The organism is Streptomyces sp. NPDC096311 (assembly GCF_044763085.1).
Taxonomy (GTDB): Bacteria; Actinomycetota; Actinomycetes; order Streptomycetales; family Streptomycetaceae; genus Streptomyces.
Genome location: NZ_JBIWFN010000022.1, coordinates 57672 through 114992 on the forward strand (window position 1 = coordinate 57672; position 57321 = coordinate 114992).

A 57321-nucleotide genomic window follows, 5' to 3' on the forward strand; every position below is an offset into this window, starting at 1 on the left:
TGGGCGCCGGCTCGGGCGCGGGGGTCTGCGGGGCGGCCGGAGCCGGCTCGTGGGTCGGCGACGGTACGCCGGGCGGGGCGACGGACGTACGGGTGCCCGCCTGGCCCTGGTCGCGGAAGAGGTGGGCGAAGGCGTCGGGCTCGTGCTGCTGCTCGCCGGCCTGGGTCACGAGGTCGTCCACGCCGACGAACTGGGTCGTGCGGGCGTCCTCGCCGTAGGGCAGATGCCGTGTCGGGCCCGCGGGCTCCGGCGGGGGCGTCTGGGCCCACACACGAGGGTCGGGGGTGTACTGCGAGGCAGGAGGCTGGGCGTAGAGCGGCTGCTGCGGGTAGTAGGAGCCCGGGGGCGGCGGGGGGTGCGCCGCACGGTCGTAGAGCGCCTCGGTCACCGGATCCTGGGCGGCGAGGTCCTGCGCCCGGTACGGGTCCTGGGTATAGGCGTCCTGGAAGTACATGTCCTGGTACTGCCCCTGCGGCTGCTGCGCGGGGTCGGCCGGTGGCCCCTCCGGGTACCCCTCGGGGTAGCCGGCGTTGGCCATGCCCTGGTCCGGGTAGCCCTCGGGGTAGCCCGAGCCGCCCGCGGCGTGGTCCGGGTAGCCCTCGGGGTAGCCCGAGTTGCCCGCGCCCTGGCCGCGGTCACCGTCGTACGGCGCGTTCATGGTTACCCCACCTCATCGTCCCCGGGCCCACCGGCCACGACATCGCTCAACGGTCCACTCTCTCACCCGTGCCGGACGGGTCGGTGCTTTCCGGTGCGGTGTCCGGTGTCGGGTCACTCGGGTGCTCCGGGCCGTCTGCCCCGGACTCCGTCGTGGACTCCCCGTCGGGTCCGTCCTTGGAGCGCTCGGTGTCCTCAGTAGTGTCTACGGTGCCCTCGGCGTCCGTGTTCACGCCGTTCGGGGCCTCGGCCCCGCCCTCGGAGTCGGGGGTGTTCTCCTGCTCCTCCTCGGCCTGGCGGGCTGCCGCGCGCTTGCGCTGGGTGTACATCCGGAATCCGGCGAGCACGAGCAGCAGAACGCCACCGCCGATCACCAGCATCACCGTGGGAGTGATCTCGGTGACCTTCACTTCGAACTTGACGGGGGGACCGTACGCCTGGCCGTCGTCCGTGAACAACTGCGCGACGACCGTCACCGGACCGTTGGCCTTGGCGGAGGTGGTGAACTTCACCGACTGGCTGTGCTCGCCCGCGACCTGGATCGGCCGCTCGTCGAAGGCGTCGTCGCCGATCTTGAGTCGGGTCGGCTGCTGTGAGGTGAGACGCAGCACCAGGTGGTGGACGCCCTGCACGAGGTTGTTCTGCACCGTCACGGGGATCGTGGCACTGCGGCCCGAGAGCTTCGCGTCGGACTTGTCGATCAGCCTGACGAGACCGGTGAGGTCGTCGAGGTACGACTCGACGCCCTTGCGGAAGGTCTCCGCCTGGTCGGCACGGCCGCGCCAGGACGTGGACATCCCTCGGTCTATGGCCCGACCGAAGGGAGTGACCACGCGGGACTTGTCGGTGAGGATGACCTTGAAGTTGTCGAGCGTGCTCTGTGTGCGCTGGATCTGCTCGAAGGCCGACCGCGGCAGCTCCTGCTTGCGCAGCGAGGAGGGGTACGAGGACGCCGAGGGCACCTTCGTCGTGGCGCTCGGGTCCGGCTTGGCCTTGGCGGCCGCGGAGAGGTTCTGGGAGTCGGACCAGTTCCCGTCCTGGAGGGCCCTCACCGCCGTCGCCATGGTCTGGGCCTGGCTCACGGAGGGCATGCGCTGCGGGGCGACGACGATGCTCCGCTGCTTGCTCGGCTCCTGCAGATCGACCATCAGGCTCTGGGCCAGGAATTCCTGCACGGCGAGCGTCGAGTTGTCGGCCTTCGCCATGTCGCCCTCGAACGCGGTCGACAGCCTGGAGTCCGCGACCACCGCCGTCGTGCCGCCCCCGATGGGGCGGGCGGCGGTGGGCGTGTAGGTGAGCCCGCCGGTCTCGCGCAGGCTGTCGCTGCGGGCGATCACCTTGTCGGCCCCTGCGGAGGTGGCGACCTTGACGATCGACGGATCGACCGCGCCCTCGGCGGGCCAGGCGAAGTCCGTGTTCGGCTTCACATGGAGGATCGTCTGCACCGTGCTGGAGGCCACGTCCGTGGCGTCCTTGAGGTGGCTGAGGGAGCCCGTGACGTCCTTGCCGTTGTGCGCCAGCGACGCCAGGTCGGGGTCGGCGAAGGGGAGAGCGACGACTTCCTTTTCCTTGTCCGCGACGGTCTTCTCGAGCTTGTCGAGCCACGCCTTGGCGACGGCCTGGTTCTTGCCCGCCGTCGTGGTGTCGCCGTTCTTGATCTGGTAGTTGCGCGTCATGGCGTCGACGGAGGCCAGCAGGTCCGGGTCGAGGACCCAGGTGACGTCGAGGTCGCTGCCCAGGGACAGGAGCTGGTCCAGGCGGCCGCCCGGGGAGATCTCCTTGGCCAGGTCGTCGTTCTGGAAGACAGGCGTCTGCTGCGCGTCCGAGCCGGTCTCCGCCCGCAGGTGGACCGTCGAGATCAGCGGCCAGAGATACGTCGTCTTCGTCTTCGTGTCGGCGCCGGCGGGCTGCCAGGGCAGGAACGTCCGCTCGATGCCGAGCACCTGGTCCCACGGCTGCGCGGCGGTCTGGCCGGTGAGGGAGACGCCGAGCTGGTACACCCCATCGGAGTCGAGGTTCAGGTCCTTGACGGGCACCGAGATGCTGAAGTGCTCCGAGACGCCCGCGGCGAGCTTGGAGAACTTCTCGACGTACTTGCCGCCGACCTCCAGGGGGTCCGGGCCCAGCTGGAACCCGGTGCGCTTCTCCGCGTCGTCGATGGCGACCCGGCCCGGGAGGGTCGGGCCCACCCGCAGGCCCACGTGCGCGCCCGTGACCGTCTGCTTGCCCTTGTTGGTGACCGAACCGGAGACGGTGATCGTGTCGCCCTCCGTGGGCGCGCTGGGGGTCAGCGAGTCGAGGGAGACGTCCACCGTGCCTGACCCGGTGGCGTCGGCCACAGCGGCCGTCTGAGCGGCGTGTGCGGCCGGGGAAGAGGGCAGCTGGAGCACGCCGGCCAGCAGGGGCGCACCGGCCAGCAGCGTGCCGGTGCGCCGCAGCCACCGGCGGGCAGGTGAGGGACTCATCCCCTGGAAGTCTGCCGCCTCGGCCACGCGCTCGCCCGTCCCTCGTCATCGTCAGTGGTCGTCGGAATGTGCGTCCACGCATGGTAACGATGTGCGCTGAGGGTAAGTGCCGCGGACCGCTCCACAAGATCAGTAGACAGGGCCGAGTGTCCTGTATGCGTAAGTATTGATCCCCGCCTGAGAAGGGGATGGCTGTGCACGTTTTATGGAGGCGCCCGCGAGTGCCTCGGCCACGTACCCTTTTCTGTTGTGCCGAAAGCCAACGAAGACAATCCCAGTGCCCTGAGTCAGGTGCAGCGCCGCGCGGTGAGTGAACTGCTGCGGGTGTCCCCTGTCGCCGACGACCTCGCCCGCCGTTTCCAGGACGCGGGGTTCTCACTCGCCCTGGTCGGTGGCTCGGTCCGGGACGCGCTCCTTGGCCGGCTCGGCAATGATCTGGACTTCACGACCGACGCCCGCCCCGATGACGTACTGAAGATCGTGCGGCCCTGGGCGGACGCCGTCTGGGAGGTCGGGATCGCCTTCGGCACCGTCGGCGCGCAGAAGGACGCCCGCGTGGACGACGTACAGCAGTCCTTCCAGATCGAGATCACGACGTACCGCTCCGAGGCGTACGACCGGACCTCGCGCAAGCCCGAGGTGTCCTACGGCGACTCGATCGAGGAAGACCTCGTGCGCCGCGACTTCACCGTGAACGCGATGGCCGTGGCGCTGCCTGAGAAGGAGTTCATCGATCCGTACGGCGGTCGGGACGACCTGTCCGCGCGGGTCCTGCGCACTCCGGGTACGCCCGAGGAGTCCTTCTCCGACGATCCGCTGCGGATGATGCGGGCCGCGCGGTTCGCCGCGCAGCTCGACTTCGAGGTGGCCTCCGACGTCGTCGCCGCGATGACGGACATGGCCGGGCGCATCGAGATCGTCTCGGCGGAGCGGGTGCGGGACGAGCTGAACAAACTGGTCCTCTCCGCTCACCCGCGCAAGGGTCTGACACTGCTTGTGGACACCGGCCTCGCCGACCATGTGCTGCCGGAGCTTCCCGCGCTGCGACTGGAGCGTGATGAGCACCACCGGCACAAGGATGTCTACGACCACACGCTGATCGTCCTGGAACAGGCCATGGCGCTCGAGGAAAATGGTCCGGACCTGACGCTCCGGATCGCCGCGCTGCTGCACGACATCGGCAAGCCGAGGACGCGGCGCTTCGAGAAGGACGGACGGGTCTCCTTCCACCACCACGAGGTGGTGGGGGCGAAGATGACCAAGAAGCGGATGGCGGCGCTGAAATACTCCAACGACCTTGTGAAGGACGTCTCGCGGCTGGTCGAACTTCATCTGCGCTTTCACGGATACGGCACCGGGGAGTGGACGGATTCCGCGGTCCGTCGCTACGTACGTGACGCGGGTCCGCTGCTCGACCGTCTTCACAAGCTGACCCGCTCCGACTGCACTACGCGCAACAAGCGCAAGGCGACGGCGCTCTCTCAGGCGTATGACGGCCTGGAGAAGCGCATCGCCGAGCTCCAGGAGCAGGAAGAACTGGACGCGATCCGTCCCGACCTCGACGGCAACCAGATCATGGAGATCCTTGCCATCGGCCCTGGCCCGGCGATCGGCCAGGCGTACAAGTTCCTGCTGGAGCTGAGGCTGGAGAACGGGCCGATGGAGCACGACGCGGCGGTGACGGCACTCAAGGAGTGGTGGGCCGAGCAGCAGTGAGACTCACGGGAGGGGGCGCCATGTTTCACGTGAAACATGGCGCCCCCTCCCGTGGACCTGAGTGGGCACTGGGGTCGTTCCTGCCCGGCCGGCGGATCAGCGAGTCACCGTGCTGTTCCGCCCCGCCTATACGTTCTTAAAAGAGTAGTTAGTTCACTTTGGTGATGTCCCGCCCATTGCTGTGAATTTCACCCACAGGCTGTGCTTGATGACCTTTACACCGAGAAGCTTCATATCGCGCTCTGGTCCGCGGCCTTGTTGAGGTATGACGTGGGCAAGGCCGGGTCGTGGAGGTAGCCGATGAACTTGTTTTGCTCGGCTGGCGCCAGGTGCTGGAACCCATTGAGCGCGTCAGCGGCACCCTCTTCGTGTGAGTGGCGCAGGTAGTTGGCCTATACGCGGCCGGAGTGGCGGCGGGATCGCTCTGCTGGGCCACGGTCTGCGTGGCTTCAGTGGCGGAAACCTGTGATGCGGTGCCGGCATGAATTGCGAGGGTGCCGAGTGCTGCGGCCATCCCTTGAATGGTTCGACTCGTCATGAACGCTCCCCGTTTTCTGGAGCGAAGATCTCTTGGTTGTTGCGCTCGGTTTGGTCATCTCCGTGCGCACGAAGAGATCTTTTCCTCGAAAGTCGTTGGGACGTACGGTTCGTATCGGGATCGGTGTGAACGGCAGCCCGAGGGACTGTTCGAGGACGGCGGCGCCGTCCGTGCATGCAGTGATCCACTCGGCTGCACCTCGGTGCTCAGCATGGCTGAGGGCGGTGTTTCACGTGAAACACCGCCCCTTGGCACATCCAGATCCGCGGGCTACTTGTTGGCCCCGAGGCACAGCGTGAAGGACTCGCCGGTTTCCTTCCACGTCAGTGTCGCCGTCGTGCCCGTGACGCTCTCGCATGTCAGCGAAGGAAGTGAGGCGCCGTCCGCCTTCTTGAGGACCTTGTGCGTGGCCTTGGCGTCGGTGCAGTCGACCTGGATGACGTCCGGGTCGTTCGCGGTCCCCTTGTTGTACAGGCAGTCGCCTACGACCAGCTTCTTGGCGTCCTCGCTGTCGTTGTTGAGCACCCAACCGCCCACGATGACGCCAAGGCCCGCGACGGCAAGGGCTATGCGCAGGTACTGCTTGACGCCGCGCTTCGGGCGCTGCGGTGCGACCGGAGCGTAGGGAATCGGCCCCTGCTGCGGGAAGCCGGGCTGGCCGGGCTGCTGCGGGTAACCCTGCGGCGGCGGTCCGTACGGAGCCTGACCCTGGGGCGGCTGTCCGTAGGGCTGCTGGCCCTGGGCGAACGGGTTCTGGCCCTGGGGCGGCGGAGTGGTCACTTAGGGGTCCCCCTAGAACGTAAGCGCGTGGCGTGAATAAGACGCACGTAAGTTATCGGGACCGACTGACAACGCAGTAGCCCAGAGAGGCTCTGTGGCCCTGATGTGACACTTACTGCATCTCAAAGCGGGCCATAGCAACAGCAATTGCTGCGTAGATCACGGCCAGCGTGACGACGAGGGCAGCTGAGCGGCCGTCAGGAGGCAGCATCAGGGCGGCTACTGCGGCCGCGCCGACGAAGGCGATGTTGAACAGGACGTCGTAGACGGAGAAGATCCGGCCGCGGTAACCGTCGTCGACCGAGGACTGCACGATCGTGTCGGTGGCGATCTTCGCGCCCTGTGTGGTCAGGCCGAGAACGAAGGCGGCGGCCAGCATGGGCGCCGCCTCGAAGGGGAGGCCGAGCGCCGGTTCCAGGACTGCCGCCGCGGCCGCGCACGCGGCGATCCAGCCGCCGGGTCCCAGTCGTCCCACCGCCCAGGGCGTCACCACGGCCGCGACGAAGAAGCCCGCCCCGGAGATGCCCACGGCCAGGCCCAGCAGGGCGAGCCCGCCGTCGGAGTCGGACGACCAGGCGTACCGGCACAGCATCAGCACCATGACGGTCAGGGCGCCGTAGCAAAAGCGCATCAGGGTCATCGACAGGAGCGCCCAGGCCGCCTCCCGCCGCGCGGGCTCGGCGAGATGGCGCACACCGGCCGCGAGATCGTGCGCGGTGCCGGTGAGCGCCGTACGCAAGCTCGGCTGCACCCATTCCTGATCGGGGCCGAGCAGTTCCGGTGCGATGCGCAGCGAGGCGAGCGCGGCGCACAGATAGAGGGTCGCACCGAGGAGGACGACCGCCGCGTCCGAGTCCGAGGCGACCAGTCGTACGACGAACGCGAGGCCGCCGCCCGCCGTCGCGGCGAGTGTTCCGGCGGTGGGTGACAGGGCGTTGGCCATGACCAGCCGGTGGGAGTCGACGACTCGGGGCAGGGCGGCCGAGAGGCCCGCGAGGACGAACCGGTTGACCGCGGTGACGCACAGCGCGGAGGCGTAGAAGAGCCGGTCGGGGACATGGCTCAGCATCAGTACGGCCGTCACGCAGGCCAGCGTGGTCCGCAGCAGATTGCCGTACAGGAGGACCTGGCGGCGCCGCCAGCGGTCCAGCAGGACGCCGGCGAAGGGGCCGACCAGGGAGTACGGCAGGAGCAGTACCGCCATCGCGGAGGCGATGGAGGCCGCTGAGGTCTGCTTCTCCGGTGAGAAGACGACGTACGTGGCGAGCGCGACCTGGTAGACGCCGTCGGCGCCCTGGGACAGCAACCGGACGCCGAGCAGGCGTCTGAAGCCCTGGAAGCGCAGGAGGACGCGCAGGTCACGCACGACAGCCATGGGGCACAGCCTCACATACGAGGAGGGTCCCCGGGTCAAAGACCCAGGGACCCTCGACGGGCAGGAGCGAAAAGCCCCTCGGCGCTCCGCGCCGTGTCTCGACGGCGCTTGGAGGCCTGTCTTGCTAGCGCTCGACCTCGCCCTTGATGAACTTCTCGACGTTGGCGAAGGCCTCGTCGTCGAAGTACTGGACCGGCGGGGACTTCATGAAGTACGAGGACGCCGACAGGATCGGGCCGCCGATGCCGCGGTCCTTGGCGATCTTCGCGGCGCGCAGGGCGTCGATGATGACACCCGCGGAGTTCGGGGAGTCCCAGACCTCGAGCTTGTACTCCAGGTTCAGCGGGACGTCACCGAAGGCGCGGCCCTCGAGACGGACGTACGCCCACTTGCGGTCGTCGAGCCAGGCCACGTAGTCCGAGGGACCGATGTGGACGTTCTTCTCGCCCATGTCGCGGTCGGGGATCTGCGAGGTGACGGCCTGCGTCTTCGAGATCTTCTTCGACTCGAGGCGGTCGCGCTCCAGCATGTTCTTGAAGTCCATGTTGCCGCCCACGTTGAGCTGCATGGTGCGCTCAAGACGGACACCGCGGTCCTCGAACAGCTTCGCCATCACACGGTGCGTGATGGTGGCGCCGACCTGCGACTTGATGTCGTCGCCGACGATCGGGACGCCCGCCTCGGTGAATTTGTCCGCCCACTCCTTGGTGCCGGCGATGAAGACCGGAAGGGCGTTGACGAAGGCGACCTTGGCGTCGATGGCGCACTGGGCGTAGAACTTCGCCGCGTCCTCGGAACCGACGGGCAGGTAGCAGACGAGGACGTCGACCTGCTTGTCCTTGAGGATCTGGACGATGTCGACCGGCGCCTCGGCGGACTCCTCGATGGTCATGCGGTAGTACTTGCCGAGACCGTCGAGGGTGTGGCCGCGCTGAACCGTGACGCCCTTGTTCGGGACGTCGCAGATCTTGATGGTGTTGTTCTCGCTGGCACCGATGGCGTCGGAGAGGTCGAGGCCGACCTTCTTCGCGTCGACGTCGAAGGCGGCGACGAACTCGACGTCACCGACGTGGTAGTCGCCGAACTGGACGTGCATCAGACCCGGGACCTTGGACGCCGGGTCGGCGTCCTTGTAGTACTCGACGCCCTGCACCAGCGAGGCGGCGCAGTTGCCCACGCCGACGATGGCTACGCGAACCGAACCCATTCCGGTTGCTCCCTGTGTGTACGAGGTGAAGCCCCGACTGGACCTCACGTGGTGGTGTCGTCGGACGGATCCGGCCGGGACTGGTCCCGGTGCCGGGGCAGGCCGCCCGTCTCTCCAGATGTGCTGTTCTGCTGAGCGGAGCCTTCGAAGGCGCCCGGGGAGCTGCCTTCGGGGACACCTCGGGGGGTGCCTTCGGAGGCGGAATCCTTGACGTCCCGTCCTGCTCGCTCACTCTCGATGAGCTCGTTCAGCCAGCGCACTTCGCGCTCCACGGACTCCATTCCGTGGCGCTGGAGCTCAAGGGTGTAGTCGTCGAGGCGCTCCCTGGTGCGTGCCAGCGAGGCACGCATCTTCTCCAGTCGCTCCTCGAGCCGACTGCGGCGGCCCTCCAGTACGCGCATGCGCACGTCGCGTGACGTCTGCCCGAAGAACGCGAAACGAGCGGCGAAGTGCTCGTCCTCGTACGCGTCGGGCCCCGTCTGCGAGAGCAGCTCCTCGAAGTGCTCTTTACCTTCAGCCGTCAACCGATAGACGATCTTGGCGCGACGCCCAGCAAGCGGAGCGGCGAGGGCGTCCTCGGTGGTGCTCCCCGATTCCTCGATCAACCAGCCGCTCGTGACCAGCGTCTTGAGGCAGGGGTAGAGCGTCCCGTAGCTGAACGCACGGAACACACCCAGTGACGTATTGAGTCGCTTGCGCAGCTCATAGCCGTGCATCGGGGACTCGCGAAGCAGGCCGAGGACGGCGAACTCGAGGATCCCGGAACGCCGGCTCATATCGCCTCCTCCCTGCCGCGGTCTCCTCGGCACGTTCTTTATGCCGAGCTGATGTATCGACTCGATACATCAGCACGATAGATCGGCCGTCCGTCTGCGACAAGGGGGGCCATGGTGAACGGCGTCACATCACCGATTCATACGAAGCAAGTTGCCTGATTTGGGGTGAACTTCAGGATTAGCGGTGTTTTGACGGTGCGTAGTCTGTGCGCCATGCAAAACCACCGGGAACCGAGTGACGCCTGAGGGCGTCCTCGTCCCTGGTGCAGTACGGGTGAATGCGCAAACGACCACATCCGTACTTCGGGGGGACCGGAAACCAGCTGCCGTTTCCAGGCGCGCACGGGTGCGCCTGCCCGAGGAGTAATCGTTCGATGAGCGAGCACCGTCGCAAACCGTCGCAGCCACAGGGCGGCGGACGTGCCGCGGCCCGACGCGGCCAGACCGGCCCGTCCTCCGGCCGCCGTGCGGCACCGCGAGGAGCCACCGGGTCCCCTTCCGACTCCTATGAGTCGGGAGGTGAGGAGGAACGCCCGTACAGCGGTCGCGCCGAAGCCAGGCGTGCAGCCCAGAGAAGCAGCGGTGGCGGTCGGCGCAGAGGCGCCGACGCCACAGGGCCCGGCGGCCGCCGTGGCGGTCCTGACGGGCCGGGGCGCGCGCGGGCCTCTGGGCCTGTAAAGAAGCGTTTCATCGACTACCCGCGCGCGGGCAAGTCGGGAGCCGGGCGCTGGATGCCTTCCTGGAAGCTGGTGACGGGCACGTTCCTCACCTTCATGGGAGGGCTGCTGGTCGCGGCAGGCATCGGGTACGCCATGGTGGGTATCCCGAACGTGAACGACACGGCCCTGGCCCAGAACAACGTCTTCTACTGGTCCGACAACACTCAGATGGCAGCCACCGGCGGCCAGACGAACCGGCAGATCGTGGGGCCGGAGGAGATCCCGAAGGCCATGAAGAACGCGGTGGTCTCCGCCGAGAACGCGTCCTTCTACAAGGACCGGGGCGTCGACCCGAAGGGCATCGCGCGCGCCTTCGTCAACATGGCCCGGGGCGGCGAGACGCAGGGTGGCTCGACCATCACTCAGCAGTACGTGAAGAACACGTACCTGAGCCAGGACCAGACCATCACGCGCAAGTTCAAAGAGCTCTTCATCTCCATCAAGGTGAACTCGAAGCTGAGCAAGGACGAGATCCTCGCGGGCTACCTGAACACCGCGTACTACGGGCGCAACGCCTACGGGATCCAGGCGGCGGCCCAGGCCTACTTCGGTGTGGACGCCAGCAAGCTCAGCACCGAGCAGTGCGTCTTCCTCGCGTCCGTCCTCAAGGGCCCGAACCTGTACAACCCCGACGGGGGTGTCGGGGCGCTGGCCGATCCCGACTCCAACACCAAGCGGGTCAAGGACCGGTGGAAATGGATCCTCGACCGTGAGGTCACGGTCGGGAACATGACCCAGGCCGAGCGGACCAAGATCACCACATTCCCCACGCTCAAGAAGGCGAACTCGTCGCTGTCCGGCCAGACCGGTTACCTCGTCGACATCGCCAAGGAGTACGTGGCGAAGAAGGCCGGCATCACGCCGGAGCAGTTGGAGAAGGGCGGCTACCGGATCTACACGACCTTCGACAAGAAGAAGGTCGGCGAGCTGGAGAAGGCCGTCAAGGCGACGAAGAAGAGCTTCCTCGACACCAAGGCGCGGCCCACGACCGACAAGGACGTGCAGTTCGGCGCGGCGTCGGTCGATCCGAAGACTGGCGCCATCGTCGCGCTCTACGGAGGCGACGGCTTCGACAAGGGCCACTACTCCAACAACGCCAATACGACGGGTGTGCCGGTCGGATCGACCTGGAAGCCGATCGTGCTGGCCACCGCGATGCAGTACGGAACGTACAAGACCACCCCACAGGCCCTCTCGCCGATGGCCCGCTACAACGGCGACGACCTCCTGGTGATCAAGGACCAGAACGGCGACCCGATCATGGGTAACGACGGGAAGCCGTTCCGGCAGAAGAACGAGGGCACCAAGGCCTGGGGGATGGTGACGCTCAAGAAGGCCATGGAGCAGTCCATCAACTCCCCGTTCGCGCAGCTGGGCGTCGACGTCGGCCTTTCCAAGACCCGGAAGGTCGCGGAGTCCATGGGCATCCTGCCGGACTCCTTCGACCAGGGAAACCTGAACAACGTCTCCTTCTCCCTCGGTACGTCGACCCCGAGCGCCATTCGCATGGCCGACGCGTACGGCACCTTCGCCGCGTCGGGCTCGCACTACGAGCCGTACTCGGTCACCAAGGTGGTCAAGGACAGCAAGCCGCTCGCCCAGTTCAAGCCGTCCGCCGAGCAGACCGCGATGCCCGAGAACGTGGCGAACAACGTCACCGACGTCCTGCAGAACGTGGTCCAGAACGGAACCGGCCAGAAGGTCAAGGACATGGGCTTCCCCGTGGCCGGCAAGACGGGTACGACCGACAAGAACAAGTCGGCGTGGTTCGTCGGCTACACCAGGGAGCTGTCCACGGCCGTCACCCTGTTCAGGTCCGACCCGAAGACGAGCAAGCTGGAATCGATGAACGGCACCGGCGGTGTGGAGTCCGTCCACGGTGGTGACATCCCGGCCCAGGTCTGGAAGGACTACATGGCCGTGGCCCTGAAGAACTCCAAGCACGAGGACTTCCCGCAGGCCGAGCCGCTCGGTGAGATCCTCAACGCCAGCCCCAGCCCGAGCCCGACCCCGTCGACCAAGCCGTCGCCGTCGGCCAGCCCGACGCTGAGCAACTCGCCCAGCCCGTCCCTCAGCAGTTCTCCCACGGCCTCGCCGACCGACACCTGCGGCAGATTCAGCTGGAACTGTGGGAACAACGGTGGGACGGACGCGGGGAGCACCGGCGGTGCGACCGGAACCACCTCACCCACGCCGACGGAGACCAATACCAACGGGAATACCAGAGGTAATGGCAACGGCGGCATCATCGCCGGACAAAATGGCGGATAGATAGCGGATAGATAGACGCGTAACCCGAGGAACAGGGGCCGTCAGCTGTGGCTGACGGCCCCTGTTCTCTTACCGCCCCTGCGGCCATTCTCAGACGCGTACGGCAGGATGTGCGCCATGCCCAGTGCAGAGACGACGCGAACGAGCGTGCGCGAGCCGGATCCGGTGCGGCCGACCAAGGACGACGAGATCGCCGCGGCCGGAAGCGAGCTGATCGGCGGCCCCATCGGACGGAGAGCGCTGCTGGGGGCGTCCTGGTGGACCCCGGTACGGGTGATCGCGCTCGTCGCGATCGGCATGTTCGCCCTCGGTATGGTGCAGAAACTGCCCTGCTACGACAGCGGCTGGTTCTTCGGGGCCAGCACGCAGTACACGCACGCGTGCTACTCGGACATCCCGCACCTCTACCAGGGACGCGGTTTCGCCGACGGGCTCGTGCCGTACTTCGACAAGCTCCCCGGCGACATGGACTACCTCGAGTACCCGGTCCTGACCGGTCTGTTCATGGAGGTCGCGGCCTGGCTCACGCCGGGCGGCGGCAGCATCCAGCACCAGGAGCAGATCTACTGGATGGTCAACGCAGGGATGCTCATGGTGTGCGCGGCGGTCATCGCCGTATGCACCGCGCGCACCCACCGCCTGCGCCCCTGGGACGGCCTCCTGGTCGCCCTCGCGCCCGCCTTCGCGCTCACGGCCACCATCAACTGGGACCTCCTCGCGGTGGCCCTGCTGGCCGCCGCGATGCTCATGTGGTCGCGTGGCCGCTCCCTCGCTTTCGGTGTCCTGCTCGGGCTCGCCACGGCCGCCAAGTTCTACCCGTTCCTACTCATGGGACCGCTGCTCGTGCTGTGCTGGCGGGCGGGCAAGTGGCGGGAGTTCGGGAACGCGCTCATGGGCGCGGTCGGAGCCTGGCTCGTGGTGAACCTTCCCGTGATGTACCTCGCGCCGGAAGGCTGGGCGAAGTTCTACAGCTTCAGCCAGACCAGGGGGATCGACTTCGGTTCGGTCTTCCTGTTCATCTCCACCTGGTGGAAGGTCCCGATCAGCTACCAGACGGCGAACGCGTGGGCGCTGGTCCTGATGGTGCTCGTCTGCGTGGCCATGGCCGCGCTCGCGCTCACCGCCCCGCGCCGCCCCCGCTTCGCCCAGCTGGCCTTCCTGATCGTCGCGGCCTTCATCCTCACCAACAAGGTCTACTCGCCCCAGTACGTGCTGTGGCTGATCCCCCTGGCCGCGCTGGCCCGGCCGAAGTGGCGGGACTTCCTGATCTGGCAGGCGTGCGAGGTCGCGTACTTCCTGGGGATCTGGATGTACCTCGCGTACACGACCAGCGGGGAGGCCCACAAGGGTCTCTCCTCCCACGGGTACCAGTTCGCGATCGCCGCCCACCTTCTGGGCACGCTGTACCTGTGCGCCGTGGTCGTACGCGACATCCTCATGCCGGAGCGTGACGTCGTGCGCAGGGCGGGCGAGGACGATCCCTCGGGAGGCGTCCTGGACGGCGCGGAGGACGTCTTCGTGCTCGGCGCGGCGGCCCATCCAGCGCGGCACGCGGCGTACTTCGACGGGCCTCAGGTGGAATGGGGCGGCAACGGCGAGGGGCCGGCCCGAGAGGACAGTTCGCTCTGAGCGAACAGGGCTCGGCCCGGCTCTGACGGGCAACGCGAAAGGCCGTACACGGTACGTGTGTACGGCCTTCTTGCTGCTTCCCCGGAGGGTAGGGACAGGTGTCCGTGTCCCGGGATCAGCGCTCCACGATGCGGTCGAACTGCGTGGTGGTGTGCCGCAGATGGGCCACCAGCTCGTCGCCGACCCGCGGCTCCGTGGCGTCCGACGGCACGAAGAGGATCGACACCTGCATGTGCGGCGGCTCGGCGAACCAGCGCTGCTTGCCGGCCCACACGAACGGAGAAAGGTTCCGGTTGACCGTCGCCAGGCCGGCCCGGGCGACGCCCTTGGCGCGCGGCATGACGCCGTGCAGAGCCTTCGGGGCCTCCAGGCCCACTCCGTGCGACGTACCGCCCGCCACGACGACGAGCCAGCCGTCGGAGGCCGTCTTCTGCTGCCGGTAGCCGAAGCGGTCGCCCTTGGAGACGCGGGTGACGTCCAGGACGGCTCCGCGGTACTCGGTCGCGTCGTGGTCCCCCAGCCACAGCCGGGTGCCGATACGGGCGCGGAAGCGGGTCTGCGGGAACTGCTGCTGCAGCCGTGCGAGCTCATCGGCCTTGAGGTGGCTGACGAACATCGTGTGCAGCGGCAGCCGGGCCGCGCGCAGACGGTCCATCCAGCCGATGACCTCCTCGACGGCGTCCGAGCCGTCGGTGCGGTCCAGCGGCAGGTGGATGGCGAAGCCCTCCAGCCGGACGTTCTCTATGGCGGAGTGCAGATGCGGCAGATCCTGCTCGCTGACACCGTGCCGCTTCATCGAGGACATCACCTCGATGACGACACGGGCGCCCACGAGGCCGTACACGCCGTCGATGGACGACACCGAGCGGATGACACGGTCGGGCAGCGGTACGGGCTCCTCGCCCCGCCTGAACGGCGTCAGGACCAGCAGATCGCCGCCGAACCAGTCCTTGATCCGGGCGGCCTCGTACGTGGTGCCGACGGCCAGGATGTCCGAGCCGAGGCGGGTGGCTTCGTCGGCGAGCCGCTCGTGGCCGAAGCCGTAGCCGTTGCCCTTGCAGACGGGGACGAGCCCCGGAAACTGCTCGGACACCTGCTTGTGGTGTGCCCGCCAGCGCGCGGTGTCGACGTAGAGCGTGAGCGCCATGGCCGGTCCCGGAACCTTTCTCGTGGCTGCGGTGAATCAGAGGTAGGGAAATTGTGGCGGATCCGCCGGACCGACAGGGCCACGCCGGGCCGGATGGGCGGCTCGGCATGCGCTCCGGTCCGGCTCAGCGGCGCGACGTGTACGGGCTCAGCGGCGTGACATGTAGATGTCGAGCGCCTTGTGGAGCAGCTTGTTGAGCGGGAAGTCCCACTCGCCGAGGTACTCGGCGGCCTGCCCGCCCGTGCCCACCTTGAACTGGATCAGACCGAAGAGGTGGTCCGTCTCGTCCAGCGAGTCGGAGATGCCGCGCAGGTCGTAGACGGTCGCACCCAGGGCGTACGAGTCGCGCAGCATCCGCCACTGCATCGCGTTCGAGGGCCGGAACTCACGCCCGATGTTGTCCGATGCGCCGTACGAGTACCAGACGTGCCCGCCGACGACCAGCATCGTGGCCGCGGACAGGTTCACGCCGTCGCGCCGGGCGAAGTAGAGCCGCATCCGGTTGGGGTCCTCGGTGTTGAGGGCCGACCACATGCGCTGGAAGTACGACAGAGGGCGCGGCCGGAAGTGGTCGCGGATCGCCGTGATCTCGTACAGCCGCTGCCACTCCTCGAGGTCGTGGTAGCCGCCCTGGACGACCTCGACGCCCTCCTTCTCGGCCTTCTTGATGTTGCGCCGCCACAGCTGGTTGAAGTTTTTGTGGACCTCTTCCAGGGAGCGGTTGGCCAGCGGCACCTGGAAGACGTAGCGGGGCTGTACGTCGCCGAAGCCGGCGCCGCCGTCCTCACCCTGCTGCCAGCCCATGCGGCGCAGCTTGTCGGCGACCTCGAAGGCGCGCGGTTCGATGAAGTCCGCCTCGATGTCGCGCAGGCGCTTCACGTCCGGGTTCTGGATGCCGCCCTTGATGGACGTGGCCTCCCAGCGCCGGATGATCACCGGCGGGCCCATCTTCACGGAGAAGGCGCCCTGCTGCTTGAGGTGCGCGAGCATCGGCTGCAGCCACTCGTCGAGGTTCGGCGCGTACCAGTTGATGACCGGGCCCTCGGGGAGGTAGGCGAGGTAGCGCTTGATCTTGGGCAGCTGGCGGTACAGCACCAGCCCGGCGCCCACCATCTCGCCGGTCCGCTCGTCGAACCAGCCCAGGCTCTCGGAGCGCCACTCCGCCTTGACATCGGCCCATGCCGGAACCTGCATGTGGCTAGCCGCGGGCAGGCTCTGGATGTAGGCCAGATGCTGCTCTCGGCTGATGGTCCTCAGGGTCAGGCTCATTCGGGGCGCTCCTCGGGCTGGTGTGTCCCCATGGGTACAGGGGCTCCGGCTCTCGCGCCGAAGCCTACTGCGCCCTGGGAGCGCCCCGACTGGCCGCACTGAACCTGCGTCCCGACCGAAGCGTGGTCAGGACGTTCTGGGGTGATGTGTCCGGCTGTTTCGGCAGGAGGTGGTGTCTCCGGCCGCCCGGACGGGGTTGTGTCCGGCTGCCCGGCCCGCGGAACGGGTCCGGCTGCCTCAGCCGATGATGCCGCCGAAGAGGCCGCCGTGCGCCATGCCGAGGAAGAAGCCGACGGCCGAGGCACCGAGACCCAGGATCAGGCCGAAGCGCTCCCGGGTCGTCTCCGAGATGAACTGCCCGGAGGCACCGGTGATGATCCCGATCAGGCCTGCCCACGAGCTGATGAGATGCAGGCTGTTGAAGGCTGACGTGATGAGAGCGGTGACTCCGAGCACCAGAGTCACCGCGAGCAGCGTGTCTTGGAGGGGGTGGGGTTTGTTGTCCGTCGCGAACAGAGAGCCGGCAACGGTGGGTCGCGTCTGTGCCATAGGGCACCTCCTGCGGAAGGCGGCGCATCGTAGCGCCATACACACCCGATGTGTACAGATTGACGGTGACCCCGGCCGGATTTCAACCGGAAGCGGGTGTGCAGGTACTCTGTACCCTCTGCACCGGTGTCTGCCCAGGCCATGGCCAGGTCACGACAAGGATTCCCCTTCGGTTCACCGATCACTCGGTACATCGACGGACTCTTCTTGTCAGTGGCGTTGTCAGTGGCGGCGGATACCGTTGCGAACGCATCACAACCCTCCTGCCACGGAACCGCCGTGGCCGTTGAGTCCAAAGGAGGTGGGTTCCACATGCGTCACTACGAGGTGATGGTCATCCTCGACCCCGATCTCGAGGAGCGCGCTGTCTCCCCGCTGATCGAGAACTTCCTCTCCGTCGTCCGTGAGGGCAACGGAAAGGTCGAGAAGGTCGACACCTGGGGCCGTCGTCGTCTCGCGTACGAGATCAAGAAGAAGCCCGAGGGCATCTACTCGGTCATCGACCTGCAGGCCGAGCCTGCGGTCGTCAAGGAGCTCGACCGCCAGATGAACCTGAACGAGTCGGTCCTCCGGACCAAGGTCCTCCGTCCCGAGACCCACTGAGCTCTGCAGCTCAGCTGATCTCGGGCATCGAGTAGCAGCACTAGCAGCCAGCAGCAAACCCGCCGAGAGGTTCCCCCATGGCAGGCGAGACCGTCATCACGGTCGTCGGCAATCTTGTCGACGACCCCGAGCTGCGCTTCACCCCTTCCGGTGCGGCGGTCGCGAAGTTCCGTGTCGCGTCCACTCCCCGCACCTTCGACCGTCAGACCAATGAGTGGAAGGACGGCGAGAGCCTGTTCCTGACCTGCTCGGTCTGGCGTCAGGCGGCGGAGAACGTCGCCGAGTCGCTCCAGCGAGGCATGCGCGTCATCGTGCAGGGCCGGCTGAAGCAGCGGTCCTACGAGGACCGTGAGGGCGTCAAGCGCACGGTCTACGAGCTGGACGTCGAGGAAGTCGGCGCCAGCCTGAAGAACGCCACGGCCAAGGTCACCAAGACCACCGGTCGAGGTGGCCAGGGCGGTTACGGCGGCGGCGGTGGCGGCGGCCAGCAGGGCGGCGGCTGGGGCGGAGGCTCCGGCGGCGGCCAGCAGGGCGGCGGCGGAGCTCCCGCGGACGACCCCTGGGCGACCAGCGCTCCTGCCGGTGGCAACCAGGGCGGCGGCGGTGGCGGCTGGGGTGGAAACTCCGGCGGCTCCGGCGGCTCTGGCGGCGGCTACTCGGACGAGCCCCCCTTCTAGGCCCTCGGGCCGAGGGTGGGCCGTACCCCCACTTCTTGATCACACAGGAGATACACCATGGCGAAGCCGCCTGTGCGCAAGCCGAAGAAGAAGGTCTGCGCTTTCTGCAAGGACAAGGTCACGTACGTGGACTACAAGGACACGAACATGCTGCGGAAGTTCATTTCCGACCGCGGCAAGATCCGTGCCCGCCGCGTGACCGGCAACTGCACGCAGCACCAGCGTGACGTCGCCACGGCCGTGAAGAACAGCCGTGAGATGGCGCTGCTGCCCTACACGTCCACCGCGCGATAAGGGAAGGGTGACCGACTAATGAAGATCATCCTCACCCACGAGGTCTCCGGCCTCGGTGCCGCGGGCGACGTCGTCGACGTCAAGGACGGTTACGCTCGCAACTACCTGGTCCCGCGGAACTTTGCGATCCGCTGGACCAAGGGTGGCGAGAAGGACGTCGAGCAGATCCGTCGTGCTCGCAAGATCCACGAGATCGCGACCATCGAGCAGGCCAACGAGATCAAGGCCCGCCTCGAAGGCGTGAAGGTCCGTCTGGCCGTCCGCTCCGGCGACGCCGGTCGTCTCTTCGGTTCCGTCACCCCGGCCGACATCGCTTCGGCGATCAAGGCTTCCGGTGGCCCCGAGGTCGACAAGCGCCGCATCGAGCTGGGCTCGCCGATCAAGACTCTGGGCGCCCACGAGACGTCCGTGCGTCTGCACCCCGAGGTTGCCGCCAAGGTCAACATCGAGGTCGTCGCGGCCTGACCGCTGCGCTCGGCATAGCTGAGAGAAGGGCCGTACCCGCTGGGGTACGGCCCTTCTTCGTTCGGCCGGGGCGAGTTCGTCCAGCAGGGCGAGCTGCTCTGTGTTTCACGTGAAACGGGCCTGAGGGTGACGGCGAGGACGACAGCGATGGCGAGGACGACAGCGCAACGATGGCGACGGCCTGGGCGAGGGGCAGGGTCAGGTCGGGATGGCCGGCCGCGCTGGCCGTTTCACGTGAAACGGCCAGTGTGCTGGTTCAGCGCGTCGCGCCCGTGACGATCCAACGTCCCGAGTGGGAGCGCAGCCACAGGGTCAGCATCCTCACCGTCATCATCAGCGTCATCGCTCCCCAGAGCGCGGTGAGCCCGCCTCCGAGCGTGGGCACCAACAGCGCGACGGGAGTGAAGAGCGCCAGGGTGAGCAGCATGGCCCACGCCAGGTAGGGCCCGTCTCCCGCTCCCATCAAAACTCCGTCCAGGACGAAGACGACTCCGCTGATCGGTTGTGAGACGGCCACCAGAACCAGGGCGGGAAGCGCCGTGTTCTGGACGGCCGAGTCGCTGGTGAACAAGGGAAGGAAGATCGGGCGGGCGGCGATCACCAGTAGGCCGAGGACGACGCCGGAAGCGATGCCCCACTGGACCATGCGGCGGCAGGCCTCGCGAGCACCCTGAGCGTCGTTCGCACCGAGGTAGCGGCCGATGATGGCCTGTCCGGCGATGGCGATCGCGTCGAGCGCGAAGGCGAGCAGACTCCACAGGGACAGGGTGATCTGGTGTGCGGCCATGTCGGCGTCCCCGAGGCGTGCGGCGACAGCCGTGGCGATCATGAGGATCGTCCTCAGCGACAGCGTGCGCACGAGCAGGGGCGCACCGGCCTGAGCGCAGGCCCGTATCCCGGCGGCGTCCGGACGCAGCGAGGCCCCGTGCTTCCGGGCTCCGCGGACGACGACGAAGAGATACACCGCGGCCATACCGCACTGGGCGATGACGGTGCCCCAGGCGGAGCCGGCGATACCCAGTCCGGCGCCGTAGACGAGGCCCGCGTTGAGCGCGGCGTTGGCGACGAAGCCCCCGACGGCGACATAGAGGGGGGTCTTCGTGTCCTGCAGTCCGCGCAGGACCCCGGTGGACGCGAGCACGATGAGCATCGCGGGGATACCGAGCGAGGAGACGCGCAGATAGGTCGTCGCGTACGGGGCCGCGGTGGGCGAGGCGCCGAAGAGTTCCACGAGGGCGGGTGCCGTGGGCAGGACCGCGGCTATGACGACCGTGCCGAGCAGCAGCGCGAGCCAGATGCCGTCCATGCCCTGACGTATGGCGGCCCGCAGATCACCGGCGCCGACCCGTCGGGCGACGGCGGCCGTGGTGGCGTACGCGAGGAAGACGAAAACACTGACGGCGGTCGTGAGGAGGGCGGAGGCGACACCGAGGCCGGCCAGTTGCGCGGTGCCGAGGTGTCCGACGATGGCGCTGTCGGCCATCACGAAAAGAGGCTCGGCGACAAGGGCGCCGAAGGCCGGAACCGCCAGCGCGACGATCTCTCGGTCGTGCCGGCGTCGGGCGGCCTCGGGTGTCGGGGGAGCCTGTGTCATGGGCACCAACCTAGTCTTCCACAGGTAAGAGATGCAACGTGATAGTGACCATTACCTGTGCGCTTGTCGGGCGTGTCGCCGTGTACCGTTTGCAGCGATCTTGGTCTGACCGGGAAAGTTTTTCTTCTGCACAGCCGGTGGATGGTTAAAGAGCAGGTCAGAGCGGTTTCTTTCGAGTGGTTGAGGGCTTGTTCACAGGCCTGTCCACCGGGTCGTGCACAGGTTTTGTGGAGTTCTCCACAGCATCGGGGCCGTCGTCCACATGGCCTGTGGATAACCAGATTGGCTGACGGTGCCCGCGGGCCTAACGTGGTGCGTCGCCCGCTCTCTTTTCTGCACTCGGAAGCCTCGCAAAACCGACACGTCAGAACCGGAGTTGGGCCTCTTATTTGTCAGTGCCGTGCCGTAGAAATGAGGGGCACGGTTAGGTCCGCTCGGCGGACGGGAGGAGGTGGCTCGGTGAGTATTTCCGAGCCCTTGGACGACCCGTGGGCCGACAGCGGTCCCAGTGATCGTCTGCCCGCTTCCCGCCGAGGCCGCGAGGGTGGCCGGGGGCGCGACGAACAGCACGACCGCGACCGGGACAACGGGCCGTGGGAAGGCGGAGGGTCGTCCTTCGAGCGCGTGCCTCCCCAGGACCTCGACGCGGAGCAGTCCGTTCTCGGTGGCATGCTCCTGTCCAAGGACGCCATCGCCGACGTCGTCGAGGTCATCAAGGGCCACGACTTCTACCGGCCCGCGCACGAGACCATCTACACCGCGATCCTCGATCTGTACGCGAAGGGCGAGCCGGCCGACCCGATCACGGTCGCAGCCGAGCTCACCAAGCGGGGTGAGATCACCAAGGTCGGTGGTGCCTCGTATCTGCACACCCTCGTCCAGACGGTCCCCACGGCGGCGAACGCCGAGTACTACGCGGAGATCGTCCATGAGCGCGCGGTCCTGCGCCGCCTGGTCGAGGCCGGCACGCGCATCACACAGATGGGATACGCGGCCGACGGCGACGTGGACGAGATCGTCAACACCGCCCAGGCCGAGATCTACGCCGTCACCGAGCAGCGCACCACCGAGGACTACCTGCCGCTGGGCGACATCATGGAGGGTGCGCTCGACGAGATCGAGGCGATCGGTTCACGATCGGGGGAGATGACCGGTGTGCCGACCGGCTTCACCGACCTCGACTCGCTCACGAACGGTCTGCACCCGGGCCAGATGATCATCATCGCGGCTCGTCCCGCCATGGGTAAGTCGACGCTGGCGCTGGACTTCGCGCGGGCCTGTTCGATCAAGCACAACATGCCCAGCGTGATCTTCTCGCTCGAAATGGGGCGCAACGAGATCGCGATGCGCCTGCTGTCAGCCGAAGCACGCGTGGCCCTGCACCACATGCGATCCGGCACGATGACCGACGAGGACTGGACGCGACTCGCGCGCCGGATGCCCGACGTCTCGGCCGCACCGCTCTACATCGACGACTCCCCGAACCTGTCCATGATGGAGATCCGCGCCAAGTGCCGGCGCCTCAAGCAGCGCGCCGATCTGAAGCTCGTCGTCATCGACTATCTGCAACTGATGCAGTCGGGCGGTAAGCGGTCCGAGAGTCGGCAGCAGGAGGTCTCCGACATGTCGCGAAACCTGAAGCTGCTGGCCAAGGAGCTGGAGCTGCCGGTGATCGCGTTGTCGCAGCTCAACCGTGGTCCCGAACAGCGCACGGACAAGAAGCCCATGGTGTCCGACCTGCGTGAATCCGGATCGATCGAGCAGGACGCGGACATGGTGATCCTGCTGCACCGCGAGGATGCCTACGAGAAGGAGTCACCGCGCGCGGGCGAGGCGGACATCATCGTCGGCAAGCACCGTAACGGCCCGACGGCCACGATCACCGTGGCCTTCCAGGGCCACTACTCGCGCTTCGTGGACATGGCACAGACCTGATCCACCCCCTGGGCGCGGTGCGGAAGACATGCGCCCGGTCTTCGGGGAAATGCACTCGACGTGCGGTGCCGGGCCGGGTGGACTGAGGGCATGACGACACCACAGGAAAAGCTCCTTCCCGGCACGCGCCGGGCTCTGTTGCACCGCATCGCCGTCGCTCAGGCCGAGGGGCGGGCGCCGTCGCTGGTCGCGGCGGTCGTCCGGGGCGGGGAGCCGGTGTGGCACGGGTCGCGCACCTCGGTGGACGGGCACGGGCCGGACGAGAACGTGCAGTACCGGATCGGTTCGATCACCAAGACCTTCACGGCTGTGCTGGTGCTGCGGCTGCGCGACGAGGGGCTGCTCGACTTGGGCGACCCGCTGGAGAAGCATCTTCCGGGCACCGGCGCGGGGGAGGCCACCATCGCCCAACTCCTCGCGCACACCGCCGGGCTGGCGGCCGAGACGCCCGGCCCCTGGTGGGAACGCACACCCGGTTCGCTGCGCCCCGAGCTCTCGGACGTGCTCGGTGAGCAGCCCTTCCTGCATCCGGCCGGGCGGCTGCATCACTACTCGAACCCCGGCTACACCCTGTTGGGCGCACTGATCGAGGAACTGCGGGGAGTCCCCTGGGAAGAGGTCCTGCGGCGCGAGGTGCTCGACCCGCTGGGCCTGCACCGCACCAGTGGGCAGCCGCAGGCACCCCATGCCGGGGGCTGGGCCGTGCACCCGTGGGCGGACGTCATGATGCCGGAGCCCGCCGAGGACCTCGGCCGGATGGCTCCCGCCGGGCAACTGTGGTCCACCACAGGAGACTTGGCGCGGTTCGCCGTCTTCCTGACCACGGGGCACGCGGCGGTGCTCAGCGTGGAGTCCCTGCGGGAGATGCGTACGCCCGCGGCTCCCTTGGAAGCCGACCAGCTCGCCTCGGGAGACTCCTACGGGCTGGGACTGCAGGTGCTGCATCGGTCGGGCCGGATCCTGGTGGGTCACTCAGGGTCTCTGCCGGGCTTCCTTGCGGCGCTCGCGATCGGTGTGGAGGACGACGTGGCGGCGGTGGTGCTGTCCAACTGCACCTCCGGTCCGCGGGCGCTGACCGTGGCTGCCGATCTCGTACGGATCGTCGCCGAGGCCGAGCCGCGCATTCCCGCGCCATGGCGTCCGGCCGCCGAAGTCGATCAGTCCGTCCTGGAGCTGGCCGGCCCCTGGTACTGGGGCACTCAGGCGTGCGCGCTTCGTCTGAGGGCCGACGGCATGGTCGAGCTGGGCCCGCTGGCAGGGGGTGGACGCGGGTCGCGCTTCCGGGCGAACGGGGACGGGACCTGGACGGGACTCGACGGCTACTACACGGGGGAGCCGCTACGGGCCGTACGGCGCCCGGACGGGGCCCTGAGTCACCTCGACCTCGGTTCGTTCGTCTTCACGCGTGAGCCGTACGACGAGGGCGCTCCTGTGCCGGGCGGAGTGGACCCCGAGGGCTGGCGGGGGATTAAGTAGCCGCTGTCATGGGGGTGTCTGTTTCACGTGAAACAGACACCCGGCGCACACAGGTGGCTCAGAGCGCCAGCTTGAAGCCCACGTGTGAGGCCGTGAAGCCGAGTCGCTCGTAGAAGCGGTGGGCGTCGGTGCGGGTGGCGTCGGAGGTCAGCTCGACCAACTGGCATCCCTGGCGCCTGGATTCCTCGATCGCCCACTCGATGAACCGGGTGCCGAGACCGCTGCCGCGCTCGTCGGAGTGGATGCGCACGCCCTCGATGAGGGAGCGGGTCGAACCCTTGCGGGACAGCCCGGGAAGGACCGTGAGCTGCAGGGTGCCGACGACGCGTCCCTCGCGCACCGCGACCACCAGGTGCTGGTTCGGGTCGGCGCTCAGCCGCTCGAGCGCGGCCAGGTAGGGGGTCAGGTCATCGGGTGACTCCCGCTGGGCGCCGAGCGGATCATCGGCGAGCATCGCGACGATGGCGGGGACATCGTCCGAAACGGCCGGTCGAATCTCAAGATCTCCCATGGCCACAGCGTATCCAGGCACCCGTTCGGGCTGTGTGGACACCCGGCAGAGGGACGGGAGGCCGTCCCTGCCTAGGCGGACACGCTCGCTGATTCCACGACGCGGACCAGTGGGGCCAGTTCGGGGGACTTGGCCGCTTCGTCGAGCGCCTCGCGCAGGGCGGTGTCGTTGGTGGGCCGTGCCTCTTCGAGGAGCTTGAGCCCGGCCTCGCTGACATTCGTGTAGATGCCGCGGCGGTCGGTCGGGCACAGATAGCGGGCAAGCAGACCACGGTCCTCGAGCCGGGTGACGAGCCGTGTAGTGGCGCTCTGACTGAGCACGACCGCGTCCGCGACCTGCTTCATCTGCAAGTGACCACCCTCGCCGTCGTGCTGCCGACTGAGCACGTCGAGCAGGGAGTACTCCCTCACGCTGAGGTCGTGCTTGGTCTGCAGGGCGCGCTCGATGTGGGCCTCGATCCTCCCGTGCAGCAGGGAGAGGGCGCACCACCCCTGAGCAAGGGCGGTGAGCGCGGGGTCCGTGGCTGTCATGGCGTGTTCCTCCGTCCCGGAGCAGCTGACACCAGGGTAGAGCACGAGCGCAATAGTCGGCGCTTGCATTTAGCCCGCGTGTGCAACTATTGTGAACGCACGCAAAGCGCTCCTGCAATCGTTTGGGAAGGTGTCCCCACCATGCCTCTCGCGCTTCTGGCCCTCGCGATCGGGGCCTTCGGAATCGGAACCACCGAGTTCGTGATCATGGGTGTGCTGCCTGAGGTCGCCGGTGACTTCGGTGTCTCCATCCCCACTGCCGGACTGCTGGTGACCGGCTATGCCCTCGGTGTGGTGATCGGCGCCCCGATCATGACCGCGCTCGGAACGAAGGTGTCCCGCAAGCGGATGCTGATGCTGCTGATGGGGTTGTTCGTCGCCGGCAACCTGCTCTCCGCCGTCGCTCCGGCCTTCGGGCTGATGCTGGCGGGCCGAGTTGTCGCCTCTCTCGCCCACGGCGCGTTCTTCGGTATCGGATCGGTCGCCGCCGCCGAGCTTGTCGGGCCGGAGAAGAAGGCCGGTGCGATCGCCATGATGTTCAGCGGTCTCACCATCGCCAATGTGGTCGGTGTCCCCCTGGGTACGTTGATCGGGCAGTCCGCGGGCTGGCGGGTCACCTTCGCCGGAGTCGCCGCGCTCGGAGTGATCGGTCTGCTCGGTATCGCCAAGCTGGTCCCCGAGATGCCGAAGCCCGAGGGTGTGCATCTCCGCCACGAGCTTGCCGCCTTCAAGAACGTCCAGGTCCTGCTGGCCATGGCGATGACCGTGCTCGGCTTCGGAGGTGTCTTTGCGGCCATCACCTACATCGCGCCGATGATGACCCACGTCGCCGGCTTCGCCGACACGTCCGTCACCTGGCTTCTGGTCCTCTTCGGCCTCGGCATGGTCGCCGGAAACCTCATCGGCGGCAGGTTCGCCGACCGCGCCCTGATGCCGATGCTGTACGTGTCTCTGGGCGGCCTCGCCCTCGTGCTCGCCCTGTTCACGATAACTGCGCACAACAAGATCCTGGCGGCCCTGACGATCGTGCTGATCGGCGCCCTAGGGTTCGCGACCGTGCCGCCGCTGCAGAAGCGCGTCCTCGACCAGGCGCACGGTGCTCCCACCCTGGCCTCAGCCGTGAACATCGGTGCCTTCAACCTCGGCAACGCCCTCTCGGCCTGGCTCGGTGGCCTCGTCATCGCAGCCGGCCTCGGTTACACCGCCCCCAACTGGGTCGGTGCGGCGCTCGCCGCGGGAGCTCTGGTTCTCGCCGTCGTCTCGGCAGCCCTGGAGCGCCGAGCCGAGGCGGCCGGCACCGTCGCCGCAAGCGCGCCCACCGAGCAGCGGACCGCCGTCCACCTCTGAGCCACTGAGCACCGAGTAGTAGCCGGCCCCTCACAGCTGAGCCCACCACCCTGATCGGCCACGCCCGAACAGCACCTCAAGGAGAAAGTCCCTCATGACCACCACCGTCGCCGTTGCTCCGCTGACCATCCAGGACGCCGAGGTTCTCGTCTCTGCGGCCCGCCGTGCCGCCGAGGCCGCCGGAGTCACGGTCAGCGTCACCGTCCTCGACGCGGGCGGCCATCTGCTCGCCTTCCGGCGCGACGACCGCGCCGTACTGATTTCCGGCGAGACCAGCACGCGCAAGGCCTACACGGCCCTCCAACTGGACTCCGCCACCAGGGAACTGATTGACGCCGTCCAGCCCGGCGGCCTCTTCCACACCCTGCCCACCGCACTCGACCGTCCGCTCCTGTTCATCGCGGGCGGGGTTCCGGTCCGTCGCGACGGTCGTCTGATCGGGGCGATCGGGGTCGGTGGCGGAACGCCCGACCAGGACCACGACTTCGCCGTCGCGGCGGTGGAGACGCTCGTCTGACCGCACCCCCGTAGACAAGCGCCGGTCCCCCACAGACGACGGGGACCGGCGCTTCTCTACGCGGTGAGTGGTTCTCCGGGCGGTGGATGCGGCTGCACCCCGGCGGCTCTCACCCTGCCGCCACCGTGAGCGGAGCGAAGCGTCGCGTCCAGTCCCCGGGCAACTCCGAGATCCCGTACGTCATGACTGCGTTGAAGCTCGTGGGTTCCAGGCCGTGCTCCTTCGCCCAGGACAGCAGCCTTTCGTGCCGTACGTCGATGTCGGTGCGCAGCGGGCGGTCGGTGTGGGCGGCGAGTGAGGCGATGAGTGCCTTCGCCGTCTCGGTGTCACGGGCGATCAGTGGACCCACCACATGGGTGTCCATGTTGGGCCAGGCCGCCGCGTAGCCGATGATCCGGCCGTTCTCCACAGCGACACGCAATTGGTCGGAGAAGGCGGGCAGCCGCGTGATCACATGGGTGCGGTCGGAGCCGAAGACCTCGGCGTCGAGCCGAAGAATCGTGGCGAGGTCCTCGGCGGTGGCCGGGCGCGTGGACACCTTCGGGTCCGGCCCGCCAGGAACGAAGTGTCCACGGACCATCTCGGCGCGGCCTGTGACCTTGAAGCCCAACTCCTCGTAGAGCGGTCGGCCATAAGGAGTCGCGTGCAGGGTCAACGGGGTGGTGCCCATCTCTGCCACGACATGCCGCATCAGGCGTCGGCCGACACCCTGGCGGGCATGCCGCTCGGCGACCAGCACCATTCCGATCGCTCCCAGTTCAAGCCTCTCCGGCGTTCCGTACTCGGTCACGACGCAGGCGGTGACGAGACCGCCGTCGGGGTCGTCGATGCCGTAGCCCGTCCCGGCGGTGAGGAGCAGACCCCACTTGTGTTCCTCACGGGGCCACCCCCGGTTCTCTGACAAATCGGCGCAGGCGGTGAGGTCGCGAGGCGTCAGTCGGCGGATGGGCAGAAGGGCGGGAGAAGGAGTCGACACGCAGGTCAGGCTGTCTGACATACACCTCTGCCGTCCACCTGTTTGCCCAGGGATCTATGCGCTTTTGGCGATGTCATGTCTCGGGTGAGGGCATGGAGGCAGCGTCGCTTCCCACAGCGCACGGACAGATGTTTCACGTGAAACAGCGAAAGGTGCTCGGGCCGCTAGCCTCGGCTTCCATGCCACGACTTCACCTCTTCGATCTTGACGGAACGTTGCTGTACGGGAGTTCCGCGCCCCAGGAGATCTCACGGCAGATCGGTCTGGAGGCCGAGACTGTCGCGCTTGACCAAGCGATCTCGGCAGGACGGATCGGTCCGCCGGAGTACGCCGTACAGGTGCACGCCTTGTGGGTGGATCTCAGGGAGGAACATGTGGCGGCGGCCTTCGAGGGCGCGCCGTGGCTGTCCGGCATCGAGGACGTCTGGGCGGAGATCAGAGGCAACGGCGACTACTGCGCCGTCGTCTCCCTCTCGCCCTCGTTCTTCGTCGAGCGATTGACGGCGTGGGGTGCGCATGCGGCATACGGTTCGCGTTTTCCCGCTCTGCCGTTCAGCGAGCCCGTTGATCTCGCGGGCGTTCTCAGTGCCGCGGCGAAGGTGCAGATCGCGGACCGGCTCTGTGAAGAGTTCGGGGTGATGTGGGCCGATTGTGTCGCCTACGGCGACTCGCTGTCCGACAAGGACCTGTTCGAGACGGTGCCGGTCTCCGTCGCCGTCAATGCGGATCGGCATCTGGCAGGCCTTGCCACGCACTCCTACATGGGACGGGACCTGTGGGATGCCTATGAATTGGTCCGACGCGCCTTGTAATCAAGGCAGTTGAGAGTGGGGCACCCCCTCTTCGGGCGGAAGGCGGGGGGTACTTGTTTGTGGGGCGGCTGCCGGTATGGTCGACTCCGGTTCGCGTCCATCGTGATGTACGCACGTCTCGTGGGGCGCGAACGCAGGCCAATGCAGCGTAACGGGACGGAGAGATCGAAGACCCGTATTTTCCGTTATGCGGCCGGGTGTTGACTCGGAGTGGGATGCTGCAGTGAGGATAGTGCGGCCAATGTCACATTCTCGGCTTACTTGTCCGTACAGAGTGGGAATCCGGGTTGAATGTGGCCGCATTGGCCGGTGGGGACTGAACGGGGCAGGAAAGCAAGTCGTCTACGGGGGAAAGTAGGCATCTTCCGACCGCGGAAGTGCGCAGACCGACCGAAAGATGTTCGAGGCGAGGCACACCATGGACGCTCCGACCACCACGTCGGCCGACAACGGCACTTCCGGAGGCAATGGCGGGGGCGGCTGGTTCACGCCACGCAAGGAACCACTGCCGTCCGATGGGGAGAGGGAGCCCGCCGACGGCCGCCGTCTGGCAGCGATGCGCCCGGTCGGCCGACCCGCCGCGGATCGGGGAACGACACAGCAGGAACGAATATCCTCCGCCGTGGAGACAGAGCCGACTCCCCAGCAGGCCGCACCCACTGAGGCCCCACGCCCCGAGCCGGAGCCCGCCCACGCATCCGCTCGGCCGTGGTCAGGTCCGGCCGGGCCCGACCACGGCTCCTCTGCACCGTCCGATGCCGGCCCGGAGCGGTCCGTGTTCGGGCGGGAGCGGACGGATTCCGGGCGTGAGCAGTCCGGCCCCGGCTCGCAGCCGCGTGTACCCGTCCAGGAGCAGCGCCTTGCCGAGCCTCGGGTCCCGGTCCAGGAGCAGCCGTTCCGCGAGCCTCCTGCGCCCTTCGACGGGCCTCGGTTGCCTGAACCTCCCGCTCCCTTTGACAGGCCGCGGTTGCCGGAGCCGCCCGAGCCCTTGCAGAAGCCGCGGTCGCCCGAGCCTCCCGTCTCCCTTCAGGTGCCCCCACTGCCCGAGCCGGGACCGTCCGGCCCGGAGCCGCGGTTGTCCGTCCAGAGGTCCGCCCCCACTCCGCAGCCGTCTCCGGACGCCGTGCTCATCCGCCGGACCATGGCCGAGGTCGGCCCCGTCGCCGACAAGGTCACTTCTTACTTCTACGCACTCCTCTTCGTGCGCCACCCGGATCTACGGCCGCTGTTCCCCGCGGCGATGGACACCCAGCGAGACCGACTGCTCAAGGCGCTGCTGACCGCCGCCGAACACATCGACAACACTCCGGTTCTCGTCGACTACCTGCAGAACCTCGGCCGTGGCCACCGTAAGTACGGCACCCGGCCCGAGCACTACCCGGCCGTCGGTGAGTGCCTCATCGGCTCGCTCAGCCGGTTCGCCTCGGCGATCTGGGACGCCGAGACCGAGGCGGCCTGGGTGCGTGCGTACACGACGATCTCTCAGGTGATGATCGACGCGGCGGCCGCGGACGAGCTGCGCGCCCCGGCCTGGTGGTACGCCGAAGTCGTCGCGCACGACCTCAGGACGCCGGACATCGCTGTCATCACGGTCCGCCCCGACCAGCCGTACCCCTTCCTCGCCGGGCAGTACACGAGCCTGGAGACACCGTGGTGGCCGCGTATATGGCGGCACTACTCCTTCGCCTCGGCGCCCCGGTCCGACGGACTGCTGTCTTTCCATGTGAAGGCGGTCCCGGCGGGCTGGGTTTCCAACGCGCTGGTGCACCGTGCCCGTCCCGGTGACATCATCCGGCTGGGCCCGCCGGCCGGCTCGATGACCGTCGACCACACCACCGACAGCGGACTGCTCTGCCTCGGCGGCGGCACCGGCATCGCGCCCATCAAGGCGCTGGTCGAGGACGTCGCCGAGCACGGGGAGCGGCGGTCGGTCGAGGTCTTCTACGGTGCGCGCACCGATCACGACCTGTACGACATCGACACGATGCTCCGGCTGCAGCAGAGCCACCCATGGCTTGCCGTGCGCCCGGTCGTCGACCAGCGTGCGCATCTCCATCTGCCCGACGCCGTACGCGAGTACGGCCCGTGGAACGAGTACGACGCCTATCTCTCGGGGCCACCCGGCATGATCCGCAGCGGGGTGGACGCTCTGAGGGAAGCGGGCATCCCGTCGGACCGCATACGCCACGACTCGGTCGAGGAACTCGTCGCGGCCGGGGACTGACCGGGCCCCTCCGGCAGACGGGGCCACGACCCTGGCCCGAAGAGCCTCAGCCCAGGTCCGGTGCGTGCATCGCCCGTACGCCTTCGATGTTCCCGTCGAGATAGTGCCGCAGGGACAGCGGTACGAGGTGGACGGAGGCGATGCCGACCCGGGTGAACGGCACCCGCACGATCTCGTACTCGCCACAGGGCTCGTCCACCTCGGGGCCGTGCCGTTGGGACGGATCCATGGACTCCAGACGGCAGACGAAGAAGTGCTGCACTTTCACGCCGGTCGCGCCGCCGTCATCACCGATGTGCTCGACGGTGTCGACGAAGCAGGGCACCACATCGGTGATCTTGGCACCGAGTTCCTCGTGCACCTCACGATGGAGTGCGTCGACGACAGTCGTGTCTTCCGGTTCGACCCCGCCACCCGGTGTCAGCCAGTAGGGATCGACGCCGGGTTTGGTGCGCTTGATCAAGATCAGGTCGTTGCCATCGAGCAGGATGGCGCGGGCGGTGCGCTTGACCACGGGTCGGACGGTCATGGGAGAAATGTGGCCCGGCTGGTTCCACGTGAAACATCGCGAAGCCCCAAGGCACTCAGGAAGGGCTCAGAAAGCCCCCTGGGAGGCTCAGGGAGCCCGGAGAGGCTCGGAGGGCATCAGGACCAGTCGGCCGCGGCATGGAGCAGCCAGTCGTGCGCCCGTGCGATGTGCGGCATGGCCAGTGTGCCGGTGCGGACCACCAGGAAGTACGTACGCAGCGGAGGCACCGCCGGGTCGAGAAGCGCGACCACGTCACCCCGTTCCAGGGCTCCGGCGCACAGATACCGGGGCAGCACCGCCAGGCCCGCGCCCGTGGCGGCGCAGGCGAGCACGGCGCGCAGATCGGGGACGACGACGGTGCCCGAAGTGGCCGGGTGGGAGTCGAAGACGGATGCCCAGTAGCGGGCGACGAGCGGCAGCGACTCGTGCACTTCGACCACGGGGAAGTTCTCCAGTGCCGGCGAGCCCTTTCGGCGGAGCTTTCCGGCACCTATACGGGCGGCCCAGCGTGGGGCGGCGACCAGCACGTGCTCCTCGTCGCAGAGCGGAGTCGCGGTGAGCAGGGTGCCACGGGGACGGGCCGTGGTGATGGCCAGATCATGGTGTCCGGCGGCGAGCCCTTCCAGTGTCTCCTCGGCGTTGCCGAAGGAGGCGCGCAGCGCGAAACCCTGGCCGTCCTCGCCCGTGAGCTCCGTGAGCGCGGGCAGCGCCCGCTCGGCGGTGAACTCCGGTGGCCCGGCCAGATGCAGGGTGCGCAGTGACGAGTCCTCGTCGAGCCCGGTCTCGGCGATCTCCACCAGGGCGTCGAGATGCGGCGCGGCCTTGTGGGCGAGCTCGTCACCGATCGTCGTGGGGGTCACCCCACGGGCCTGGCGAAGAAAGAGCGGCCGCCCCAACTGTCGCTCCAGCGTGCGGATCTGTGAGGTGACGGCAGGCTGCGAGAGACCGAGCAGCGCGGCGGCGCGAGTGAAGGAACCGGCCCGGTGCACGGTCACAAAAGTGCGCAGCAGGGCCAAATCCATGGTGCCCCTCCCCTCTCAGCACCCCCGACCGAGCCCCAACTATAAATAAGTCGATAGGTCTCTGTCGCTACTGTGATTGGACACTGACACAGAGTCAACTAGCCTTGTTCGCGCGGTTCTTCGCGCAAAGAACCGGGACGGTCCGAGCCACGAGGGGGGAGGCTCGGACCGTCCGTTGTACGTAGCGAGGTACTAAGCGGACAGCCTGGATGTATGCCGCAGGATACTCACCGGCCGTTCAGGCAGGGGTCACTGCGCGGATTCGTCGAGCGCGCGCAGTACGTCCGCCACCAGGTCCTCGGGGTCCTCGGCGCCGGCCGAGAAACGGATGAAGCCCTCCGGCACCGCGTCGCCGCCCCACCGGCCGCGCCGCTCGGCGGTGGACCGCACCCCGCCGAAGCTTGTCGCGTCGTCCACCAGACGCAGCGCGTCGAGGAAACGGTCGGCACGCGCGCGCGTGGGCAGAGTGAAGGACACCACGCATCCGAAGCGCCGCATCTGCTGCGAGGCGATCTTGTGCGAGGGATCGTCGGGCAGTCCCGGATAACGCAGCCCGGTCACCTCGGGCCGACCGCGCAGCGCCTCGGCGATCACCAGGGCGTTGGCGTTCTGCCGGTCGGCACGCAGCTGGAGCGTGGCCAGGGAGCGATGGGCCAGCCAGGCCTCCATGGGCCCGGGAATCGCCCCGACGATCTTCCGCCAGCGCTGCACGGGCGCCATCAGGTCGGCGTCCAGCGCGGTGACGTATCCGAGCAGGATGTCGCCGTGTCCGGTGAGCATCTTGGTGCCGCTGGCGACCGAGAAGTCGGCACCCAGCTCCAGCGGGCGCTGCCCGAGCGGGGTCGCCAGGGTGTTGTCGACCGCGACGAGTGTGCCCTGCGCGTGGGCCGCCGCGACGAGGCGTCGTACGTCGCAGACGTCGAGCCCCGGGTTCGACGGGGTCTCGATCCACAGCAGCTTCGCGCCGTCGAGCACCTCGAGCTGGGCGTCGCCGCCGGTCGGGGCGGTGCGTACCTCGATGCCGTACGAGGTGAGCTGCTCGCGCACCAGTGGCAGCACCTGGTAGCCGTCGGCGGGCAGGACCACCACGTCTCCGGCCTTCAGCTGGGAGAAGAGCACCGCCGAGATGGCGGCCATCCCGGAGGGGAAAGCGAGCGTCGTGACACCGTCCTGCCCGGGTGCCTCCAACTCGCCGATGGCACGCTCCAGGAGCGTCCAGGTCGGGTTCTGGTCACGACCGTAGGTGTACGGGCCGGTCGGATCGCCCGGCAGATGGAAATGCGCGGCGAAGACCGGGCCCGGAAGCGTCGGCTCGTATTTGACGGGGTCGGGCAGCCCCGCCCGTACCGCTCGCGTGCCGTCGCCGCTCCCCGTGACGAAATCCCCTGACGTCATGCTGCCCGTCCCTCCAGTTCTTGCTGTACAGCGGCGAGCAGTCCGGGGCTCGCCGCCTCCACCATCTCAAGACATTCCTCGAAGCCGTCCATGGGTCCGTAATACGGATCGGGAACCTCCAGGTCGTCGCCCGCGTCGGGGTCGTACGACCGCAGCAGCCGGACCTTCGCCGCGTCCTCGGGAGTGGGCGCGAGCCGGCGCAGGGCCTTGAGGTGGCCGGAGTCGAGGGCGATCACGAGGTCGAGGCGGGAGAACCACGAGGCGTGGAACTGGCGGGCCGTATGGCCGCTCTCGTAGCCGGCCGCCTCCAGGACGGCGACGGTGCGCGAGTCCGCACCGTCGCCCTCGTGCCAGCCGCCCGTGCCCGCGCTGTCGACCTCTACCAGGCCATCGAGTCCGGCCTCTTCTATGCGGACACGGAAGACGGACTCGGCCATCGGCGACCGGCAGATGTTGCCGGTACAGACGAAACAGACGCGATAGGACATCGGACGCTCTCAGTCCTCGCCGTCGGGCAGCACGACATTGAGCGCCCAGGACACGACCGAAACGATCAGGCCACCCACCACGGCGGTCCAGAAGCCCTCCACATGGAAACTGAGGTCGAGCTTGTCGGCCACCCAGGAGGTGAGCAGCAGCATCAGGGCGTTGACCACGAGGGTGATCAGGCCGAGCGTCAGAATGAAGAGCGGGAAGGTCAGCACCTTCACCACTGGCTTGACCAGGAAGTTCACCAGACCGAAGACCAGGGCGACCACCAGCAGCGTGCCGACCTTCTTGCCGGTGCTGGTCCCTGTCAGGGTGATCTTGTCGAGCAGCCACACCGCGACGGCCAGGGCCCCCGCGTTGGCGATCGTCTTGACTACGAAATTCTTCATGTGTCTGATCGTGGCAGAAGAGATCGACTGGCGAGCAAGGCTGTGGACACAGCTTTCGGAGCACGGGAGCGGACGAGGGCGATGAAGGCATTCCGGCTGGACGAACTGGAGGCGGAACGGGCCGCCAATGACGGTGCTTACCTGCAGTTTCTACGCGAACGGAACATGTCGGTCGGCCTGTACGCGCTCGACGCGGGTACGCCCGACCCGCAGAAGCCGCACCAGCAGGACGAGGTGTACTTCGTCGTGAGCGGCCGCGCTTCGATCACGGTCGGCCTGGAGACCACCCAGGTCGCACGCGGCAGCGTCGTCTACGTGCCCGCGGGGGTCGCCCACAAGTTCCACCACGTCACCGAGGACCTGAGGGTTCTGGTGGTGTTCTCTCCGCCCGAGAGCTGACGGGAACCTCAGGGTTCCCTAGGGGGACGGTCAGGGGAGGACAAGGGGTGCGGGGCCCCCGTCGGCACCTTCGCGGCTCTAGCATCGAATGCAGGACATCACAGAACCCGGAATCAGAGTCCCGGACTTGGGGCCACGGGCGTAGAGAGGCTAAGGACAAGGGCGATGCGAGAGATCTTCGGCGGGATGCCGTGGTGGGTGAAGTGGATCGCGGTGCCGGTCATCGCTCTGGTCGTGTTCGGCACGGTGATAGTCAGCGTGCTCAGTGTGTTGATCGGCCTGCTTTTCAAGGTCCTGATCTTCGTCGCCCTCGTCGGCGGATTGATCTACGTAGTACGGAAGTTCATGTCGAGTTCGTCGTCACGCAGCGACTGGTGAGACACAACCGGGTGAGTAACGGGTAACGGGCAGGTCGGGAAAGGGAACTCAAGGTTCCCTCGGCCGAGGGAAGTTTTCCGGCGAGGCCGTCTGCATGCGGTGATGGGCGGTTACAGTCCGGAATTCCACGCGGGGCCGACCCCCCCGCGGGCAGCGCACAGCCCCCTCCCGTGTCCCCCCGCACGGGCGGTTCCCCTCGCGCTTCGGGAGTGCCCCTTGGCCACGGTTGACACCGCACCCGCACAATCACCCGTCCCACCCCTCCAGCGGTCCAGCGCTTCCGCGGGGACATGTCTCCCGCCCACCCAACCGCGCACCTCGCCCGCCGAGGCGCGTACCCCTCTGCCGGAGGCGCGTACTCCTCCCCTGGAAGCCGTGTCGCCGGAGCCGCATCCCACGACTCTGATCGGCTCCGTGCAGCGGGCGATGCGCCTGCTGGAGGCCGTTGCCGCGCGCGAGCACGGGGCGCCTGCGAAGCAGCTCGCCCGGGAGGCCGGGCTTGCGCTGCCGACGGCCTACCACCTGCTGCGGACCCTGGTCCACGAGGGCTATCTGTGCCGTGACAAGGGGCTGTTCTTCCTCGGTGAGGCCGCCGAGCGGTTGGGCAGTAGCGGAGCGCAGCAGAAACGTCGCAGCACGGTGAGCGCGACGCTTGCCCAGTGGCGCGATTCGATCGGTGCACCCGTGTACTACGCGGTCTACCGTGACGGCGAGATCGAGGTCATGTGTGTCGCCGACACCCCAGGGAATCCGGCGGTGGAGGAGTGGGCGGACTTCCGGGAGACCGGACACGCCCACGCGATCGGCCAGTGTCTGCTGTCCCAGCTCGACGAGAAGGCCCGTCGGGATCATCTCGACCGCTACCCCGTGCAGTCGATCACTCCCTATACGGTGCGTGACAACGTCAGTCTGCTGCGGCGACTGGAGCGGACGGGACGGATGGAACCCGTCGTCGAGCGCCAGGAGTACGCGCTGGGCACGGTCTGCGCGGCCCTTCCCATCACGGTCGGCACAACTGCCGCCGCAATGGCCATTTCTCTCCCTCTTCACCAGGCCGATCGACTGCTGCCTGCGGCACGACAATTGCAAGGTGAGATCGGCAGACTACTGGGGACACTCTCGATCTCTATCAGCATCTGAAAACTCACTCCTTGTGATCTCTTGTGTACGTTGAGCAATATTTCAGCAGAGTCAGGGGGATGATTCCTGGCCAGTCGACGGCAAACGACGGGGTAGGCGATGCGCGAGTCGGTCCAGGCAGAGGTCATGATGAGCTTCCTCGTTTCGGAGGAGCTCTCTTTCCGCATTCCGGTGGAGCTGCGATACGAGACCTGTGATCCCTACGCCGTGCGGCTGACCTTCCATTTGCCCGGCGACGCGCCCGTGACCTGGGCGTTCGGGCGGGAGTTGCTGATCGATGGCGTGGGACGGCCGTGCGGTGACGGGGATGTGCACATCGCGCCCGCCGACCCGGAGGCGTTCGGTGAGGTGCTGATCCGGCTCCAGGTGGGTGGTGACCACGCGCTGTTCCGGTCCGGGGCGGCGCCGCTCGTGGCCTTCCTCGACCGCACGGACAAGCTGGTGCCGCTGGGGCAGGAGCGTTCCCTCGCGGACTTCGACGCCCATCTCGACGAGGCGCTGGACCGCATCCTGGCGGAGGAGCAGAGCGCGGGCTGAGCCCCAGCACCCCCCAAGCGGAGTAACGCTTCCTCACCGGGGACGAGGGCGCGGGGAGGCTTCAGTGCTTGCGGCGACGGCCCTTCCCGCCGCGCGCCGGCGCCCGGCTCTCGACAGGCTCCGTGGCGGCGGCCGGGACGGCCGGACGGTCCGCGGAGACCACCAGGGCGGCCAGCAGCGTGGTCACCGGCACCGAGGCGACCAGGCCGATCGAGCCGACCAGGGTGCGCACGATCTCTTCGGCGACCAGTTCGCTGTTCGCGACCGTGCCCACACTGCTCTGCGCGATCGAGAAGAGCAGCAGCAACGGAAGCGCGGCACCCGCGTACGCCAGGACGAGCGTGTTGACGACCGATGCGATGTGGTCACGGCCGATCCGGATGCCCGCACGGTACAGATCGCGCCAGCCCATCGTCGGGCTGGCCTCGTGCAGTTCCCAGACCGCCGAGGTTTGCGTCACCGTCACATCGTCAAGCACACCGAGCGAACCGATGATGACGCCCGCGAGCAGCAGACCGCTCATGTCGATGGACGGATACAGGCCATGGATCAGACCGGTGTTGTCGTCAGTGTTGCCGGTCAGCGCCGCCCAGCCGATGAACTCCGAGCCGAGGATGCCGATCAGCACCAGGGAGAGCAGGGTCCCCAGCACCGCCACGGACGTACGGGCCGAGAGGCCATGGCACATGTAGAGCGCGATCAGCATGATCGCGCTCGCCCCGACTACGGCCACGACCAGCGGATTCGAGCCCTGAAGGATCGCGGGCAGGATGAAGAAGGTCAGGATCACGAAGCTGATGGCCAGTGCTACCAGCGCCATGACACCGCGCATCCGGCCCACCACCACGACGGCCAGCGCGAAGATCCCGGCGAGCAGCGCCATCGGGAACTTCCGGTTCACATCGGTGACCGAGTACTGCAGGTCCCTGGGCGCGGAGGGCTCGTAGGCGGCCACGACCTTCTCGCCCTCGTGCAACTGCCGTGACTGGTCAGGCTGGATGATCTCCGTGAACGTGCGGTTCTTGTCCTTGCCGGTGTCGATCCGGATCGTCGCCTTTTTGCAGTCGCCCGTCGCCTCTTGTTGCGCGGAGGAGCCCTCGGCGGTGGACGTGTCGCCGGTCGAGGTCTCCCCCGACGCGTTCACGGACTTGCAGCTGACCTTGTCGACCTTGGTGACCGTGGCCTGCTGGGTCTGTCGGTCGAAGCCGACGCCGGTGCGTTCGTGGGAAGGGGCGCCACCGGGCCAGAGCACCGCGAGACCTACAACGACCGCGGCGGCGAAGGGGATCAGGATGGCCGCGATGACCTTGCGCAGATGCTTGGAGACGGGCGTGGCGGGCCCATGGCTGTGACTGTGCGAGTGCCCAGACCCGTGCCCTTCCCCAGACCCGTGCCCGTCTCCAGGGCCGTGCCCGTTCCCCGGTCCAGGTCCCTTCCCAGGCCCGTCCCCAGACCCGGATCCATGTCCGTGTCCGCCCCCGGGGCCGTGCCCGTGTCCCTCACCCGGTCCGTGCCCATGCCCGACTCCTGGACCGGGGCCGGGGCCACCACCCGGCCCGTGCCCGCGGCCGTCTCCGGAACCAGGCCCATAGCCGTCTCCGGGACCGCGTCGGCGCGGCGGCTCGGACGGCGGGAACGGGGGCTGCTGCGTTGTGGTCACCGACCGATCATCGCAAGAACGGCGAGGGCCCTCTGTTCACCGCGCCAGATATGACGCTAGCGTGGAGTCACCTTTGCACACGCGGGAGCTCGGAGCACCGGGCTGAGAGGGCGCTGACCTCCGTCTTAGCGATGTTTCACGTGGAACGAGTGATGTTTCACAAGGGACATCGGCAGACGGAATCCGCTGCGTCGACCGCCGAACCTGTTACCGGGTAATGCCGGCGTAGGGAGTAGGTCTCATGACCAACAAGGACGTACGCACGCCTGCCTCCAGCCAGATGGGCGAGGCGCCTGCCGCGCCCGAGGGCGAACAGCCGCGGGAGGCCGGGAAGTCCATCGGCTGGCACAAGGGATACGTCGGGGGTTCGCGCCCCGATCTGCGGGTGCCGGTCCGTCAAGTGCACCTCACCAACGGGCAGTCCGTCACGCTGTACGACACCTCCGGCCCGTACACCGATCCGATCGTCGACACCGACGTGCGCAGGGGCCTCGCGCCACTGCGCGAGAACTGGATCATCGCCCGCGGTGACACCGAGGAGTACGCGGGCCGTCCCGTCCGTCCCGAGGACGACGGAATCAAGCACACCTCACCGCGCGGGGGCCTGCGCAACCTCGACGCGGTCTTCCCGGGGCGGCCGCGCCAGCCGCGTCGAGGCCGTCCCGGAGAGGCGGTCACGCAGCTCGCGTACGCCCGGCGGGGCGAGATCACGCCCGAGATGGAGTTCGTGGCGGTCCGCGAGAACGTCGACCCCGAGGTCGTACGCGAGGAGATCGCCGCCGGTCGCGCGGTGCTGCCCGCGAACGTCAACCACCCGGAGATCGAGCCGATGATCATCGGCAAGCGGTTCCTGGTGAAGGTCAACGCCAACATCGGCAACTCCGCCGTCACCTCCTCCATCGAGGAGGAGGTCGAGAAGATGACCTGGGCGACCCGCTGGGGCGCGGACACGGTCATGGACCTGTCCACCGGCCGCAATATCCACACCACGCGGGAATGGGTCCTGCGCAACTCCCCTGTCCCCATCGGCACGGTGCCGCTCTACCAGGCTCTGGAGAAGGTGGACGGCCGCGCCGAGGAGCTGACCTGGGAGATCTACAAGGACACGGTCGTCGAGCAGGCCGAGCAGGGCGTGGACTACATGACGGTCCACGCGGGCGTGCGGCTGCCGTACGTGCCGCTCACCGCGAACCGCAAGACCGGCATCGTCTCGCGCGGCGGCTCGATCATGGCGGCCTGGTGCCTCGCGCACCACAAGGAATCGTTCCTCTACGAGAACTTCGAGGAACTCTGCGAGATCCTCGCGGCGTACGACGTCACGTACTCGCTCGGCGACGGGCTGCGGCCCGGGTCGATCGCGGACGCCAACGACGCGGCTCAGTTCGCGGAGTTGAGGACGCTCGGGGAACTCAACACGATCGCGAAGCGTTTTCACGTACAGACGATGATCGAGGGCCCGGGACATGTCCCGATGCACAAGATCAAGGAGAATATCGACCTTCAGCAGGAGATCTGTGATGAAGCTCCGTTCTATACGCTCGGCCCGCTGACGACGGACGTCGCGCCGGCGTACGACCACATCACCTCCGGCATCGGTGCCGCGATGATCGCCTGGTGGGGCACGGCCATGCTCTGCTATGTCACGCCCAAGGAGCACTTGGGCCTGCCCAATCGTGACGACGTCAAGACCGGCGTCATCACCTACAAGATCGCCGCCCACGCAGCCGACCTCGCCAAGGGGCACCCAGGTGCACAGGAATGGGACGACGCGCTGTCCGACGCCCGCTTCGAGTTCCGGTGGGAGGACCAGTTCAACCTGGCCCTCGACCCGGACACGGCACGGGAGTTCCACGACGAGACCCTGCCGGCCGAACCCGCCAAGACGGCGCACTTCTGCTCCATGTGCGGCCCGAAGTTCTGCTCGATGAAGATCAGCCAGAGCATCACCGAGCAGTTCGGCGGTACGGCAGCCGCGGGGGCGTCGGCTGAAGAGGTCGCCGAGGGGATGCTGCAGAAGTCTCGGGAGTTCGCCGCCGCGGGCAACCGGGTCTATCTGCCGCTCGCGGACTGATTCGCACGCACGCGCACTCGTGCCCGGAGCCGTTCGCCGCGTACATCAGGCGCAACGAACGGCTCCCGGGCCGCGTTCTCTCGGCAGACTGGGCCCATGACATCGACATCCATGAGCAAGGGCGCCAACCTTCCCGTCGCCGCCGGGACGGTGCGGGCCGTGCTCGGCTGGAGAGGAGGAGCCGGCGCGCCGGACGCGGATGCCTCGGCGCTGCTGCTTGGCCAGGGCGGACGCGTGCGGGACGACGGGGACTTCGTCTTCTACAACCAGCCGCAGCACGCCTCCGGCGCCGTACGGCATCTCGGGAAGCAGCGGGACGGCGCTGCCACGACGGACACCGTCGAGGTGGACCTGCATGCCCTGGAACCGGAGATCGAGCGGGTCGTCCTGTGCGCCTCGGCCGATGGTGGCACCTTCGGCGGGCTGTCCGGACTGACGCTGCGGCTGCTCGATGCCGGGACTCAGCAGGAGATCGCGCGCTTCGAGATGGAGGCCACGACGGAGACGGCGTTCATCGGGGGCGAGCTGTATCTGCGGGGAGGGCAGTGGAAGTTCCGGGCGGTCGGGCAGGGGTATGCGTCCGGGCTGGCCGGTCTCGCCACCGACTTCGGTATCAGCGTGGAGTCCGGCGGGGCCGGTGCGCCCGGGCCGGAGTCGGCGGTTTCGTCCGGGGGCACACCGGCGGTTTCGACCGCGCTCCCGCCGACGGGCTCACGGACAGCCGCTTCCAGCGCTGCGGGCGCCCCGCCGGCACCCCCGGCATCTCCGGTATCCCCAGTGTCCCCGGCTTCCTCTCCGCGTCTCAGCAAGGGCGAGGAGCGGTTGCCGGTGGACATGCGCAAGCGGCTCTCGTTGCGCAAGGAGCAGGTGGCGGTCAGCCTGCGGAAGCACGGTGCGGAGGGGGTCACGGCGCGCGTCGTGTTGATCCTCGACGCCTCCGGTTCCATGTCGTTCCTGTACTCGAAGGGCGTCGTGGCCGATGTGGTGGAGCGGATGGCCGCGGTGGCGGCGCAGTTGGACGACGACGGGGTGATGCAGGCGTGGACGTTCGCCTCCCATGCCGCCCGGCTGCCGGACCTGAGTCCGGGCGAGCTGCCCGAGTGGCTGCAGCTCCATGTCCGCGTCGGTGAGCTGAGCCTGTTCCGGCGGAGCAAGAAGCCGCGGAAGGGCCTGCTGCCGGGGCAGGTGGACATGCGGTCGGTCGGTATCCAGAACGAGGAGCAGAAGGCGATCGCCGAGGTGCGTACGTATGTACGAGAGCACCCGGCTGTCGATCCCACGCTGGTGTTGTTCTTCTCCGACGGAGGTGTCTACCGGAACAAGGAGATCGAGCAGGAGCTGAGGGACGCGGTGGAGGAGCCGATCTTCTGGCAGTTCGTGGGCCTGGGGCGGTCGAACTACGGCGTGCTGGAGCGGTTCGACACGCTGCCCGGTCGGCGCGTCGACAACGTGGGGTTCTTCGCGGTGGACGACATCAGCGGCGTACCGGACCCGGAGTTGTACGACCGGCTGCTTTCCCAGTTCCCAGCTTGGATGAGGGCCGCCCGGGGGCTCGGCATCATCTGACGGGGCGCGCCGGGACCGTACGAGCGGGACGGGCGGGACGAGCGAGGCGGGCGCCGGTGAAGGGGCGGGCAGCGGCAAAAGGGCCCGCGCCGTATCGGCGCAGGCCCCTCGTTCCCGTCACCCCGGTGTCGGCCCGCCGGGTGTCACTCCGGCTGATGCTCGGGCCCCCCGAAGTCCGGGCTGGTGAAGTCCGGGCTGGTGAAGCTCGGGCGCGGACCCGCCGCGGGGCCGCCGTCGGGGCTGCTGAACCCCGGCCGGTTGTAGCCGAGGTGCGGCATGCGGCCGGTGGTCGGTGTCGGTGACGGACGGGTCAGTGCCGCCGTGCCCGGGTCGGTGAGGGCCTCCCGGAGGAACGGCATGATGCCGCGCTCCAGCAGGGCCTCGCGCCAGGCTTCCCTGGCCCGGGCCACCTCCGCGTTGAGCTCGCCGGGTGCTCCGGCCTGGAGCGAGGACGAGCCGTTGCGCAGAGCGGTGAGCAGCAGCCCGACCGCGGCGACCAGGATTGCGGCCGCCGTGACCGCGCCGAAGACCCACCCGGTGGTCAGCAGGGTCTGGGCGAACGCCAGCTCGGGGGTGAGGACCTTCAGGATGAATCCCACGAGCAGGAAGATCGCCGCGGCTGTTCCGGCGAGGACGGGCGCGAGCACCGCGACGACGGCGATCGCGCCGGCTCCGGCGGTCTCGGTGACCTCGCCCATGGTGGCGGCGAGCCCCATCGCGGTCGCGCCGGACTCCGCGGAGCCCGCTCCTTCGCTCACGGTTGGGGTGGACGGCGCCGGGCGGCGCAGTTCCTCGCGGACCTTCACGTAGTGCGCGTACTCGGTCGCCGCGGCCACCGTGATGAGTGCGGTGGCGTTGAGCGCCATGGTGCGCAGCTGTTCGGCATTGAGCCGCTGGCCGACAGCGGCGAGTTCCGGGCGGTGTGGGGCGGAGCGCAGCGCCTCATCGAGGATCCGCTCGTATTCCTGGCGGTCCTCGCTCAGCAGGTGCTGCGGAACGCTGTTCATGTGCATCCCCCGATGCTCCGTAGGGCTGGTGGCTCGCACGCTGACGAGCCGTCGGGCAGAAACGGAGGGGAGCCTGCTACGGATAAGCCGATGGTAGAGCGGTGACGGCACGCCGTGACAGGGGGTTTCCAGAAATTGCCCCCTGGCCAGCGCTGTCCTTCGTGGGGGACGCCTGCCCGAAGAACCCTCAGCTATCCAGGGGCAGTTGCTGGACCAGCAGTTTTCCGGCCATGGTCACTCCGCCGTCCATCGCGATGGCCAGTCCGTCGGCGTAAAGATGTGGTCCCTCGACCACGGGGCCCGCGGCGTCCTCGCCGTCCTCCGAGCCGACCTCGCCCAGGAGGTACGGGATGGGGCTGTGGCCATGGACGACACGGGTGCCACCGTAGGTGTCCAGCAGCGACAGCGCCGCCTCGGCGCCACCCTCGTCGCGGAAGGCGAAGCGTCTGGTGAACTTCCGGAAGAGGTCCCAGCACTCGTCCGCGTCGTTGCGCGTGAGGGTTTCTCGGATGGTGTCGTTGACCGCCTCGATCGAGTCGCCGTAGTCGAGGTAGGCGGTGGTGTCGGAGTGCACGAGGAGGTGCCCGTCGACCTGCTCCATGGCGTCCAGGCGGGCCATCCACTGCAGGTGGTGGTCCTGGAGGCGGTCCATGTCGGTCTTCTGGCCGCCGTTGAGCAGCCAAGCGGCCTGGAAGGTGGCGGTGCCCGCGCCGGAGTTGACGGGGGTGTCGCCGAACCGCTTGGCGCCGAGCAGCAGCAGCTCGTGGTTGCCCATGAGCGCCTTGCAGTAGCCGCCGACCGCGGCCGCCTCGGCGGACAGCCGCATCACGAGGTCGATCACGCCGATGCCGTCGGGGCCGCGGTCGGTGAAGTCGCCGAGGAACCACAGGCGCGCGGTCCCGGCGGACCAGTTGCCCGCGGCGTCGAGGAGGCCCTGCTCCTGGAGCGCGGCGACCAGCTGGTCGAGGTAGCCGTGCACGTCGCCCACGACGTACAGCGGTCCCGGCCCGTCGGCGGGCTGGGAGGCCGCCACGGCGGCGGGGTCCATGGCGACCTGCACCGTGTCGCCCCGGTTGATGACGGGCAGGTCGCGCCGGGTGGGCGTGTAGCCCTCGGGCTCCTCGCCGACTCCGGCCGCCTCGCCGGGAGCTGCGCTCGGCGGGTACGGACCGGTCTCGTGGATGTACGCGGGCACCCGGAAGTCGCGCAACGTCTCCGTCCGCACCGCCTCGGGTCCCTGACCGGCCCCCTGAGTCATCGACCCCTCCACCACCATCGCGCCGCATCTGCACCGGTTCGGACTGCCTGGTCGCAGCGGCCCGCGGTGTCGTGGGCCCATCATAGGAATGCGGATCGCGCCATGTGATGACCCAGGGGTGGTGAATCGGAGCAGGAGCCCTGTTCACCACGGTTTTCGCCCGAATTGGGCGGGGCTTTCCCTGGTGGATGCCCCGCCGCCGACATGACGGACGTCAACCTCAGCGTACGCCGGGCCACTCTTCCCCGGGTGACCCGGACTACCCCTGCTCGGGTGATCGGGGTGGGCTGACCGTCGTACGGGGTGGACGTCGCTCGGAGGAGGTCCGCACGATCAGCTCCGTCGGTATGACCTGTTCGACGGGTTGGTCGGTTTCCGCTCCCTCGATGGCGTCGATGAGGAGCTGGACGACGGCGGTGCCGATGCGGCGAGGTTTGAGCGAGAGGGTGGTGATGGGCGGCTCGGTGCTGGCGTAGACGGTGGACTCGCTGCAGCAGACCAGCAGCAGGTCGTCCGGGACGCGCAGTCCGTAGCGCCGGGCCGCGGCCAGCAGATCGGTGCCGTTGGGGTCGAAGAGGCCGTAGACCGCGTCGGGGCGGTCGGGCCGGGCCAGCAGCCGGTCCGCGGCGACGGCGCCCGCACACGGGTCGTGGGCCGGGTAGGCCTCGTACACCGGATCCTGTCCGACCCGCTCGCACCAGTGCAGATACGCGGTGGTGGACAGGTGGGTATAGGTGTCGGTGGAGGTGCCGGTGAGGAGGCCGATGCGGCGGGCGCCGGCGTCGGCGAGGTGGTCGAGGATGTCCAGGACGGCGGCTTCGTGGTCGTTGTCCACCCAGGCGGTGACGGGCAGGGTGCCGGCGGGGCGGCCGTCGGAGACGACGGGTAAGCCCTGCCGGACGAGTTCGCTGACCACGGGGTCCTGGTCGGAGGGGTCGATGACGACGGTTCCGTCGAGGGCGACGTTGGACCAGACGTCGTGGCGTGAGGTGGCGGGGAGGATGACCAGGGCGTAGCCGCGGGCGAGTGCGGCGGAGGTGGCGGCTCTGGCCATCTCGGCGAAGTAGGCGAATTCGGTGAAGGTGAAAGGTTCATCCCCGTAGGTGGTCACGGTCAGGCCGATGAGGCCGGACTTGCCGGTACGGAGGGTGCGGGCGGCGGCCGACGGGCGATAGCCCAGCCGGTCGGCGACTTCGCGGACGTGGCGTCGGGTGGCGTCCGGGAGCCGGCCCTTGCCGTTGAGGGCGTCGGAGACGGTTGTGATGGAGACGCCTGCGGCCGCGGCGACGTCTCTGATTCCCGCCCGGCCCGGTCGACCGCCTCGGCGGGTAGTCTCCGCCCGGCTCACCTGGTGCTTCCCTGCTGCTGTCATGGCGAGCCGATAGTAGGGCTCATGCGGTGGGGTAGTGCGGACGCATATGCACGCGTTGACAGGCACGTTTCTGCATGATCAACAAGGCTCTACTCCCTTTGAAACCAAGTCAGTTAAACGATCCAATGGCAGTACGTGACGCGTCGGCGCGCATGGGCCTGCCAAGTGGGTCATGTTTCGAAGAGGTCTCAACTCACCTGCACGGGTGATGCGCGCTACGGCGTGAGCCACCAGCGCACAGCCTTGAAGGCAACGCGCCCCCCCGATTCGTACGCCTTCGTACGAGGATGACCGCGGAGTCCGCACGGAGACGGTCGCCGGGGAGTATGACGATGATCACCAAGGCGTACGCGGCGGGTCGTGGGCCAGGGCCAGGGGTGTCGCAGGGTTGTCCCCGGCCCATTCGCAGTGGCGCCGAATCCTCATAAGGTGAGAAGCATTGGTAGCCGGTGGTGGTCATGAGCCAGCGGTGGTCGCGAGGAGGACTGCGGTGAGCGAGACGAGCCCCAAGCTGCGTGCCGAGCTGGAGGGTATCCCCAGCTACAAGCCGGGCAAGCCCGCCGCGGCCGGCGCGGTGGCGTACAAGCTGTCCTCCAATGAGAACCCCTACCCGCCGCTGCCCGGGGTGATGGAGAGCGTGACCGCCGCGGCCGGTACGTTCAACCGCTACCCGGACATGGCGTGCACGGGGCTGATGAGCGAGCTGTCGGACCGCTTCGGGGTCCCCCTCTCGCACTTGGCGACCGGGACCGGTTCGGTCGGGGTGGCCCAGCAGCTGCTGCAGGCGACCAGCGGACTGGGCGACGAGGTGATCTACGCCTGGCGGTCCTTCGAGGCGTACCCGATCATTACGCAGATCAGCGGGGCGACCTCGGTACGGGTGCCGCTGACCTCGGACGAGGTGCACGACCTGGACGCCATGGCCGACGCGATCACCGACAAGACGCGGCTGATTTTCGTCTGCAACCCGAACAACCCGACCGGCACCGTGGTGCGCCGGGCCGAGCTGGAGCGATTCCTCGACCGGGTGCCTGGCGATGTCCTGGTGGTTCTGGACGAGGCGTACCGCGAGTTCATCCGGGACGTCGAGGTGCCGGACGGCGTTTCGATCTACCGTGACCGTCCCAACGTCGCTGTGCTGCGTACCTTCTCCAAGGCGTACGGGCTCGCGGGCCTGAGGGTCGGTTTCGCGATCGCGCACGAGCCGGTGGCTGCGGCGCTGCGCAAGACCGCGGTGCCCTTCGGGGTCAGCCAGCTCGCGCAGGACGCGGCGGTCGCCTCGCTGCGTGCCGAGGACGAGCTGCTCGGCCGGGTCGGCGCTCTGGTGTGCGAGCGCAACCGCGTGGTCGAGGCGTTGCGCGGTCAGGGCTGGACGGTGCCCGAGACGCAGGCCAACTTCGTGTGGCTCAGGCTGGGGGAGCGCACGCTCGAATTCGCCGCCCACTGCGAGCAGGCCGGGGTCGTCGTGCGGCCCTTCGCCGGCGAAGGGGTGCGCGTGACGATCGGCGAGACCGAGGCGAACGACATCTTCCTCAAGGCGACCGAGGGGTTCCGCAACGAGCTCTGACGTCACATCCCGCTGACAACCCCGCTGTTCCAGTGCCTCGCGGCGCCGGAGCGGCGGGGTTGTTGTCGTCGGTCCGGCGGACACCGTGGTGTGGTCCGGAGGACACCTTGGTGTGTTCGAGACCTTCCGAGGGGTTGACGCAAAGGGGACCCCCCTTCGAGGGTCGAAAGCCGGTGCGTCATAATTGCTTGTGAATGTGAACGCGTTCACAAGCGTGTCCCGATTGTCCCGTGATGTATGTAGCAAAAGGGGCAAACTGCCGCTGTAACCACGGCGGCGTAAGGAGACTGACGACGTGGAACTGGCTTTGGCGCCGGAGACTCTGGCTCGGTGGCAGTTCGGCATCACCACCGTCTACCACTTCCTTTTCGTCCCTCTGACGATCTCGCTCGCCGCTCTCACGGCGATTCTGGAGACCGCCTGGGTGCGGACGGGCAAGGAGCACTACCTCAGGGCGACCAAGTTCTGGGGAAAGCTGTTCCTGATCAACATCGCCATGGGTGTCGTGACCGGCATCGTGCAAGAGTTCCAGTTCGGCATGAACTGGTCCGACTACTCGCGCTTCGTCGGTGACGTGTTCGGTGCCCCGCTTGCCTTCGAGGCCCTGATCGCCTTCTTCTTCGAGTCCACCTTCATCGGGCTGTGGATCTTCGGCTGGGACAAGCTGCCGAAGAAGGTGCACCTCGCCTGTATCTGGGTGGTCTCCATCGGCACGATCCTGTCGGCCTACTTCATCATGGCGGCCAACTCCTTCATGCAGCATCCGGTCGGCTACCGGCTGGTGAAGAAGGCGGACGGCACGATGCGCGCCGAGCTGACCGACTTCCCCAAGGTGCTCTTCCAGGAGACGGCGCTCGTCAACTTCTGGCATGTGATCAGCGCGTCCATCCTGGTCGGCGGCGCCTTCATGACCGGCATCGCCGTCTTCCACCTGCGCAAGAAGCGGCACGTCCGCACCATGAGGATGTCGCTGCGGCTCGGCCTGATCACCGCGCTGGTGGGCACGCTCCTCACCGTCGTCAGCGCCGACACCCTCGGCAAGGTGATGTACGAGCAGCAGCCGATGAAGATGTCGGCTGCCGAGGCCCTGTGGGACTCACAGCAGCCCGCGCCCTTCTCGCTCTTCGCATACGGCGATGTCGCCAAGGGCCACAACACCGTCGCCATCGAGATCCCGGGGATACTCTCCTTCCTCGCCAAGAACGACTTCAACGCCAAGATCCCCGGCATCAACGACATCAACAAGTCCGAACAGGAGAAGTTCGGGCCCGGTGACTACCGGCCCAACATCCCCACCGCCTACTGGGCGTACCGCTGGATGATCGGCTTCGGTGGGGTCTCGATGGCCCTGTGCACCGCCGGCCTCTGGCTGACCAGGCGGAAGTTCTGGCTGGGGCCGGAACACCGCACCGGGGACGAGGACGTCCCGAAGCTCATGCTCACCAAGAACATGGAGCTGACGCCGAAGCTCGGCATCTGGTGGTGGCGGCTGTCCCAGTGGACGTTGATCTTCCCGCTCATCGGCATCTCCTGGGGCTGGATCTTCACCGAGACAGGGCGTCAGCCCTGGGTGGTGTACGGCCTGCTGAGGACCAGGGACGCGGTCTCGCCCGGGGTCTCCCAGGCGGAGGTGCTGACCTCGCTGATCGTGTTCACCCTCATCTACGCAATCCTCGCCGTCATCGAGGTGAAGCTGATGCTCAAGTACGTGAAGCAGGGTCCGCCGGAGCTCACCGAGGCCGACCTCAACCCGCCCACCAAGATCGGCGGCGACCCCCATGACGCCGACAAGCCGATGGCCTTCTCCTACTAGGCCCAGGGAGCTGCTGAGTCATGGAACTCCACGACGTCTGGTTCGTCATCATCGCGGTCCTGTGGACCGGCTACTTCTTCCTGGAGGGCTTCGACTTCGGGGTCGGCGTCCTCACCAAGCTGCTGGCCCGTGACCGCACCGAGAAGCGGGTCCTCATCAACACCATCGGACCCGTCTGGGACGGCAACGAGGTGTGGCTGCTCTCGGCGGGCGGCGCCACCTTCGCCGCCTTCCCGGAGTGGTACGCCACGCTCTTCTCCGGCTTCTATCTGCCGCTGCTGCTCATCCTGGTCTGCCTGATCGTGCGCGGAGTCGCCTTCGAGTACCGGGTGAAGCGGCCCGAAGAGAACTGGCAGCGCAACTGGGAGGCGGCGATCTTCTGGACCTCGCTCGTCCCCGCGTTCATGTGGGGCGTGGCCTTCGGCAACATCGTGCACGGAGTGAAGATCGACAAGAACTTCGAGTACGTGGGCAACTTCGGTGACCTGCTCAACCCGTACGCGCTCCTGGGCGGTCTGGTCACGCTGACGCTGTTCACCTTCCACGGGACCGTGTTCGTGGGGCTCAAGACCGTCGGGGACATACGGGAGCAGGCGCGCAAGCTTTCGCTCGGGGTCGGGTTGGTGGCCGCCGTGATGGCACTCGTCTTCCTGATCTGGACCCAGGCCGACAACGGCGACGCGAAGTCCCTGGCCGCGTTGATCGTGGCCGTCGTCGCCCTCGTCGCCGCGATCGCGGTGGCCCAGACGGGGCGCGAGGGCTGGGCGTTCGCGCTGTCGGGGCTCACCATCGTGGCGGTCGTCACGATGCTCTTCCTGACGCTCTTCCCGAACGTCATGCCGTCCTCGCTCAACGCGGACTGGAGCCTGACGGTCAGCAACGCCTCGTCGTCTCCTTACACCCTGAGGATCATGACCTGGTGTGCGGGAATCGCCACACCGATGGTCCTGCTGTACCAGTCGTGGACGTACTGGGTGTTCCGCAAGAGGATCGGTACGCATCACATCGCCGCGGATGTTGCGCACTGAGCCCGGCCTTATGGGCTGAATCCGACCCAATGGACCAAGTCCTCCCCAAGGGCATGTTTCACGTGAAACATGCCGGATGAGACAAGGGTGTGTTTCACGTGAAACCAATCGACCCGCGTCTGCTGCGGTACGCCCGCGCCACTCGCTTCTTCCTCATGGCGGTCGTGGGGCTGGGCGCGGCCGGGGCGGCGCTGGTCATTGCCCAAGCGATGCTCATCGCCGAAGTGGTCGTCGGAGCTTTCCAGCACGGTCACTCGGCTTCCGAACTCCGGACGCCCCTGATCCTGCTGGTCGCGGTCGCCATCGGCCGAGCGGTTGTCTCCTGGCTCACCGAACTCGCCGCGCACCGGGCGAGCGCGGCGGTCAAGTCGGAGTTGCGAGGACGGTTGCTGGAGCGGGCCGCCGCGCTCGGCCCCGAGTGGCTGAGCGGGCAGCGAACCGGGTCGCTCGTCGCCCTCGCCACGCGGGGAGTGGACGCGCTCGACGACTACTTCTCGCGCTATCTCCCCCAGTTGGGACTCGCGGTGGTGGTGCCCGTGGCGGTGCTCGCGCGGATCGTCACCGAGGACTGGTTGTCGGCGGCGATCATCGTCGTCACCCTGCCGCTCATCCCCGTCTTCATGGCGCTGATCGGCTGGGCGACCCGGTCCCAGATGGATCGTCAGTGGAGACTGCTGTCCCGGCTCTCGGGGCACTTCCTGGATGTGGTCGCCGGTCTGCCCACGCTGAAGGTCTTCGGGCGGGCCAAGGCGCAGGCCGAGTCGATTCGGCGGATCACCGGCGAGTACCGCCAGGCGACCATGCGGACACTGCGGATCGCCTTCCTTTCGTCCTTCGCGCTGGAGCTGCTCGCCACGATCTCGGTCGCCCTGGTCGCGGTGACCATCGGGATGCGGCTCGTCCACGGCGACATGGATCTGTACGTCGGGCTCGTCATCCTCGTTCTCGCTCCCGAGGCGTATCTGCCGCTGAGGCAGGTGGGGGCGCAGTACCACGCTGCCGCCGAGGGGCTCGCGGCGGCGGAGGAGATCTTCTCGGTGCTGGAGAACCCGGTGCCGGCCACCGGTTTGCTCGTCGCGCCGGCAGGGGAGGTCGGCTTCGAGGGAGTGACCGTCCGGTATTCCGGGCGCTCCGGGGACGCGGTCTCCGATGTCTCCTTCGTCGTCGGGACCGGTGAGACGGTGGCTCTCGTCGGACCGAGCGGTGTGGGCAAGTCCACGCTGCTGAAGGTGCTGCTGGGGTTCGTGGAGCCCGTCGCGGGGCGGGTGCGGATCGGAGGAGTCGATCTCGCCGAGGCCGATGTGGAGGAGTGGCGGTCCCGGGTGGCGTGGGTGCCTCAGCGGCCGCACCTCTACGCCGGCTCGATCGCCGAGAACGTACGGCTCGCCCGGCTCGACGCCGACGACGCGGCGGTGCGGCGGGCGCTGGCTGACGCGGGGGCGCTGGAGTTCGTGGACGCCCTGCCCGACGGGGTCGGGACGGTCCTCGGCGAGGACGGCAGCGGACTCTCCGCCGGGCAGCGTCAACGTCTCGCGCTGGCCCGGGCGTTTCTCGCGGACCGGCCCGTCCTGCTGCTCGACGAGCCGACGGCCTCGCTGGACGGGGCGACGGAGGCGGAGGTCGTGGCGGCGGTACGCAGGCTCGCCGTCGGCCGGACGGTGCTGCTGGTGGTGCACCGGCCCGCGCTGCTGGAGGTGGCCGACCGGGTGGTGCGGCTCGAGGCCGCGGCGTCGGTCGTCGCGACCGGTTCCGTCCACGGCGAGGGCACGAAGGAGCTCCCGACGGTCGAACCGGAGGGCGTGCCCGGGGCCGCTACGGAAGAGGCCCACGCGGCCCCTCCGCGGCGCGGAGGCGTGCTCGCCCGGGTCCGCGCGACGGCCGGCCCCCGGAGCGGCCGTTTCACACTCGCCCTTCTCCTCGGGAGCCTCGCACTCGGAAGTGCCGTCGGACTGATGGCCACCTCCGGGTGGCTGATCTCGAGGGCGTCGCAGCAGCCGCCGGTGATGTATCTGATGCTGGCCGTGACCGCCACGCGGGCGTTCGGGATCGGCCGGGCCGTCTTCCGGTACGCCGAGCGGCTCGTGTCGCACGACGCGGTGCTGCGGATGCTGGCCGACACCCGGGTCGCCGTCTACCGACGCCTCGAGCGCCTGGCCCCCGCCGGACTGCGGACGGCCCGGCGGGGCGACCTGCTGTCGCGGCTCGTGGCCGATGTGGACGCCCTGCAGGACTACTGGCTGCGGTGGCTGCTGCCGGCCGGGGCGGCGCTCCTCGTGTCCGCCGCCTCCGTCGGCTTCACCGCCTGGCTGCTCCCCGAGGCCGGGGCCGCCCTCGCCGCCGGGTTGCTGGCGGCCGGGGTCGGCGTCCCGCTGCTGACCGGCGCCGTGGCGCGCCGCGCGGAGCACCGGCTGTCCCCCGCTCGCGGCGCCCTGGCGACCCGGGTGACCGACCTCCTCACCGGGACGGCCGAGCTGACGGTCGCGGGCGCCCTGCCCACCCGTACAGCCGAAGCGCGGCGGGCCGACACCGCGTTGACCCGCATCGCCTCGCGGGCTGCCACCGCGACCGCGCTCGGCGACGGGCTCACCGCCCTGGCCACCGGACTGACCGTCGCGACGACCGCCCTCGTGGGCGCCCAGGCGGTCGCCGGCGGGCGCCTGAGCGGCGTGGCGATGGCCGTGGTCGTCCTCACTCCGCTGGCGGCGTTCGAGTCCGTCCTGGGGCTGCCGCTCGCCGTCCAGTACCGGCAGCGGGTGCGCAGGAGCGCGGAGCGTGTGTACGAGGTGCTGGACGCCCCCGATCCCGTACGCGAACCGGAGCTCCCGCAGCCGGCGCCCGCGGCACCGTTCCCGTTGCGCGTACAGGGGCTCAGGGCGCGCCATGCCGGACAGGACCGGGACGCGCTCGCCGGCCTCGACCTGACCCTCGAACAGGGCCGCAGAGTCGCCGTCGTCGGCCCCTCCGGGTCCGGCAAGACCACGCTCGCACAGGTGCTGCTGCGGTTCCTGGACGCGGAGGCGGGGACGTACACGCTGGGCGACACGGACGCGTACGGGATGGACGGGGACGACGTGCGCCGACTGGTCGGGCTCTGCGCCCAGGACGCGCACCTCTTCGACAGCACGGTGCGCGAGAACCTCCTGCTGGCCAGGAAGAGCGCCACCGAGGCCGAGCTGCGCGACGCGCTCGCGCGGGCCCGGCTCATGGAGTGGGCGGACGGACTGCCCGACGGGCTCGACACGCTCATCGGCGAGCACGGGGCGCGGCTGTCCGGTGGTCAGCGCCAGCGGCTGGCGCTTGCTCGCGCGCTGCTGGCCGACTTCCCCGTGCTCGTCCTCGACGAGCCCGCGGAACACCTCGACCTGCCGACGGCCGACGCGCTCACCGCGGACCTCCTGACCGCGACGGAGGGCCGTACGACGTTGCTGATCACGCATCGGCTGGCGGGTCTCGCGGCGGTGGACGAGGTGATCGTGCTGGCGGCGGGACGGGTGGCGCAGCGGGGTGCGTACGCGGAGCTGTCGGTGGTGGAGGGGCCGTTGCGGGAGATGCTGGAGCGGGAGGCGGCAGGGGATCTGCTGGTCGGGGCGGCGGCGCGCTAGCGACTCCCCGGGCAACGGTCCGACTTTCCGGTCCAAAGGGGACTAACTACTCTCGAGGCATGTCAGTGGTCCCCGCCTCCCCTCGTCCGGACGGCGGCCCGGACGTGCCGCGGCTGTTGGAGGCGGTGCGGTCGATCGGGTCGGGGCTGGAGCTGCACTCGACGCTGGACCGGATCTGCGAGAAGGCGGCCGAGCTGGCGGACGCGTGCTACGCCGCCATCGGGGTCGTGGGGGAAGACGGTGAGGGACTCGCGGACTTCGTCTTCCACGGCGTCGACGACGAGACCGCCCGGCGGATCGGGCGGCTGCCCGACGGACACAGGGGGCTGCTCGGGGCGCTCATCCACGACCCGGCGCCGGTACGGCTCGCGCGGCTGGGCGAGGACGCGCGCGCGTGCGGATTTCCCGAGCATCATCCGGCGATGCGCAGCTTCCTGGGGGTGCCGATCCGGGTGCAGGGGGAGATCTTCGGGAATCTGTACCTGGCCGAGAAACGCGGCGGTGGCCCGTTCACCGACGACGACCTCAACATGGTCCGTGTGCTGGCCGCGGAGGCGGGTATCGCGATCGGCAACGCCCGGCTGTACGAGGCCGCCCAGCAGCGCGAACGGTGGATCGACGGCTCGGTGGCCGTGACCCGGGCACTCCTGTCGGCCGACGACGCCGAGGACGCACTCCAGGTCGTCGCGGAGCAGGCCCGCAGGCTCTCCGGATCGGTGGCCGGGATCGTGCTGCTGCCCGCCGCGGAGGGCGGTCTGGAGATCAGCGCGGTGGCCAAGGACCGCCCGTCCAAGGCGCTGGGAGCCGTCGTCCCGCCGGAGAGTGAACTGGTCGCCGAACTCCTCGACGGAGAGGCCGTGTTCCTCGACGACGCGGCCACCGACCCGCGCATGGTCACCGACTTCGCCCGCGAGTACGGGCCGACGATGATGCTTCCCCTGCAGAGCGACGGCCGTTTCCTGGGAGCCCTCGTCACTCCCCGGGAACGGGGCGGGCGTCCTTTCACCGAGACCGAGCGCACCCTCGCCGCGCACTTTGCCTCGCAGGCCGCGCTCGCACTGATGATGGCCGAGGCACAGCGCGACCGGGAGCGGCTCGCGGTCTACGAGGACCGTGACCGGATCGCCCGTGATCTGCACGACCTCGTCATCCAGCGGCTGTTCGCCACCGGGATGATGTTGGAGAGCGCACAGCGGAACTCGGCCGTGCCCGAGGTGCGGCAGGGCGTCGAAAAAGCGGTCGGCGAACTCGACGTCACCATCCAGGAGATCCGCACCGCCGTCTTCGCGCTCCAACAGGGACCTGCCGAAGTGCCGTCCGGCCTGCGCACCCGGGTGCTGCGGGAGATCAACATGGCCGCCGTGCCGCTCGGCTTCAAGCCCACGCACCGCTTTGTCGGGCCCGTCGACACGGCGGTCGGTGAACTCACGGGCAAGAACCTCATCGCGGCCCTGCGGGAGGCGCTCTCCAACGCCTTCCGGCATGCCGGGGCCTCCCGCATCGACGTCGTCGTCGACGCGTCCGTCGTCCTGCCGGACGGTCGGCAGGGTGTCCGGCTGACCGTCGAGGACAACGGCATCGGCATCCCTGAGGGCGGCCGGCGCAGCGGTCTGCGCAACCTCGGGCGGCGCGCCGAGTCGCTGGGCGGCGACAGTTGGTACGGACCGGGGCCCGGAGCCGACGGCGGCGGTACGACGCTGGTGTGGCAGGCCCCGCACGTTCCGCAGGCGGAACCGCTCTAGAACCCCGGGCCGCTTGAGAACCCCGGGCCGCTGTGGAACCGCCGGTCCTGCCCAGCCACTCCTACAGCCGCTCGGCGAGGATCTTCTCGATGACGACCGCCACCCCGTCCTCGTTGTTGGCGACCGTGCGACCGGAGGCCGCGGCGACTACGGCGGGGTGCGCGTTGCCCATCGCGTACGACGTGCCCGCCCAGGTCAGCATCTCGACGTCGTTCGGCATGTCTCCGAAGGCGACGACCTCCTCGGGGGAGATACCGCGCTCGGCGCAGCACAGTTCGAGCGTGCTGGCCTTGGAGACGCCGGGGCCGCTGATCTCCAGCAGGGCGCTGGGGCTGGAGCGGGTGATGGTGGCGCGGTCGCCGACGGCGCGACGGGCCACGGTGAGGAAGGCGTCGGGGTCGAGCTCGTGGTGGAAGGCGAGGATCTTGAGCACGGGTTCGCCGGCGCCGGGGGCGTCCGGGGCCAGGAGCCGCTCGGCGGGCGCGAGGGTGTCGGGGATCTCCATGTGCAGCTTGGGGTACGCGGGCTCCTGGTAGAAGCCGTACGTCTGCTCGACGGCGAACACCGTGCCCGGTGCGGCCTCCCGCAGCAGTCGTACGGCGTCGAGCGCGTTCTCCCGCGCCAGCTCCCGGACCTTGACGAACCGGTGGGCGCCGGGGCCGCCGTGCAGGTCGACCACGGCGGCGCCGTTGCCGCAGATCGCCAGGCCATGGCCGTGGACGTGGTCGCTGACGACGTCCATCCAGCGGGCCGGGCGGCCGGTCACGAAGAAGACCTCGATGCCGGCCTCCTCGGCGGCGGCGAGGGCGGCGACCGTGCGCTCGGATACGGACTTGTCGTCGCGCAGGAGGGTGCCGTCGAGGTCCGTGGCGATCAGGCGCGGCGGAAGGGCGGCTGCCGGGGTCTCTGGCTGTCGGGTCGCTGAGGTCACCGGGTCATTCTCGCGCATATGCCCGCACGGCCGTGCGGGAGCCCGCACATGTGAGTGGTTACCGCTCTCACCAGTACCGTTACACCCCGTTGCCGCCATCCGTGGTGGCTCTGGCCGTCAGGCCAGCTGGGCCGGGGCCTCCATGGCGATGCGCTCGAAGACCTTCTCGTCCGCGGCGAAGTCCGAGTCGGGGATGGGCCAGTGGATCACGATGTCGGTGAAACCCAGCTCCGCGTGCCGGCCCGCGAAGTCGACGAACGCGTCGAGGGACTCCAGCGGACGGCCTCGGTCCGGGGTGAAACCGGTGAGCAGGATCTTGTCGAGTCCGGACACGTCACGGCCGACCGCGGCGCAGGCGGCGGCCAGC

48 protein-coding genes and 1 riboswitch (2 of these 49 running past the window's edge) are annotated in these 57321 nt (G+C 68.4%); of the genes, 24 read left to right on the top strand and 24 right to left on the bottom strand.

Annotated elements, in window-relative coordinates; all coding sequences use genetic code 11:
* Together murJ and ACIRA5_RS41545 are read right to left on the bottom strand one after the other, a co-directional pair.
* A protein-coding gene (gene murJ / locus ACIRA5_RS41540) for a murein biosynthesis integral membrane protein MurJ (protein WP_403700140.1) crosses the window boundary here: on the bottom strand, positions 1-658 show its 5' end (the start). The gene continues 1646 nt to the left of window position 1, outside the view; 658 of the gene's 2304 nt are visible here — the first part of the coding sequence; it begins with the start codon at positions 656-658; the stop codon falls past the left edge of the window.
* A gap of 46 nt (positions 659-704) precedes the next feature.
* A complete protein-coding gene (locus ACIRA5_RS41545; RefSeq protein WP_403700143.1) occupies positions 705-3149 on the bottom strand; it encodes a DUF6049 family protein in 2445 nt (814 codons plus the stop codon).
* Between the two features lie 222 nt (positions 3150-3371).
* Between ACIRA5_RS41545 and ACIRA5_RS41550 the strand changes: the two genes are divergently transcribed.
* Positions 3372-4838: a CCA tRNA nucleotidyltransferase gene (locus tag ACIRA5_RS41550; RefSeq protein ID WP_403700146.1), complete on the top strand. Its 1467-nt coding sequence runs from the start codon at positions 3372-3374 to the stop codon at positions 4836-4838.
* A gap of 808 nt (positions 4839-5646) precedes the next feature.
* Here the strand turns inward: ACIRA5_RS41550 and ACIRA5_RS41555 are convergent.
* The 4 genes from ACIRA5_RS41555 to ACIRA5_RS41570 form a co-directional block, all read right to left on the bottom strand.
* A complete protein-coding gene (locus tag ACIRA5_RS41555; protein ID WP_403700149.1) occupies positions 5647-6156 on the bottom strand; it encodes a hypothetical protein in 510 nt (169 codons plus the stop codon).
* Between the two features lie 112 nt (positions 6157-6268).
* A complete protein-coding gene (locus tag ACIRA5_RS41560) occupies positions 6269-7531 on the bottom strand; it encodes an MFS transporter (protein ID WP_403700151.1) in 1263 nt (420 codons plus the stop codon).
* Between the two features lie 124 nt (positions 7532-7655).
* Positions 7656-8738, bottom strand: a complete 1083-nt coding sequence (locus ACIRA5_RS41565; RefSeq protein ID WP_067376714.1) for an inositol-3-phosphate synthase — start codon at positions 8736-8738, stop codon at positions 7656-7658.
* A gap of 44 nt (positions 8739-8782) precedes the next feature.
* Positions 8783-9514, bottom strand: coding sequence for a helix-turn-helix transcriptional regulator (locus ACIRA5_RS41570; protein ID WP_403700155.1), 732 nt, complete (start codon positions 9512-9514; stop codon positions 8783-8785).
* 374 nt (positions 9515-9888) lie between these two features.
* Here ACIRA5_RS41570 and ACIRA5_RS41575 point away from each other — a divergent pair, with 374 nt between their 5' ends.
* Together ACIRA5_RS41575 and ACIRA5_RS41580 are read left to right on the top strand one after the other, a co-directional pair.
* Positions 9889-12504 (top strand): transglycosylase domain-containing protein, encoded by a 2616-nt coding sequence (locus ACIRA5_RS41575; protein WP_403700158.1) that lies wholly within the window; start codon positions 9889-9891, stop codon positions 12502-12504.
* A 117-nt stretch (positions 12505-12621) separates the two neighbouring features.
* Positions 12622-14133, top strand: a complete 1512-nt coding sequence (locus tag ACIRA5_RS41580) for a glycosyltransferase family 87 protein (RefSeq protein ID WP_403700161.1) — start codon at positions 12622-12624, stop codon at positions 14131-14133.
* Between the two features lie 115 nt (positions 14134-14248).
* Here ACIRA5_RS41580 and ACIRA5_RS41585 read toward each other — a convergent pair whose 3' ends face one another.
* The 3 genes from ACIRA5_RS41585 to ACIRA5_RS41595 form a co-directional block, all read right to left on the bottom strand.
* Positions 14249-15280, bottom strand: coding sequence for an alanine racemase (locus ACIRA5_RS41585; RefSeq protein WP_067376727.1), 1032 nt, complete (start codon positions 15278-15280; stop codon positions 14249-14251).
* 147 nt (positions 15281-15427) lie between these two features.
* The gene (gene femX, locus ACIRA5_RS41590) at positions 15428-16549 is read right to left on the bottom strand and encodes a peptidoglycan bridge formation glycyltransferase FemX (RefSeq protein WP_266432684.1); all 1122 of its coding nucleotides are present in this window, start codon (positions 16547-16549) and stop codon (positions 15428-15430) included.
* A 237-nt stretch (positions 16550-16786) separates the two neighbouring features.
* On the bottom strand, positions 16787-17098 hold the full coding sequence (locus ACIRA5_RS41595) for a hypothetical protein (RefSeq protein ID WP_403700165.1): 312 nt from the start codon (positions 17096-17098) through the stop codon (positions 16787-16789).
* Between the two features lie 312 nt (positions 17099-17410).
* On the opposite strand from ACIRA5_RS41595, the gene rpsF reads away from it, so the two are divergent.
* The 4 genes from rpsF to rplI all read left to right on the top strand — a co-directional run bounded on the left by rpsF (position 17411) and on the right by rplI (position 19137).
* Positions 17411-17701, top strand: coding sequence for a 30S ribosomal protein S6 (gene rpsF / locus ACIRA5_RS41600; RefSeq protein ID WP_004950685.1), 291 nt, complete (start codon positions 17411-17413; stop codon positions 17699-17701).
* A 77-nt stretch (positions 17702-17778) separates the two neighbouring features.
* Positions 17779-18378, top strand: coding sequence for a single-stranded DNA-binding protein (locus tag ACIRA5_RS41605; protein ID WP_403700167.1), 600 nt, complete (start codon positions 17779-17781; stop codon positions 18376-18378).
* Between the two features lie 57 nt (positions 18379-18435).
* Positions 18436-18672: a 30S ribosomal protein S18 gene (gene rpsR / locus ACIRA5_RS41610; protein WP_003949403.1), complete on the top strand. Its 237-nt coding sequence runs from the start codon at positions 18436-18438 to the stop codon at positions 18670-18672.
* 18 nt (positions 18673-18690) lie between these two features.
* Positions 18691-19137, top strand: coding sequence for a 50S ribosomal protein L9 (rplI, locus tag ACIRA5_RS41615; RefSeq protein ID WP_403700170.1), 447 nt, complete (start codon positions 18691-18693; stop codon positions 19135-19137).
* A gap of 256 nt (positions 19138-19393) precedes the next feature.
* Here the strand turns inward: rplI and ACIRA5_RS41620 are convergent, their stop codons facing one another.
* Positions 19394-20731 carry an MATE family efflux transporter gene (locus tag ACIRA5_RS41620; RefSeq protein WP_403700172.1) on the bottom strand — a complete coding sequence of 446 codons (1338 nt, stop codon included), beginning with the start codon at positions 20729-20731 and terminating at the stop codon, positions 19394-19396.
* A 459-nt stretch (positions 20732-21190) separates the two neighbouring features.
* Here ACIRA5_RS41620 and dnaB point away from each other — a divergent pair, with 459 nt between their 5' ends.
* Complete coding sequence (gene dnaB, locus ACIRA5_RS41625; RefSeq protein ID WP_054236456.1) at positions 21191-22666, top strand: replicative DNA helicase; 1476 nt, start codon at positions 21191-21193, stop codon at positions 22664-22666.
* Between the two features lie 90 nt (positions 22667-22756).
* Positions 22757-24142 (top strand): serine hydrolase domain-containing protein, encoded by a 1386-nt coding sequence (locus ACIRA5_RS41630; protein ID WP_403700175.1) that lies wholly within the window; start codon positions 22757-22759, stop codon positions 24140-24142.
* Positions 24143-24200: 58 nt separating this feature from the next.
* On the opposite strand, the gene ACIRA5_RS41635 is transcribed toward ACIRA5_RS41630, so the two are convergent.
* Both ACIRA5_RS41635 and ACIRA5_RS41640 read right to left on the bottom strand, forming a co-directional pair.
* Positions 24201-24653, bottom strand: coding sequence for a GNAT family N-acetyltransferase (locus ACIRA5_RS41635; RefSeq protein WP_352052902.1), 453 nt, complete (start codon positions 24651-24653; stop codon positions 24201-24203).
* Between the two features lie 71 nt (positions 24654-24724).
* Positions 24725-25183, bottom strand: a complete 459-nt coding sequence (locus tag ACIRA5_RS41640) for a MarR family winged helix-turn-helix transcriptional regulator (protein WP_060901667.1) — start codon at positions 25181-25183, stop codon at positions 24725-24727.
* Positions 25184-25324: 141 nt separating this feature from the next.
* On the opposite strand from ACIRA5_RS41640, the gene ACIRA5_RS41645 reads away from it, so the two are divergent.
* Positions 25325-26530, top strand: coding sequence for an MFS transporter (locus ACIRA5_RS41645; RefSeq protein WP_403700179.1), 1206 nt, complete (start codon positions 25325-25327; stop codon positions 26528-26530).
* Between the two features lie 94 nt (positions 26531-26624).
* Positions 26625-27047, top strand: coding sequence for a heme-binding protein (locus tag ACIRA5_RS41650; protein WP_403700182.1), 423 nt, complete (start codon positions 26625-26627; stop codon positions 27045-27047).
* 109 nt (positions 27048-27156) lie between these two features.
* Here ACIRA5_RS41650 and ACIRA5_RS41655 read toward each other — a convergent pair whose 3' ends face one another.
* Positions 27157-28023 (bottom strand): GNAT family N-acetyltransferase, encoded by an 867-nt coding sequence (locus ACIRA5_RS41655; protein ID WP_403700183.1) that lies wholly within the window; start codon positions 28021-28023, stop codon positions 27157-27159.
* Between the two features lie 179 nt (positions 28024-28202).
* Between ACIRA5_RS41655 and ACIRA5_RS41660 the strand changes: the two genes are divergently transcribed.
* A complete protein-coding gene (locus ACIRA5_RS41660; RefSeq protein ID WP_403700423.1) occupies positions 28203-28835 on the top strand; it encodes an HAD family hydrolase in 633 nt (210 codons plus the stop codon).
* 397 nt (positions 28836-29232) lie between these two features.
* A complete protein-coding gene (locus tag ACIRA5_RS41665; protein WP_403700185.1) occupies positions 29233-31059 on the top strand; it encodes a globin domain-containing protein in 1827 nt (608 codons plus the stop codon).
* 46 nt (positions 31060-31105) lie between these two features.
* Here the strand turns inward: ACIRA5_RS41665 and ACIRA5_RS41670 are convergent, their stop codons facing one another.
* From ACIRA5_RS41670 to ACIRA5_RS41690, 5 genes are all read right to left on the bottom strand, one after another.
* Positions 31106-31588 (bottom strand): NUDIX domain-containing protein, encoded by a 483-nt coding sequence (locus ACIRA5_RS41670; protein ID WP_054236463.1) that lies wholly within the window; start codon positions 31586-31588, stop codon positions 31106-31108.
* Positions 31589-31704: 116 nt separating this feature from the next.
* Positions 31705-32610 (bottom strand): LysR family transcriptional regulator, encoded by a 906-nt coding sequence (locus ACIRA5_RS41675; RefSeq protein WP_352052907.1) that lies wholly within the window; start codon positions 32608-32610, stop codon positions 31705-31707.
* 249 nt (positions 32611-32859) lie between these two features.
* Positions 32860-34005 carry a cystathionine gamma-lyase gene (locus ACIRA5_RS41680; RefSeq protein WP_403700189.1) on the bottom strand — a complete coding sequence of 382 codons (1146 nt, stop codon included), beginning with the start codon at positions 34003-34005 and terminating at the stop codon, positions 32860-32862.
* Positions 34002-34493 (bottom strand): low molecular weight protein-tyrosine-phosphatase, encoded by a 492-nt coding sequence (locus tag ACIRA5_RS41685; RefSeq protein WP_403700192.1) that lies wholly within the window; start codon positions 34491-34493, stop codon positions 34002-34004. Before ACIRA5_RS41685 ends, ACIRA5_RS41680 begins: the two co-directional genes overlap by 4 nt.
* A gap of 9 nt (positions 34494-34502) precedes the next feature.
* Positions 34503-34883, bottom strand: coding sequence for a phage holin family protein (locus ACIRA5_RS41690; protein ID WP_403700195.1), 381 nt, complete (start codon positions 34881-34883; stop codon positions 34503-34505).
* 81 nt (positions 34884-34964) lie between these two features.
* On the opposite strand from ACIRA5_RS41690, the gene ACIRA5_RS41695 reads away from it, so the two are divergent.
* The 4 genes from ACIRA5_RS41695 (at position 34965) to ACIRA5_RS41710 (ending at position 37337) form a co-directional block, all read left to right on the top strand.
* A complete protein-coding gene (locus ACIRA5_RS41695) occupies positions 34965-35282 on the top strand; it encodes a cupin domain-containing protein (protein ID WP_403700198.1) in 318 nt (105 codons plus the stop codon).
* A 165-nt stretch (positions 35283-35447) separates the two neighbouring features.
* Complete coding sequence (locus ACIRA5_RS41700) at positions 35448-35660, top strand: DUF5326 family protein (RefSeq protein WP_054236469.1); 213 nt, start codon at positions 35448-35450, stop codon at positions 35658-35660.
* A gap of 375 nt (positions 35661-36035) precedes the next feature.
* Positions 36036-36800, top strand: a complete 765-nt coding sequence (locus ACIRA5_RS41705) for an IclR family transcriptional regulator (protein ID WP_403700201.1) — start codon at positions 36036-36038, stop codon at positions 36798-36800.
* Positions 36801-36899: 99 nt separating this feature from the next.
* Positions 36900-37337, top strand: coding sequence for an SsgA family sporulation/cell division regulator (locus ACIRA5_RS41710; RefSeq protein ID WP_067376783.1), 438 nt, complete (start codon positions 36900-36902; stop codon positions 37335-37337).
* Between the two features lie 61 nt (positions 37338-37398).
* Here ACIRA5_RS41710 and ACIRA5_RS41715 read toward each other — a convergent pair whose 3' ends face one another.
* The gene (locus tag ACIRA5_RS41715; RefSeq protein ID WP_403700205.1) at positions 37399-38997 is read right to left on the bottom strand and encodes a YibE/F family protein; all 1599 of its coding nucleotides are present in this window, start codon (positions 38995-38997) and stop codon (positions 37399-37401) included.
* A 71-nt stretch (positions 38998-39068) separates the two neighbouring features.
* A riboswitch (TPP riboswitch) is annotated at positions 39069-39246 on the top strand.
* Between ACIRA5_RS41715 and thiC the strand changes: the two genes are divergently transcribed.
* A complete protein-coding gene (thiC, locus tag ACIRA5_RS41720; protein WP_403700208.1) occupies positions 39239-41068 on the top strand; it encodes a phosphomethylpyrimidine synthase ThiC in 1830 nt (609 codons plus the stop codon). Its footprint overlaps the riboswitch before it by 8 nt.
* Positions 41069-41164: 96 nt before the next feature.
* On the top strand, positions 41165-42634 hold the full coding sequence (locus ACIRA5_RS41725; protein ID WP_403700210.1) for a VWA domain-containing protein: 1470 nt from the start codon (positions 41165-41167) through the stop codon (positions 42632-42634).
* Positions 42635-42777: 143 nt separating this feature from the next.
* Here the strand turns inward: ACIRA5_RS41725 and ACIRA5_RS41730 are convergent, their stop codons facing one another.
* The 3 genes from ACIRA5_RS41730 to ACIRA5_RS41740 form a co-directional block, all read right to left on the bottom strand.
* Entirely contained in the window at positions 42778-43647 is an 870-nt protein-coding gene (locus ACIRA5_RS41730; RefSeq protein ID WP_403700213.1) for a hypothetical protein, read from the bottom strand.
* Between the two features lie 181 nt (positions 43648-43828).
* Positions 43829-44899 (bottom strand): metallophosphoesterase, encoded by a 1071-nt coding sequence (locus ACIRA5_RS41735; protein WP_403700216.1) that lies wholly within the window; start codon positions 44897-44899, stop codon positions 43829-43831.
* Positions 44900-45158: 259 nt separating this feature from the next.
* Positions 45159-46271, bottom strand: a complete 1113-nt coding sequence (locus tag ACIRA5_RS41740; RefSeq protein ID WP_403700219.1) for a LacI family DNA-binding transcriptional regulator — start codon at positions 46269-46271, stop codon at positions 45159-45161.
* Positions 46272-46761: 490 nt separating this feature from the next.
* On the opposite strand from ACIRA5_RS41740, the gene hisC reads away from it, so the two are divergent.
* The 5 genes from hisC (at position 46762) to ACIRA5_RS41765 (ending at position 56023) form a co-directional block, all read left to right on the top strand.
* On the top strand, positions 46762-47838 hold the full coding sequence (hisC, locus tag ACIRA5_RS41745; protein ID WP_403700222.1) for a histidinol-phosphate transaminase: 1077 nt from the start codon (positions 46762-46764) through the stop codon (positions 47836-47838).
* Positions 47839-48133: 295 nt separating this feature from the next.
* On the top strand, positions 48134-49651 hold the full coding sequence (locus ACIRA5_RS41750; RefSeq protein WP_403700225.1) for a cytochrome ubiquinol oxidase subunit I: 1518 nt from the start codon (positions 48134-48136) through the stop codon (positions 49649-49651).
* A gap of 20 nt (positions 49652-49671) precedes the next feature.
* A complete protein-coding gene (gene cydB / locus ACIRA5_RS41755; RefSeq protein ID WP_403700228.1) occupies positions 49672-50679 on the top strand; it encodes a cytochrome d ubiquinol oxidase subunit II in 1008 nt (335 codons plus the stop codon).
* A 98-nt stretch (positions 50680-50777) separates the two neighbouring features.
* A complete protein-coding gene (cydD, locus tag ACIRA5_RS41760) occupies positions 50778-54281 on the top strand; it encodes a thiol reductant ABC exporter subunit CydD (RefSeq protein ID WP_403700231.1) in 3504 nt (1167 codons plus the stop codon).
* Positions 54282-54340: 59 nt separating this feature from the next.
* Entirely contained in the window at positions 54341-56023 is a 1683-nt protein-coding gene (locus ACIRA5_RS41765; protein WP_403700234.1) for a GAF domain-containing sensor histidine kinase, read from the top strand.
* A gap of 61 nt (positions 56024-56084) precedes the next feature.
* Here ACIRA5_RS41765 and ACIRA5_RS41770 read toward each other — a convergent pair whose 3' ends face one another.
* On the bottom strand, positions 56085-56972 hold the full coding sequence (locus ACIRA5_RS41770; RefSeq protein ID WP_403700236.1) for a Cof-type HAD-IIB family hydrolase: 888 nt from the start codon (positions 56970-56972) through the stop codon (positions 56085-56087).
* Between the two features lie 99 nt (positions 56973-57071).
* Positions 57072-57321: the 3' end of an LLM class flavin-dependent oxidoreductase gene (locus ACIRA5_RS41775; protein WP_403700239.1), read on the bottom strand. 662 nt of this gene lie beyond the right edge of the window; 250 of the gene's 912 nt are visible here — the last part of the coding sequence; its start codon lies beyond the right edge, outside the window; its stop codon occupies positions 57072-57074.

Bases quoted from the DNA above. Each gene is read 5' to 3' on its own strand.
- ACIRA5_RS41580 (WP_403700161.1), top strand. From the start codon at position 12,622: ATGCCCAGTGCAGAGACGACGCGAACGAGCGTGCGCGAGCCGGATCCG.
- rplI (WP_403700170.1), top strand. From the start codon at position 18,691: ATGAAGATCATCCTCACCCACGAGGTCTCCGGCCTCGGTGCCGCGGGC.
- ACIRA5_RS41700 (WP_054236469.1), top strand. From the start codon at position 35,448: ATGCGAGAGATCTTCGGCGGGATGCCGTGGTGGGTGAAGTGGATCGCG.
- ACIRA5_RS41640 (WP_060901667.1), bottom strand. From the start codon at position 25,183: ATGACAGCCACGGACCCCGCGCTCACCGCCCTTGCTCAGGGGTGGTGC.
- ACIRA5_RS41575 (WP_403700158.1), top strand. From the start codon at position 9,889: ATGAGCGAGCACCGTCGCAAACCGTCGCAGCCACAGGGCGGCGGACGT.
- ACIRA5_RS41665 (WP_403700185.1), top strand. From the start codon at position 29,233: ATGTTCGAGGCGAGGCACACCATGGACGCTCCGACCACCACGTCGGCC.
- ACIRA5_RS41585 (WP_067376727.1), bottom strand. From the start codon at position 15,280: ATGGCGCTCACGCTCTACGTCGACACCGCGCGCTGGCGGGCACACCAC.
- rpsR (WP_003949403.1), top strand. From the start codon at position 18,436: ATGGCGAAGCCGCCTGTGCGCAAGCCGAAGAAGAAGGTCTGCGCTTTC.
- thiC (WP_403700208.1), top strand. From the start codon at position 39,239: ATGACCAACAAGGACGTACGCACGCCTGCCTCCAGCCAGATGGGCGAG.
- ACIRA5_RS41660 (WP_403700423.1), top strand. From the start codon at position 28,203: ATGCCACGACTTCACCTCTTCGATCTTGACGGAACGTTGCTGTACGGG.
- ACIRA5_RS41695 (WP_403700198.1), top strand. From the start codon at position 34,965: ATGAAGGCATTCCGGCTGGACGAACTGGAGGCGGAACGGGCCGCCAAT.
- cydB (WP_403700228.1), top strand. From the start codon at position 49,672: ATGGAACTCCACGACGTCTGGTTCGTCATCATCGCGGTCCTGTGGACC.
- ACIRA5_RS41565 (WP_067376714.1), bottom strand. From the start codon at position 8,738: ATGGGTTCGGTTCGCGTAGCCATCGTCGGCGTGGGCAACTGCGCCGCC.
- ACIRA5_RS41630 (WP_403700175.1), top strand. From the start codon at position 22,757: ATGACGACACCACAGGAAAAGCTCCTTCCCGGCACGCGCCGGGCTCTG.
- ACIRA5_RS41670 (WP_054236463.1), bottom strand. From the start codon at position 31,588: ATGACCGTCCGACCCGTGGTCAAGCGCACCGCCCGCGCCATCCTGCTC.
- ACIRA5_RS41740 (WP_403700219.1), bottom strand. From the start codon at position 46,271: ATGACAGCAGCAGGGAAGCACCAGGTGAGCCGGGCGGAGACTACCCGC.
- ACIRA5_RS41735 (WP_403700216.1), bottom strand. From the start codon at position 44,899: ATGACTCAGGGGGCCGGTCAGGGACCCGAGGCGGTGCGGACGGAGACG.
- ACIRA5_RS41765 (WP_403700234.1), top strand. From the start codon at position 54,341: ATGTCAGTGGTCCCCGCCTCCCCTCGTCCGGACGGCGGCCCGGACGTG.
- ACIRA5_RS41635 (WP_352052902.1), bottom strand. From the start codon at position 24,653: ATGGGAGATCTTGAGATTCGACCGGCCGTTTCGGACGATGTCCCCGCC.
- ACIRA5_RS41645 (WP_403700179.1), top strand. From the start codon at position 25,325: ATGCCTCTCGCGCTTCTGGCCCTCGCGATCGGGGCCTTCGGAATCGGA.
- ACIRA5_RS41680 (WP_403700189.1), bottom strand. From the start codon at position 34,005: ATGACGTCAGGGGATTTCGTCACGGGGAGCGGCGACGGCACGCGAGCG.
- ACIRA5_RS41595 (WP_403700165.1), bottom strand. From the start codon at position 17,098: ATGGCACAGACGCGACCCACCGTTGCCGGCTCTCTGTTCGCGACGGAC.
- ACIRA5_RS41620 (WP_403700172.1), bottom strand. From the start codon at position 20,731: ATGACACAGGCTCCCCCGACACCCGAGGCCGCCCGACGCCGGCACGAC.
- femX (WP_266432684.1), bottom strand. From the start codon at position 16,549: ATGAGCCTGACCCTGAGGACCATCAGCCGAGAGCAGCATCTGGCCTAC.
- ACIRA5_RS41770 (WP_403700236.1), bottom strand. From the start codon at position 56,972: ATGCGCGAGAATGACCCGGTGACCTCAGCGACCCGACAGCCAGAGACC.
- rpsF (WP_004950685.1), top strand. From the start codon at position 17,411: ATGCGTCACTACGAGGTGATGGTCATCCTCGACCCCGATCTCGAGGAG.
- ACIRA5_RS41650 (WP_403700182.1), top strand. From the start codon at position 26,625: ATGACCACCACCGTCGCCGTTGCTCCGCTGACCATCCAGGACGCCGAG.
- ACIRA5_RS41570 (WP_403700155.1), bottom strand. From the start codon at position 9,514: ATGAGCCGGCGTTCCGGGATCCTCGAGTTCGCCGTCCTCGGCCTGCTT.
- ACIRA5_RS41690 (WP_403700195.1), bottom strand. From the start codon at position 34,883: ATGAAGAATTTCGTAGTCAAGACGATCGCCAACGCGGGGGCCCTGGCC.
- ACIRA5_RS41560 (WP_403700151.1), bottom strand. From the start codon at position 7,531: ATGGCTGTCGTGCGTGACCTGCGCGTCCTCCTGCGCTTCCAGGGCTTC.
- ACIRA5_RS41730 (WP_403700213.1), bottom strand. From the start codon at position 43,647: ATGCACATGAACAGCGTTCCGCAGCACCTGCTGAGCGAGGACCGCCAG.
- ACIRA5_RS41710 (WP_067376783.1), top strand. From the start codon at position 36,900: ATGCGCGAGTCGGTCCAGGCAGAGGTCATGATGAGCTTCCTCGTTTCG.
- ACIRA5_RS41725 (WP_403700210.1), top strand. From the start codon at position 41,165: ATGACATCGACATCCATGAGCAAGGGCGCCAACCTTCCCGTCGCCGCC.
- ACIRA5_RS41605 (WP_403700167.1), top strand. From the start codon at position 17,779: ATGGCAGGCGAGACCGTCATCACGGTCGTCGGCAATCTTGTCGACGAC.
- ACIRA5_RS41675 (WP_352052907.1), bottom strand. From the start codon at position 32,610: ATGGATTTGGCCCTGCTGCGCACTTTTGTGACCGTGCACCGGGCCGGT.
- ACIRA5_RS41685 (WP_403700192.1), bottom strand. From the start codon at position 34,493: ATGTCCTATCGCGTCTGTTTCGTCTGTACCGGCAACATCTGCCGGTCG.